Source organism: Hydrogenovibrio sp. JE_KL2, from assembly GCF_009296185.1.
Lineage (GTDB): Bacteria > Pseudomonadota > Gammaproteobacteria > Thiomicrospirales > Thiomicrospiraceae > Hydrogenovibrio.
In genome coordinates this window covers 115,344-173,014 of the sequence record NZ_WBJR01000002.1, presented here as the reverse complement: position 1 = coordinate 173,014, position 57,671 = coordinate 115,344, and the positions used below count along the sequence as shown (strand labels likewise).

The 57,671-nt window shown below is 47.0% G+C and carries 49 protein-coding genes (2 of these 49 cut by a window edge); 21 read left to right on the top strand and 28 right to left on the bottom strand.

Going from position 1 to position 57,671, the window contains the following annotated elements:
- The 5 genes in view from rsgA to F8R13_RS05065 are tightly spaced (at most 39 nt apart) and all read right to left on the bottom strand, a layout consistent with a single transcriptional unit that may run on beyond the window.
- On the bottom strand, window positions 1-474 hold the start of the coding sequence (gene rsgA, locus F8R13_RS05085; RefSeq protein ID WP_152832252.1) for a ribosome small subunit-dependent GTPase A. 594 nt of this gene lie to the left of the window's left edge; the window shows 474 of its 1,068 coding nt (coding positions 1-474); it begins with the start codon at window positions 472-474; the stop codon falls past the left edge of the window.
- Window positions 471-2,720, bottom strand: a complete 2,250-nt coding sequence (locus F8R13_RS05080; protein ID WP_152832251.1) for a GNAT family N-acetyltransferase — start codon at window positions 2,718-2,720, stop codon at window positions 471-473. Before F8R13_RS05080 ends, rsgA begins: the two co-directional genes overlap by 4 nt.
- An 8-nt stretch (window positions 2,721-2,728) precedes the next feature.
- Entirely contained in the window at window positions 2,729-4,102 is a 1,374-nt protein-coding gene (locus F8R13_RS05075) for a CAP domain-containing protein (protein ID WP_152832250.1), read from the bottom strand.
- Between the two features lie 25 nt (window positions 4,103-4,127).
- Complete coding sequence (locus F8R13_RS05070) at window positions 4,128-6,131, bottom strand: EAL domain-containing protein (RefSeq protein ID WP_152832249.1); 2,004 nt, start codon at window positions 6,129-6,131, stop codon at window positions 4,128-4,130.
- Between the two features lie 39 nt (window positions 6,132-6,170).
- Window positions 6,171-7,076: a sulfurtransferase gene (locus tag F8R13_RS05065; protein WP_253806354.1), complete on the bottom strand. Its 906-nt coding sequence runs from the start codon at window positions 7,074-7,076 to the stop codon at window positions 6,171-6,173.
- A gap of 308 nt (window positions 7,077-7,384) precedes the next feature.
- Here F8R13_RS05065 and F8R13_RS05060 point away from each other — a divergent pair, with 308 nt between their 5' ends.
- From F8R13_RS05060 to F8R13_RS05050, 3 genes are read left to right on the top strand one after another with little or no spacing between them, the layout of a single operon-like run.
- A complete protein-coding gene (locus tag F8R13_RS05060) occupies window positions 7,385-8,662 on the top strand; it encodes a redoxin domain-containing protein (RefSeq protein ID WP_172967702.1) in 1,278 nt (425 codons plus the stop codon).
- 16 nt (window positions 8,663-8,678) lie between these two features.
- Window positions 8,679-10,232 carry a phospholipase D family protein gene (locus F8R13_RS05055; protein WP_152832247.1) on the top strand — a complete coding sequence of 518 codons (1,554 nt, stop codon included), beginning with the start codon at window positions 8,679-8,681 and terminating at the stop codon, window positions 10,230-10,232.
- Between the two features lie 23 nt (window positions 10,233-10,255).
- Window positions 10,256-10,762, top strand: coding sequence for a hypothetical protein (locus F8R13_RS05050; RefSeq protein WP_152832246.1), 507 nt, complete (start codon window positions 10,256-10,258; stop codon window positions 10,760-10,762).
- Between the two features lie 163 nt (window positions 10,763-10,925).
- Here F8R13_RS05050 and F8R13_RS05045 read toward each other — a convergent pair whose 3' ends face one another.
- A complete protein-coding gene (locus F8R13_RS05045) occupies window positions 10,926-11,630 on the bottom strand; it encodes a 2OG-Fe(II) oxygenase (RefSeq protein ID WP_253806353.1) in 705 nt (234 codons plus the stop codon).
- Window positions 11,631-11,942: 312 nt separating this feature from the next.
- Complete coding sequence (locus tag F8R13_RS05040; RefSeq protein ID WP_152832245.1) at window positions 11,943-13,595, bottom strand: acetolactate synthase large subunit; 1,653 nt, start codon at window positions 13,593-13,595, stop codon at window positions 11,943-11,945.
- 234 nt (window positions 13,596-13,829) lie between these two features.
- On the opposite strand from F8R13_RS05040, the gene sdhC reads away from it, so the two are divergent.
- Genes sdhC through F8R13_RS05015 form a run of 5 tightly spaced genes read left to right on the top strand, consistent with a single transcriptional unit; the run spans window position 13,830 to window position 17,393 of the window.
- A complete protein-coding gene (sdhC, locus tag F8R13_RS05035; protein WP_152832244.1) occupies window positions 13,830-14,234 on the top strand; it encodes a succinate dehydrogenase, cytochrome b556 subunit in 405 nt (134 codons plus the stop codon).
- Window positions 14,231-14,566 (top strand): succinate dehydrogenase, hydrophobic membrane anchor protein, encoded by a 336-nt coding sequence (gene sdhD, locus F8R13_RS05030; protein ID WP_152832243.1) that lies wholly within the window; start codon window positions 14,231-14,233, stop codon window positions 14,564-14,566. Before sdhC ends, sdhD begins: the two co-directional genes overlap by 4 nt.
- 21 nt (window positions 14,567-14,587) lie before the next feature.
- Complete coding sequence (gene sdhA / locus F8R13_RS05025) at window positions 14,588-16,375, top strand: succinate dehydrogenase flavoprotein subunit (protein ID WP_152832242.1); 1,788 nt, start codon at window positions 14,588-14,590, stop codon at window positions 16,373-16,375.
- 17 nt (window positions 16,376-16,392) lie between these two features.
- Window positions 16,393-17,097, top strand: a complete 705-nt coding sequence (locus tag F8R13_RS05020) for a succinate dehydrogenase iron-sulfur subunit (RefSeq protein WP_152832241.1) — start codon at window positions 16,393-16,395, stop codon at window positions 17,095-17,097.
- A gap of 11 nt (window positions 17,098-17,108) precedes the next feature.
- Window positions 17,109-17,393, top strand: coding sequence for a succinate dehydrogenase assembly factor 2 (locus tag F8R13_RS05015; protein ID WP_152832240.1), 285 nt, complete (start codon window positions 17,109-17,111; stop codon window positions 17,391-17,393).
- A 76-nt stretch (window positions 17,394-17,469) separates the two neighbouring features.
- On the opposite strand, the gene F8R13_RS05010 is transcribed toward F8R13_RS05015, so the two are convergent.
- From F8R13_RS05010 to F8R13_RS04985, 6 genes are all read right to left on the bottom strand, one after another.
- Window positions 17,470-17,796 carry a hypothetical protein gene (locus F8R13_RS05010; RefSeq protein WP_152832239.1) on the bottom strand — a complete coding sequence of 109 codons (327 nt, stop codon included), beginning with the start codon at window positions 17,794-17,796 and terminating at the stop codon, window positions 17,470-17,472.
- 79 nt (window positions 17,797-17,875) lie between these two features.
- Window positions 17,876-18,697, bottom strand: a complete 822-nt coding sequence (locus F8R13_RS05005) for a PilZ domain-containing protein (protein ID WP_152832238.1) — start codon at window positions 18,695-18,697, stop codon at window positions 17,876-17,878.
- Between the two features lie 230 nt (window positions 18,698-18,927).
- Window positions 18,928-20,652: a lysophospholipid acyltransferase family protein gene (locus tag F8R13_RS05000; protein ID WP_152832237.1), complete on the bottom strand. Its 1,725-nt coding sequence runs from the start codon at window positions 20,650-20,652 to the stop codon at window positions 18,928-18,930.
- A 102-nt stretch (window positions 20,653-20,754) separates the two neighbouring features.
- Window positions 20,755-21,471, bottom strand: a complete 717-nt coding sequence (locus tag F8R13_RS04995; protein WP_152832236.1) for a YbaY family lipoprotein — start codon at window positions 21,469-21,471, stop codon at window positions 20,755-20,757.
- A gap of 14 nt (window positions 21,472-21,485) precedes the next feature.
- Window positions 21,486-21,935, bottom strand: coding sequence for an META domain-containing protein (locus tag F8R13_RS04990; protein WP_216642597.1), 450 nt, complete (start codon window positions 21,933-21,935; stop codon window positions 21,486-21,488).
- Window positions 21,936-22,147: 212 nt separating this feature from the next.
- Complete coding sequence (locus tag F8R13_RS04985) at window positions 22,148-22,609, bottom strand: peroxiredoxin (RefSeq protein WP_152832234.1); 462 nt, start codon at window positions 22,607-22,609, stop codon at window positions 22,148-22,150.
- Window positions 22,610-22,720: 111 nt separating this feature from the next.
- Between F8R13_RS04985 and F8R13_RS04980 the strand changes: the two genes are divergently transcribed.
- Window positions 22,721-24,214 (top strand): YdiU family protein, encoded by a 1,494-nt coding sequence (locus F8R13_RS04980; RefSeq protein ID WP_253806352.1) that lies wholly within the window; start codon window positions 22,721-22,723, stop codon window positions 24,212-24,214.
- Window positions 24,215-24,263: 49 nt separating this feature from the next.
- Window positions 24,264-25,478, top strand: coding sequence for an MFS transporter (locus tag F8R13_RS04975; protein ID WP_152832233.1), 1,215 nt, complete (start codon window positions 24,264-24,266; stop codon window positions 25,476-25,478).
- Window positions 25,479-25,533: 55 nt separating this feature from the next.
- On the opposite strand, the gene F8R13_RS04970 is transcribed toward F8R13_RS04975, so the two are convergent.
- The 3 genes from F8R13_RS04970 to pgm are packed head-to-tail and all read right to left on the bottom strand — an operon-like array spanning window position 25,534 to window position 28,126.
- Window positions 25,534-26,079: a hypothetical protein gene (locus F8R13_RS04970; RefSeq protein WP_152832232.1), complete on the bottom strand. Its 546-nt coding sequence runs from the start codon at window positions 26,077-26,079 to the stop codon at window positions 25,534-25,536.
- 26 nt (window positions 26,080-26,105) lie between these two features.
- Window positions 26,106-26,465 (bottom strand): VOC family protein, encoded by a 360-nt coding sequence (locus F8R13_RS04965; RefSeq protein WP_152832231.1) that lies wholly within the window; start codon window positions 26,463-26,465, stop codon window positions 26,106-26,108.
- A gap of 20 nt (window positions 26,466-26,485) precedes the next feature.
- On the bottom strand, window positions 26,486-28,126 hold the full coding sequence (gene pgm / locus F8R13_RS04960; RefSeq protein ID WP_152832230.1) for a phosphoglucomutase (alpha-D-glucose-1,6-bisphosphate-dependent): 1,641 nt from the start codon (window positions 28,124-28,126) through the stop codon (window positions 26,486-26,488).
- A gap of 181 nt (window positions 28,127-28,307) precedes the next feature.
- On the opposite strand from pgm, the gene F8R13_RS04955 reads away from it, so the two are divergent.
- The 6 genes from F8R13_RS04955 (at window position 28,308) to F8R13_RS04930 (ending at window position 36,559) form a co-directional block, all read left to right on the top strand.
- The gene (locus F8R13_RS04955) at window positions 28,308-28,646 is read left to right on the top strand and encodes a DUF2607 family protein (protein ID WP_152832229.1); all 339 of its coding nucleotides are present in this window, start codon (window positions 28,308-28,310) and stop codon (window positions 28,644-28,646) included.
- 66 nt (window positions 28,647-28,712) lie between these two features.
- Entirely contained in the window at window positions 28,713-30,929 is a 2,217-nt protein-coding gene (locus F8R13_RS04950; RefSeq protein ID WP_152832228.1) for a TonB-dependent receptor, read from the top strand.
- Between the two features lie 194 nt (window positions 30,930-31,123).
- Entirely contained in the window at window positions 31,124-31,465 is a 342-nt protein-coding gene (locus F8R13_RS04945; RefSeq protein ID WP_152832227.1) for a hypothetical protein, read from the top strand.
- Between the two features lie 181 nt (window positions 31,466-31,646).
- Window positions 31,647-33,773: a TonB-dependent siderophore receptor gene (locus F8R13_RS04940; RefSeq protein WP_152832226.1), complete on the top strand. Its 2,127-nt coding sequence runs from the start codon at window positions 31,647-31,649 to the stop codon at window positions 33,771-33,773.
- 155 nt (window positions 33,774-33,928) lie between these two features.
- Window positions 33,929-34,264, top strand: a complete 336-nt coding sequence (locus tag F8R13_RS04935) for a hypothetical protein (protein ID WP_152832225.1) — start codon at window positions 33,929-33,931, stop codon at window positions 34,262-34,264.
- A gap of 165 nt (window positions 34,265-34,429) precedes the next feature.
- Window positions 34,430-36,559: a TonB-dependent siderophore receptor gene (locus F8R13_RS04930; protein ID WP_152832224.1), complete on the top strand. Its 2,130-nt coding sequence runs from the start codon at window positions 34,430-34,432 to the stop codon at window positions 36,557-36,559.
- 65 nt (window positions 36,560-36,624) lie between these two features.
- Here F8R13_RS04930 and F8R13_RS04925 read toward each other — a convergent pair whose 3' ends face one another.
- Window positions 36,625-39,261, bottom strand: a complete 2,637-nt coding sequence (locus F8R13_RS04925) for a methyl-accepting chemotaxis protein (protein ID WP_172967701.1) — start codon at window positions 39,259-39,261, stop codon at window positions 36,625-36,627.
- Between the two features lie 227 nt (window positions 39,262-39,488).
- On the opposite strand from F8R13_RS04925, the gene F8R13_RS04920 reads away from it, so the two are divergent.
- Together F8R13_RS04920 and F8R13_RS04915 are read left to right on the top strand one after the other, a co-directional pair.
- On the top strand, window positions 39,489-40,445 hold the full coding sequence (locus F8R13_RS04920; protein ID WP_152832222.1) for a DnaJ C-terminal domain-containing protein: 957 nt from the start codon (window positions 39,489-39,491) through the stop codon (window positions 40,443-40,445).
- Window positions 40,446-40,560: 115 nt separating this feature from the next.
- Window positions 40,561-40,968, top strand: coding sequence for a hypothetical protein (locus F8R13_RS04915; protein ID WP_152832221.1), 408 nt, complete (start codon window positions 40,561-40,563; stop codon window positions 40,966-40,968).
- A gap of 28 nt (window positions 40,969-40,996) precedes the next feature.
- On the opposite strand, the gene F8R13_RS04910 is transcribed toward F8R13_RS04915, so the two are convergent.
- On the bottom strand, window positions 40,997-41,335 hold the full coding sequence (locus F8R13_RS04910) for a HopJ type III effector protein (RefSeq protein WP_152832220.1): 339 nt from the start codon (window positions 41,333-41,335) through the stop codon (window positions 40,997-40,999).
- Between the two features lie 344 nt (window positions 41,336-41,679).
- Between F8R13_RS04910 and F8R13_RS04905 the strand changes: the two genes are divergently transcribed.
- Window positions 41,680-42,780, top strand: a complete 1,101-nt coding sequence (locus F8R13_RS04905) for a TRAP transporter substrate-binding protein (RefSeq protein WP_152832219.1) — start codon at window positions 41,680-41,682, stop codon at window positions 42,778-42,780.
- Window positions 42,781-43,048: 268 nt separating this feature from the next.
- Here the strand turns inward: F8R13_RS04905 and F8R13_RS04900 are convergent, their stop codons facing one another.
- Complete coding sequence (locus F8R13_RS04900) at window positions 43,049-44,458, bottom strand: TlpA disulfide reductase family protein (protein ID WP_152832218.1); 1,410 nt, start codon at window positions 44,456-44,458, stop codon at window positions 43,049-43,051.
- Window positions 44,459-44,617: 159 nt separating this feature from the next.
- Here F8R13_RS04900 and sppA point away from each other — a divergent pair, with 159 nt between their 5' ends.
- Entirely contained in the window at window positions 44,618-45,598 is a 981-nt protein-coding gene (gene sppA / locus F8R13_RS04895; RefSeq protein WP_152832217.1) for a signal peptide peptidase SppA, read from the top strand.
- 112 nt (window positions 45,599-45,710) lie between these two features.
- The gene (locus F8R13_RS11760; protein WP_305778200.1) at window positions 45,711-46,883 is read left to right on the top strand and encodes a methyl-accepting chemotaxis protein; all 1,173 of its coding nucleotides are present in this window, start codon (window positions 45,711-45,713) and stop codon (window positions 46,881-46,883) included.
- 74 nt (window positions 46,884-46,957) lie between these two features.
- On the opposite strand, the gene F8R13_RS04885 is transcribed toward F8R13_RS11760, so the two are convergent.
- From F8R13_RS04885 to F8R13_RS04850, 9 genes are all read right to left on the bottom strand, one after another.
- Window positions 46,958-48,712, bottom strand: coding sequence for a DEAD/DEAH box helicase (locus F8R13_RS04885; RefSeq protein WP_152832215.1), 1,755 nt, complete (start codon window positions 48,710-48,712; stop codon window positions 46,958-46,960).
- A 368-nt stretch (window positions 48,713-49,080) separates the two neighbouring features.
- Window positions 49,081-51,222, bottom strand: coding sequence for a bifunctional diguanylate cyclase/phosphodiesterase (locus F8R13_RS04880; protein WP_152832214.1), 2,142 nt, complete (start codon window positions 51,220-51,222; stop codon window positions 49,081-49,083).
- A gap of 132 nt (window positions 51,223-51,354) precedes the next feature.
- Entirely contained in the window at window positions 51,355-53,487 is a 2,133-nt protein-coding gene (locus tag F8R13_RS04875) for an EAL domain-containing protein (RefSeq protein WP_172967700.1), read from the bottom strand.
- 48 nt (window positions 53,488-53,535) lie between these two features.
- Window positions 53,536-54,909: a TRAP transporter large permease subunit gene (locus F8R13_RS04870; RefSeq protein WP_152832212.1), complete on the bottom strand. Its 1,374-nt coding sequence runs from the start codon at window positions 54,907-54,909 to the stop codon at window positions 53,536-53,538.
- Between the two features lie 2 nt (window positions 54,910-54,911).
- Window positions 54,912-55,490, bottom strand: coding sequence for a TRAP transporter small permease subunit (locus F8R13_RS04865; protein WP_152832211.1), 579 nt, complete (start codon window positions 55,488-55,490; stop codon window positions 54,912-54,914).
- Between the two features lie 151 nt (window positions 55,491-55,641).
- A complete protein-coding gene (locus tag F8R13_RS04860; RefSeq protein ID WP_253806351.1) occupies window positions 55,642-56,160 on the bottom strand; it encodes a DsrE family protein in 519 nt (172 codons plus the stop codon).
- A 108-nt stretch (window positions 56,161-56,268) separates the two neighbouring features.
- The gene (locus F8R13_RS04855) at window positions 56,269-57,012 is read right to left on the bottom strand and encodes a glutathione S-transferase family protein (protein ID WP_305778199.1); all 744 of its coding nucleotides are present in this window, start codon (window positions 57,010-57,012) and stop codon (window positions 56,269-56,271) included.
- 29 nt (window positions 57,013-57,041) lie between these two features.
- A complete protein-coding gene (locus tag F8R13_RS11755) occupies window positions 57,042-57,425 on the bottom strand; it encodes a hypothetical protein (RefSeq protein ID WP_305778198.1) in 384 nt (127 codons plus the stop codon).
- Window positions 57,400-57,671, bottom strand: partial view of a pirin family protein gene (locus F8R13_RS04850; RefSeq protein ID WP_152832210.1) — the 3' portion only. Its footprint extends 568 nt past the window's final position; only the last 272 of its 840 coding nucleotides appear in the window; its start codon lies beyond the right edge, outside the window; its stop codon occupies window positions 57,400-57,402. Before F8R13_RS04850 ends, F8R13_RS11755 begins: the two co-directional genes overlap by 26 nt.

Genomic DNA, 57,671 nt, shown 5'->3' with positions numbered 1-57,671 from the left:
TTCAGAAATCAAATCGCATTTACTTAAGAGAATAACAGGGGTGATGCCGCCTTCATTCACCATCACTAAATAGCGTTCCAATCTTCTAAGGTTGAAGTTGTAATCCGCGGATTGAATAATGAAGGCCACATCTATGTTTGCTGCAATTAACTGAACATCAACTAACTTACCTGCAACCTTTCTCTTTAACAGAGTTTTTCTTGGTATTACGCCATGAATGATTGCATGCGTATCTTCGTCATAAAAGTCGGCATACACCCAATCCCCGACTGTAGGCAAGTCAGCAGATGAGTCGGCTGTGTAGAAAAGATGTCCTGATAGTTCGGCAAAAACATCCATCTCACCGTTAGTAATAACATATCTGTTCTTGTGTACGGCAACGACTCGGGCTACTTCATGAATTTCGGCTTGAGTTGTATCGAGTTGTTCTTGAAACCAGTCATCAAAGCCAATTTTTTTAAGAGAATTGGTCATTCTACTTGCCCAATGAAATACTGTTTAAACTGTTGCTCTAGCTGTTTCCGGCTAGTCATGCCGTTGGCTTTAACCAAATTTTCCCACGTGTGATTTTGTAGCACACGTTTTACCCAAAGCGTACGAAGAGGGGCTTCCATTTTCTGTAGCGCATCTGCATTGGACAACGCCCATTGTCGTAATTGATAAGACACTGCTTCAAAGGGTTGGTTGATTAAATAGCCTTGCGGAAAATCCGCTTTTGGCAGCAACGCTTTTGCCAAAACGCTCAAGACCAAGTCCGCTGATAGTGTTTGGAAACTGTCTGTCAGTAACCATGCGAACTGTTGGATGAAAGCGGTATGTTGTGCGGTGATTCGTTCACTCAACTCAGGGCAAAGAGGCAGCACCATCAATAACGAATGGGTGCTGCTGGCTTTGTCTCGCTTCTGCCCCAAATGCAATGCGGTAAATCCATTTTGATGCCAAAAATCTACCAGGTTGGGGGTGGCGCCAAAACTGGTGGTGATAGCGTTAATGTCGGCAGAATGCTGTTTTACATTGTCGATAAAGTGAGACAGTAGCGCACTGCCGATGCCTTGAGACTGGTTGATAGGTTGCACGGCAAGGCGCACGACTCTAAGCGTTTTATCAGTCAACCAAGCATCATTAGCGGTTTGCTGTTGCATGAGTTGCGGGAACAAGTGCCCTTGTTTTCTGCCTTGGTTTTCAACGGGTAAATTGCCTTCTTCCAAGGCAAACAGCACGCCGAGAATCTTGCCTTCCTGTTCTGCGATATAAAGATGCTGATTGGGGGTTTCGAGCAGTTGCATCAAATCATTCGGCGCGGTTTGGTAGTGAGCGAATGTCAGCAGTTGGAACAGTTGCGACAACTTGGTTTGGTCTGCGATGAGTTCGTCCACAGGGATAGCTCGATAACTTAAATCATCGGCATGGATTTGTGAGGTTTTGGGTTCGTTAGTGTTGTCATCAAGCGTGGCGAACAATAGGCATTGATTGAGCACTTTTTCCAGCGGGTCGCCCTCCGCCCAGCGAATCGGATGATGGAGTTTGGCGGTTTTGGTTTGCGGATAGTGCGCTTTGAGTGTGGATAAGAATCTAAGCGTAAAACCCCGCCCCGAGCCTTCATAGCCTTGTTGTGTGGTGGCGAAAATCAGGCGATTATGCTGCGTTGCCAAGGTCATGAGCAGTGGCAAGGGCAGGTGTGCGGCTTCGTCCACCATCAATAAATCGTAGTGGGATTCGGTCGCTGCCGCCAGTTCATCCGGCGCGATGAATTGCAGGCTTTTACGTGCGGTTGTCAGCTTGTTTCCCTGTTGCACGTCCATCTCAAAGCAGACCCAACCTGGCAGATTTTCAATGATGCGGATGGTGTCGGAATACTCTTCTATCAATTGGTTCAGCGTTTGCACCGCACCTTGAAATAGGGCTTGGGTTTGATCTAATCTTGCAGCGGTGACGGCAATGGTTTGTTTGCCCTGTTGTAACAACCGTATCGCCGCCACACCCAGCAGTGTCGATTTGCCGCGTCCTCTATCGGCAGTGAGTACTAAGGGACGATGACGATGACCGAAGGCGACGGATTGAATTTGTTCCCACGCGGCTTGCTGATCTTCGGTGAGTAACAAGGCTGGTTTGTCAGGAGACATATTTTTCAATGACGTGGCTGTTTCCAATGGCGTAGCGCTTGGCAATGTCGGTAGCGCGGTGTTTTGAGAAACCCATAGCACTTCTTGCTGCTCGGCATGGGTTTGAAGGCCGTCCCAGAAAAAGCGATTGAAGCCTTTCAGACTGTCTTCCAACGTGAGTGGGTAGCTTAGAAATCTGGCATTCGCCGGGTTGGGCAGCGCGCACCAGTCGGCAGGTAAACTCAGCCAGCAAATGCCCCCGGCACGAATCATGCCCCCGGCTTGCCCGAGTGCATTGGCATCCAACCCTTGCTCGCCAGTGAAAATGACAAAATCGGTTTCTTGCCCCAGTTTGTGCGGTAGGGTTTTGGTGGTGATGGCTTCGGCATACTCGAAAGCAGAATTTTCAATGGTTTGCACCACTTCCAATCCAGACAGATTCGGATTGTGTTGCGCCAGTGCCGTTAAGGCTTGATGGATGGTTGTGTGTCGCCACTCTGCATCGCCAATCAATACCACACAAGCACGATGCCGTTGCTGGGCTAGATGATCGTGCAGGTCGTTACACCAGCGAAGCCAGTTGTCAGCAAAGGGAGAGGCGTTGGAAGTCGTTGGCATGGCGATGATTAATTGACCTGAAAAGTAATTCGGGTATGAGTCGGAACATAGTCGAGAACGATTTTATCGCCTTTTCGGGCTTTAATGACCTGAATCTGCAAGGTTTGTCCGTCGATAAAACGGGTTTTGATCTGCGCATAGCTTGGTGTTCGGGTCTTGAGCTGACTTTCACGCGGCGCTTGGCAGGCGTGTGGCTCAAAGTAAATATGGTGTATTTCGCCTATTTTTATCGGCAATGGCGTGTGATTGCCTTGTGACGAACGGAAGCGTGTCAAATGGCTGAGCTTCGGGGTGTAAAAGCGCCAATGATGCGTGGTGATTTGTCCGGCTTCTCGGGTTTGTACTTCTGCAAGGTACTCGGCATTCCAATCAAGTCGGAGTCTTGGGAACAGCGCATACCACTCTGGTTTTTTGCCGCGGTTTTCATGGTTGGGGTCGTTGAGGTTGGTCATGGTGCGCTCTATCACCACCGGCGTTTTTTGCTGCCCTTCCACGCGGTAAAGTTTGAAGCTGCCGTTGACGAACGTGATGCGTCCCCAATAAATCGGGTTGATTTGAATATGCACCGGGTAGCCGGAGGCATCACACTCTGGCAGTGGGTCGGGCATTTCTTCATAAAACACCGGGGGAACGGTGCTGCCGTCCTGCGGCCAGACAATCCACTTCGGGTTTCGATGGGCGATGTTATAGCGAGCGCGGTCAAACGCTTGTTTGGGAATCATCACATTGCCGCGGCAAATTCCTTTATAGGCCAGTTCGCCGGGACGAGGGTCGATAGGGTTTTGGCAAAGCTCCGCCAATTTCAGGTTACTGGTTTCCGCCGTGAATGCGGACGCGACCGAGTGAGCGCCGGGTTTTTTGCCATCGACGCGGTAAACTCCCGTACCGATTTGATCTATTGTCATATCCAGCAAGCCGAGGCGGTGATAAATGGCGGACATCAAGTCATCGACAAACGGTTTGGCGCTGTCTCGGTTGAAGCTGATGACTTCATTTACGCCAGCGGGATAACCGACGGCATAGGCTCTGTCGGAAGGTGTTTTGCCGGTAAAATCTGCCAGGTTGGGGGTCTGCACATGCTGTTGTAGGTTGTTGACGACGCAATAGCGGGAATGGTTTAGTGCGGCTTTATCGAGTTTTTCATTCGATTGCAAAGGGTTTAGCCCCAATTGATGGCGAAGTTGATTGATGTAATGCAGGGCATTTTGGGCAATCCGTTCGCTGGGTAAGGCTTTGTGTTGTGGTGCGACGACTTCTTTGGGGGCTTGTTCAATTTTCCCCGTTTGTCTGAGGAATTCCGGCGGTGTCAGCACCAGCAGGAACAACTGGTACATCAGAAAAAGCAGTGCCAGTATGAGGATAAGGAGTTTAAGCAGTCTCATTTGAATTTCAATTTACCGGCTTGGGTTACAACCATTCAGACAAGGGTTTTGGCTTGCCGAGATAATAGCCTTGACCATAGGTGATGCCGATTTTGGTCAGCACTTGCAGGTCTTGCTCGGTTTCGACATATTCCGCCACGGTTTTTTGGTTACGCAGTGCGCTGATTTCCTGAATATAGCGGATAACCGCTTTGTCCGAAGGATCGGTGTGCATATCCTTGATGAAGCTGCCGTCGATTTTCACCACGTCGAAAGGTAAGCTTTTCAGGTACTCGAACGAAGACATCCCAGTACCAAAATCATCCAACGCCAAGCCGATGCCTAGGTTTTTGCAATATTGAATAAACTGTGCCGCCTGATTGAAGTTGCCGATGGCGGAAGTCTCGGTGATTTCCAGTTCGAGCTTTTGCCAAGGGAAGTGGAAGGTGGCGACCGCTTGTTTGAGTTTTGCCTGAAAGTCGGGATGATTCAAACTTGAACCAGCCAGATTGACGTGCGCCAGATGCAGTTTGTCCAAATGCTCCGGGTGCGCACTCACGGTTTCGATAAAGTGCCACAGCACATAACTGTCGATTTCGCTCATCAACTGGTAGCGTTCTGCAGTTGGGAGGAATCTATCCGGCGGGATGATATTGCCTTCGCTATTGCGTAAACGCAGCAGAATTTCATAGCCGAATTGTTTGCTGGCGGCATCCCCTTCCTGGAGCGGAACAATCGCTTGGGCATAGAGTTCGAATCGTGCCGAATGACCGGAGCCATCATTGGCAAGCGCTTCTTTGACCATGTTGGCGGTTTGTAATTCTTGGTTGTAAAGCGCGGCTTTTTTGTCATCTAGCTGGAAGATATGCAGTTTATTGCGCCCTAAAGATTTCGCGGTGTGGGTTGCTGATTCCAGTGCTTTGATGAGCTCTTCCAAGGTGTATTCATTCGGCTTGAAAACCACCATGCCGAGCGATGCCGAAACCGAATGGGCTTCGCCCTGCCAAGTAAAGCGGAAGTCCGACAGGATGTCGAGCAATCCGTTGGCGACGAACATGGCTTGCTGCTCGGAATATTGAGGCAGGAGCAAATAGAAGATGTCGCTTTCGACGCGCCCGATTATGGCCTCTTTTGGTAGGTGTTGCAGACAGTGTTGCGACACCATTTTCAATAATTCGTCGCCGGCTTGATGACCCGCGGAGTCGTTAATCAAACGGAACTGGTCGATATCAATGGAAATAATGGTGTGGCAGTCAACGCTGTCGTCCTGTAGGCAGGTTTGGATCTGTTGTTCGAGATAGTAGCGGTTGAACAAGCCGGTTAAGGAATCGTGCTCGGACTGATAGCGCATTTGTTCGGTAGTGGATTCGATTTTCTGAATCATCTGATTGTAGCCGTCGAATAACTTACCGATTTCGTTTTGCGAGCTGGTTTCAACGGGGTAGAAGCGGTTGCGTACGACATCGTTTTTTTGCATGGAATCCGCAAGTAAATTGAAAGGCTTGTTGTAGCTTCGGCTGATCCACCAAGCCAGAGCCAAGGCAAAAATGAGTTCCAGCGGCAAAGCCAGTATCAGGAAAATCAGATGTTTTTCAATTTGGGTTGAGAAGTCTTCCATGTCGATCACGTAAGCCACTGAGCCAAAGCGATGCCCCCCTTCCTCCAGAGGATGTCTGACATAGAGGTCAACGCCGGAAAACTGTGGGGTCTCGGTGCTTTTTGCAATCAAATCATGGTAATGATGCGGGCCGTGATGGTAGGTGTAAATGGCTTTGTTGTCGTTATCAAACAGCACCACGCGGTCTATTTGTTGGAACCCGGAGAGCGTGAAATTCAAGTCAGCATAGGCGTCGGCGTTGTTGGAAAGCAAGCCTTCCAATAAGTCATGTTTTAGGGCTGTGTTGATTTGGTCGGAGAGTTCAATCGCGAGACTCTGGCGTTGTTTTTTGTCCAGCAAGAAGGCAACGCCCAACGAGCTGATGGCAACCGTAAAGGTGACGACGGAGATGAGAACCATCAACTGGAATTTGATGCTGAGTTTGCGCCACATATACGTTTAATTGCTCCGTTCTTGTGTCATGGTTTCAGGTCAGTTGCCATTCTCTTTAGAGAAAGAGGGGTTCACAATCGGCAGTGCCAAATCGTTGCCCCATTGTTTCCAAGACGCATCATAGTTGGCGACATCATAGCCCAGCTCTCGTAATGCAAAGTAGTTGGTTGCCGAAATGCGCCCGATTGCACAGTAGATAATCACTTTCTTGTTTTTGGGAATATCCGAATAGACTTTTTCTAATTCATTTACCGGCTGAAAACTTGCCATGTGGTTTTCCAGCTTCAAGTTGTGCGAGGCGGGAATGCTGATGGCCGTTGGGATATGCCCGAAGCGTTTAGCAGAAGATTGTTCGCCTAAGTATGCCGGTAAAGGACGGGCATCGATAATTAAATCATTGGGGTTTTTGGTGGCCAGCAGTGTCGAAAATTTGGTGGCGAGTCGTTGGTGTTTCACCTCGGCGATGTAATTGCTCGGCGTGGCAAAGGGCACGCGGTCAGTGGTTGGATAGCCTTTATTGGTCCAATAGTCATAGCCGGTACTGAGCACCTTCACTTTTTGCAGACCGTAGACCTCAAGCGTCCAAAATAATCTCGCAGCATCGACCAATGCGCCGTCGTCATAAATAATGACGGGGGTTTGGATGTCCAGCCCAAGCTTACGGAACAAGGCTTGTGCCTGGTTGGGTTCAATGACCTGACCGTTGGTTTTCTTGTGTGCATAGGTCCAGTTAACAGGAAAATTCAGCGCACCGGGAATATGGTCTTGCTGGTAGAGCGCTTCCGAACGTGCATCCAACACCACAGCTGTTTGATGGTGTTGCTCAATGGCAGTTACCAAGGTGGAAGCATCTATACGAAGTGGGTCGGCAGCCGCATGGACGGAAAAAGGCAGAAAGCTCGCTAAGGAGAGCATAAACCACGAGCTAAAAATTTTTGCGAACATAGCCGTCACCAAGGTTTGTTGTTTGACCGGAAAGTGACATAATTTCCCGACAAAATATAATAAATTTCAAGTATATCGGCATATGGTTTAAGATTCAATCTGAGTGAATGAAGTTAATAATCACTTGATGAAAATACAATAAAAATAAAGTAAAAACGGCTACATAAGCTGTTGTACCGAGCAATCGGTCAGAGGGAGGATTGGAAATGAAATGGGGAACTAATTATAAAAAGGCGTCGTTGATAAAAAAGGATGGCAGGATTGCGTCTGTTCAACGGGGCAAGAGTCATGGAGAGGCGCAGGGTGATATGTCATGGTTAATGAACATGATCGCGGTGATGGGGCTTGTGTTGGGCGTTTGTCAAATGGCATCCGCCGCGACTGAGCAGGATGCGTTGAGCATCAGCCATTATGAGGCGAAAAATCCTATTGCTCAGGTGCTGTGGATACCGTCTGAATATGGGGTGTTGCCGCAAGAGAAAAAGCTGGCGAAGCAACTGCAAAAAAAGGGTGTTTCCGTACTGATGCCCGACTTGTTTGACAGTTATTTTTTACCGGCAGCGCCCAGTAGCATGACGAAGATTCCGCCGGCAGTGGTCGCGAACCTGATTGAAAAACTGCGATACGATCATCCCGAGTTGCCTTTGTTTGTTATTGCACCGAACCAGGGAGCTGCATTGGCGGTTAAAGCGTTGGTGAAAGTCGAGCAGTCTCCAGTGAAGAATCTTGGATTGATTTTGCTGAACCCGAACCTTTACGTCAAAACGCCTGAAGCGGGCAAAAGTGCCGAATACTGGCCGAGTGTGCTACAACTCAATTTGCCGGTGATGGTATTGCAAGCAGAATTATCGCCTTGGCATTGGCATTTATCGTCGTTAAGTCAGCGCTTGTCCCACGGCGGATCAGATGTCTTCATCAAGGTGATTCCCAAGGTCCGCGACCGTTACTATTTCCGACCGGATGCAATGTCCATTGAACAACAGACCGCTGCCCACTTGGCAACGGATTTAACCAATGCCATGCGATTGTTGTCCGGTTATTTGGCAGAATCCCGCAAGGCGGGAACCAACGGTTCCGCGTTGTCGCTTGCGATGGAGCAACCGGAAGAACAGCCTAAATTGGATGAGTCCACCCCACCGAATGACGATGCGCTCCCGGTCTATAAAGGTGCGCAGAATCGCCGTTTGGTGTTGCAGGATATGGATGGTAAAACCATCAACCTTAAAGACTATCGCGGCAAAGTGGTGTTGTTGAATTTCTGGGCGAGCTGGTGCCCGCCTTGTGTGCATGAGATGCCTTCAATGGCTGCGCTGAAAACACAGTTGAAAGGACAGGGGTTTGAAATCCTTGCAGCGAATCTGGCAGAAGACAAGGCAGCGATTCATGCTTTTGTGAAAAGTCATCCGGTCAACTTCCCTATTCTGCTGGATCCAAAAGGTTCGGCAGTGAAGGAATGGAAAGTCTTCGCTTATCCAAGCTCTTATCTTATCGACAAAAAAGGGCAGATTCGTTATGCCTTGTTTGGCGGGTATGAGTGGACCAGTCCTGCGGCGATGCATGCCATCGAACAACTGCTGAAAGAGTAGCCATGAGCAACCGACTATGACAAAGGTGTCTGACGACGGGTTCGACTTTCTCAATACGGAGGATGCGGTTCCACCGGTGACGGATACCTTGAGTCTCGCCGATGCTTTTTATACAGCAGGCTTGGCAGACAGTTTGTCAGACGGGGTGTCCGGGTTTTATGCCTTATCGTCTCCGGTCGATGCATTGGCGGCTCGTCTACTGATGATTGACCGCGCGAAAACGCGCCTTTGCCTGCAATATTATCTCTTTAAGGAAGATATGATCGGCGCATTGCTGATTGACCGCTTGCTGAAAGCCGCCGATCGAGGTGTTGAAATCCAGTTGTTGTTGGATGACCTCCAAGGGGCTAGGCGCGGGGCGTCATTCGCATTACTGGCAAATCATCCCAAAGTCGAAATCCGCCTGTTCAACCCCAATTTGTTTCGTGGTCTATTCCGCGGATTGGTGCTGTTGTTCAATATGAAGCGACTTGGGCATCGCATGCACAATAAAGCGATGATTGCCGATGGTGAAGTCGCGTTGTTTGGTGGGCGCAATATCGGTACCGAATATTTCCTGTCGGATGAAGAGCGCATGTTTCTCGACTATGACGTGATGGCGTTTGGTCCGATAGGTTTTCAAGTCCAGCTGGCATTCGACACCTATTGGCAAAGCGATGAATCCAAGGCGATGAACCAGCTCGATACCGCACTGTATACCATCAAAAACCATCAGCGCAATCGCTGGCGCCATCAGCAAGCCATCTCGCATTTCGATGCCATGCCGATTGCCGAGTTGTTAAAACAAAGCCCTCTACAAAACTTTTCAAAGACATTGCCATTGGAATTGGCGCATGCCGATTTGCTGGTCGACCCACCGGAAAAAATCAATCCTTATTATGCCGAGAAATTGAGTTTGGCCTATCAGCTCAGTCATGAGATTGATGTGCAAACGTCTTTGACGCTGGTGTCTCCCTATTTCATTCCTTCGCAGGAAGGGCTTGATCGCTTTCAACGCTATCGAGAGCAGGGCGTGAAGATTCGGGTGTTGACCAATTCACTGGCCTCTACCGATGTGACGTTAGTGTACTCCGCCTACCAACATTACCAACAAGCCTTGTTGGCGATGGGGGTTGAGTTGTACGAACTGCGCCCTAAGGGATGGCTGAAAAGTTGGGCACAGGCGCTTCTTGCCAAACTGCATTTAGCGGACTCCGAATGGATGCAGTCGCATCAACTGTTTCAATACTGGCATCGTCATCAACTGTCTTTGCACACCAAGTTGGCGGTGATTGATGACCGTTATCTGTTGACCGGTTCTGCCAACGCCGATCCGCGCTCAAGAAAACTCAATACCGAAATGCTTGTCATCATTGACAGTGAAGCCATGGCAAGTCAGGAAACGGTGCAATTGGAGGCGGTGTTGTCCGGCGATATTTTCTACAAACTGGCGTTGGAAGACGGTGAAGTGGTTTGGCACTATGAAGAAGATGGACAACAAAAAACCACAATCAGCCCGCCGGAAGCCAGTCATTGGCGTAAAATAACGACAAAGATGATGGGTTGGTTGCCGATTGAAGGTTACCTGTAACTAAAGAAATAAGGAGAAAAACGATGCGAACCTTTTCCAAATGGTTAGTCGGCATCTTAGCGTTTGCCACCTTATCAATGGCGCAGATTGCGCAGGCGGATGATTGGCAGTTGAAAGAAGCGACGGATTTTTCTGCATTGAGTAAACAGTCCAAAAAAGACCATCTGCCCATTGCTATCCTCTTCAATATGACATTGATTAAGTCCTGCAAAGACCTAAAAGATAAGGCGTTGTTGCCGATGATTGAGAACGGGGTGTTGGATGGTTATGTGCACATGGTGCAAGTCACGGTGGACGCCGAAGACGAAAAAATCAAAGACTTTTACGGCGAGCCGGTGAAGCCCAAATTTTTTCAGGATTTATACAACGTCACGTCTATCCCCAGTATCGTGTTTGTGGATGCTGACGGCAATGAAATCGGTCGACGCATGACCAATTCCGGTGCATACGATTATGTGCCTTATTACTTGAAGCAACGCATCAACGAAGCACTGGCTGCCATGGGCAATAAAAAACGTTTTCCAGATTGATTAAAATCTACCAGGTTGGGGGTGAAGCATGGGCATGCATTGGGATTTTTCTTTAATACTCGGCATTGTGTTTTTGTTTGTGATTGCCCTGATTATGTACTTCACCAAAGGCCGCTGAGAAAACTTCCAAAATCTGCCAGGTTGGGTCAACCATCTTAGGCGTTCAATAAGTCAAAAGCTGGGTTGGTGGATCGACCTGATTGCCTTGCATATTGTTCAGACGGAACCACCCGGTGATGCTGTAACGCGATTGCTTTGTCGGCAACACCTCATGCAAGATCTCTTCACTCATAAAAACCGCCAGTGTGCCGAAATAAGGCGAAACCAGCGTCGGTTGCGTATCTTCTTCATTCTGATAAATCACCAATTCTCCGCCTTTTCCCGGCTGCCATTCCGGATTCAGATACAGCACAGTGGTGACGATACGAGTGGCTTGTCCACGGAAACTGTCATAGTGCTTTTTGTAGAAGTCGCCTGGTTGATAAAGCGCGAAGTGACATTCGTACTCGAACAACCCTAAAAACAATTCGCGGTTAAGGCGGAACTGTAAGTCCGCCATTTTTGCCAAATAAGCCTGCTGCGTTGGGGTGGAACTATCCAGCCATTTGATTTTGTCGCGGCGGATTTCTCCATTGAGCTGGTGTTCAAAGCCGCGACCGATGCCTGCGCGTTGCAACTCGCCCTCTCGATGATGCTCGTTGGCTTCTTCCAATAGGGCTTGGCAGAGTTCCGGTTCAATGGCATTCGGCCAGACATACCAACCTTTTTCGACCAGGTTGTCGAGCAGAGCTTCCATTTCGGTATTGGTTTCGGCGTCGACAGGGTCAAAGGGCACTGAGGCATCGGGTTTTGGGGCAAGGGAATGCATGTTGTAACCTTCTAAAAAACGCGTTGCACGCTTAGGTTGATGGGGAAGTCAGAGGGAAAAATAATACTGGGCACCTCTAAAAACCCGCGATGGATTCTGGCTAAGCCCCGAAGGGCGGGGCTTAAACCCAACTTCTTCGTTGTTATGGCCCTTGATCTTAGCGTGACTAAGGTCGGCGAGCCATGCCTAGAATAAGTAGGGTTTAAGTCCCGCAGAATTTCATCGGGGGTTTTTAGAGGTGCCCTACTGTTCCCCTGAAGCGAATTATCTTTCGCTTCAAAAAGGAAAGCAATCAAAATCTACCAGGTTGGGTTATTTGTCAGTAAACATCGCTTGGCTGCGTTCTTTGATTTCGTGATTGAGAATTCGGTCGTTTTCGCTGTAGTCCATTGGCACTTCGATGACATGTACGCCACCATCCTCAAAGCAGTTTTCGAGGGTAGGAATCAGCTCTTCCGCTTTATGGATGCGATGCCCGATAGCGCCATAACTTTGGGCATAAAGCACAAAATCCGGGTTACTCAAGTCCAGACCGAAATCTTCAAAACCTAAATTGGCTTGCTTCCATTTAATCATGCCGAAAGCATTGTCGTTGAGAATCAGTACCACCAAATCGAGTTTGAGGCGCACCGCGGTTTCCAGCTCGGCGGAGTTCATCATGAAACCACCATCACCACAAATGGCGATGACGCGTTCGTCTGGATTGACGAGCTTGGCGGCAATGGCAGAAGGCAACCCGGCGCCCATGGTCGCCAAAGCGTTGTCGAGCAAGACGGTGTTGTGACGATAAGCAAGGTAGTTGCGGGCAAACCAGATTTTGTAGATGCCGTTGTCGAGCGCGATGATGCCGTTATCCGGCATGACGCTACGCACGTCATGCACTAGACGTTGCGGATAGATGGGGAAACGGTCGTCTTCCGCGCCTTCACGCAGGTTGGCATCAATCAGAATCTTTTCTTCAAAGAAGTGTTGGAAATCCCAGTGGATTTGGCGCTCTATTTTCTCTTTGATTTGGTAAACCGCATTGGCGATGTCGCCGGTCACTTCGGCTTGCGGGAAATAGACTGGGTCAACCGACGCATTGGTGTAGTTGATATGGATGACTTTAAAACCGTCCGGTTTCATGAAAAAGGGCGGCTTTTCAACAACGTCATGTCCGACATTGATAATCAAATCGGTACTGCGGATGGCGGCATGGACAAAGTCGTTGTCAGACAAGGCAGCGCAGCCGAGATAAAGGTGGTGGCGCTCGTCAATGACGCCTTTCCCCATCTGAGTGGTGAAGAAAGGGATGCCGCTTTTATCGATGAACTGGCGCAGCATTTTCCCCGATGTTTTGCGGTTGGCACCCGCGCCGACCAGAATTAACGGCGACTTTGCTTTTTGAATCATCTCCACCGCCTTTTCGACGGCTTTATTCTCTGCAACTGGGCGGCGGTGAGTGCTGTGTTCGATAATCTGGACATCGGTTTCTTCAATGGCGATATCTTCCGGCAACTCAAGGTGCGTTGCGCCCGGTCTTTCGGTTTGTGCCACGTGGAACGCTTCACGAACACGTGCGGGAATGACCTGTCCGCTGGTGATTTGGCAAGAGTATTTGGTGATGGGTTCCATCAGGTTCACCACATCAATAATCTGAAAGCGTCCTTGTTTACTGCTCTTGATGGGTTTTTGTCCGGTAATCATCACCATCGGCATGGCGCCCAGATTGGCATAAGCGGCGGCGGTGACCAGATTGGTTGCACCCGGTCCGAGTGTTGATAAGCAAACGCCTGCTTTTCCGGTCAAACGACCATAGGTAGCGGCCATAAAGCCGGCGGCCTGTTCGTGACGGGTGATGATGAGTTGGATGGGACTGTGTTTCAGGGAGTTGAGGACATCAAGGTTTTCTTCGCCGGGAATGCCGAAAATATATTCCACCCCTTCGGCTTCAAGTGCTTTTACAAATAAATCGGATGCTTTCATTGATCACCTTCCTTTGGTGAGTTGCGTCCGCAACGTGAGGAACAACATATGGCCTTATCTTAGAACAGCGGAAATTTTTTTCAAGTTTTAGGTTCTTCATTTAAATGAATTGATTCCCATTTTGTCGCGAACAGGGGTATGATAAATTTCAAAAGTTGTTAATGAGAAGTTACGTTATTTTTGATACATTGTTGTTAACAAAGTAGACAGCGTAGGTCTTCAAGGAGGAATGAAATGTATCATCATCCGGGAAATCGTCCAGTGAATTTGAACCTGGCAGCGTTTCGTTTTCCTTTGAATGCCTATATCTCAATTTTGCATCGCATCTCCGGTGTGCTGATGGTCGCCGGTTTGGTGGTCGGGCTCTGGTGGTTGAACGAGCTCATTCTTTTCCCCGAAAATTTTTCCGATAACATGGCATTAAGCCGTTCTCTGTCCGGTCAGATGCTATTGTTTGCCTGGTTGAGCGCGCTTTGGTTTCACTGGCTGGCAGGCGCAAAACATTTGCTGGCGGAGCATGATTTTCTCGGACTCTCCAGTTGTTTGGCAAAGGCTACACTGGGGAGCAAGATTCTCCTCATGGTGTTTGTGGTCGGTGAAGTGATTTTCGCCTGGTTGTTTTGGGGAGGCGGCTTATGATGATGCTTTCCGGCGCTAAAGCACACCTTTGGCAAAGAGTCAGCGCAGTTTATCTGTTTTTCTACTTTCCATTTGCCATCACCTATCTCTCCCAGTTTCATTTTGAAAGTTATTCAGTTTTACAGTCTGTATTGACCAATCCTTATTTCACCTTGCCGACCTTTTTGGGGTTGGCGTTGGTGATGGTGCATATCTGGATTGGTGTCAGAGATGTGGTCATCGACTATTTGCCGCGCAAATGGGTGATGATGAAGCTGGTTGGTTTTGGCATTTTTTGGTTGGCTGTGATGCTGAATTTGATTTATCTCGCCATGACTCTGATTGGTCGTTAATTTACTCGTTGGGAAAAACACATGACAAACTTGGACACCATAGATACTTTTCATTTTGATGTGGTGATTGTCGGTGCCGGAGGCGCCGGCTTGCGGAGTGCATTGGAATTGTCCAAATCCGATCAACAGGTCGCCGTGGTGTCCAAGGTGTTTCCAACCCGTTCGCACACGGTTGCCGCGCAAGGCGGGATCAACGCCGCGCTTGGCAATATCACCGACGACAACTGGCACTGGCATATGTACGATACCATCAAAGGGTCGGACTATCTCGGCGATCAGGATGCGATTGAATTCATGTGCCGGGAGGCGATAGAGATTGTTCGTGAGTTGGAACATTTCGGCGTGCCTTTTTCCCGAACGGATGAGGGCAAAATCTATCAGCGCCCATTCGGTGGACAAAGCCGGCATTTTGGTGAATCACAGGCAACGCGTACCTGTGCCGCCGCCGACAGAACGGGACATGCTATTTTGCAAACGCTTTATCAACAGAATATCCATGCCGGAACCTCCTTTTTCGATGAATATTTTGCGATAGATTTGGTGCTGGACGATGAAGGCAATGTTGGCGGTTTGGTGGTATTGAACATCCAGACCGGACAAGTCCAGTTATTGCGTTCGCATGTGGTGATGATCGCCACCGGCGGTGCTTGTCAGCTATTCAAAACCAATACCAACGCCAAGATCAATACTGGCGACGGTTTGGGTATGGTGTTGCGTGCCGGATTGCCGTTGCAGGACATGGAGTTCTGGCAGTTTCACCCGACAGGCGTTGCTAACAAAGGGATGTTGCTTTCCGAGGCGGCACGGGGTGAAGGTGGCGTGTTGCGCAATGCCGATGGCGAAGCCTTTATGGTCAGGTATGCGCCGCATGTGAAGGACTTGGCGTCTCGTGATGTGGTGGCACGCGCGATTGCTATAGAAGTTAAAGAAGGTCGCGGTTGCGGGCCAAAGAAAGATCATGTGCTATTGGATCTGACGCATATTGATGCCGAGGTCATCAAAAAACGTCTGCCGGGGATTCGTGACATCGGTTTGACGTTTTTAGGGTTGGATATGTGCGATGCCGCGATTCCCGTGTATCCAACAGCGCATTATATGATGGGCGGCATTCCCACCAATTTGAAAGGTCAGGTCGTCACTTTGGATGAAGCGGGCGAACCACAGCCGGTAAAAGGGTTGTATGCGGTGGGCGAGTGCGCCTGCGTCTCGGTGCATGGTGCCAATCGATTGGGCGGTAATTCCTTGTTGGATATTGTGGTATTCGGGCGCGCCGCGGCCAAAGACATCGTGCATAATTTGGAAGCCAAACCCGTCGATCACTTCGATAAAAGTCTGGATTTGACGAAAGCGGCGGTGCGTTTGAACCGTTGGGCGCAACCGCAGGCAGAAAACCATAAAACAGAAACCATTGCTGAAATTCGCCATGACTTGCAGGTTGCCATGCAGGCTGGCTGTGGGGTGTTCCGCAATGAAGAAAGTATGCAATCTCTGCTGAAAGAGCTTGAGGTGTTGCAGGACAGATTGGAGCTGGTGCGTTTACATGACCACAGCAATGCATTCAATCTGGAGCGTCTGGAAGCATTTGAGCTGGAGAACTTGATGGGGTTGGCGACCGCCACGGTTTATTCTGCTTTGGCGAGAACCGAAAGCCGTGGTGCACACTCTCGGGTCGATTTCACCGAACGAGATGATGAAAACTGGATGAAGCATAGTCTGTATTTTTTGCAAAACCACCAGTTGCGTTACAAGCCCGTTACCATCAAGCCTTTAACCGTTGAAACCTTCCCGCCGAAGGCAAGAGTCTACTAGTTCGCAAGGAGAGAAGAATGGAATTTTTAATCGACCGTTTTAATCCCGAAGTGGACGACAAACCTCATGTACAGCGTTTCGTGTTGGAAGACTGTGATATCAGCGGAGATATGATGCTACTCGGCGCATTGGAAAAGTTGCGCGAGATAGACCCAACACTGACCTTTCGCAGTTCCTGCAAAGAAGGGGTTTGCGGTTCGGATGGTATGAATGTCAATGGACAAAACCGCCTGAGTTGTATTACCCGAGTTTCCGAGTTGACCTCGCCAGTCGTGATTAAGCCTTTGCCCGGTTTGCCAGTCATCAAGGATTTGGTGATCGACATGGAACTGTTTTACCAGCATTATCGTGATGTGAAACCTTACCTGCAACCAGCGCCGAAAGACTTGGATCATGAAATCCTGCAAACGCCTGAGGAGCGCGAAAAACTGGATGGCAGTTATGAGTGCATTCTCTGCGGTTGTTGCTCAACCAGTTGCCCGTCATTTTGGTGGAATCCCGACAAGTTTCATGGCCCTGCGGCTTTGCTGGCGGCACATCGTTTTGTCGTGGATTCGCGTGACATCACAACACGAGATCGTTTGGAAGCATTGGACGACCCTTATAAAACCTTCCGTTGCCGCAATATCCAGAACTGCACTGCAAGTTGTCCGAAAGGCTTGAACCCAAGCCGTGCCATCAATGAGTTGAAGTCCATGATGTTGGCGAAACAGCTGGATTGAATAGAATTGCCATGTACCAATTGCTGACCCCAACCTGGCAGATTTTAACCGAGGAATTGCAGCGAAAAGCACTGACGAACGCCTGCCGACGCGGTAATGCTGAAACCGAAATACTGCTGAAACCTTATGTATCCCAGTTGAAAAATGACGATGAGCGTACCTTATTTGCCCGGCTATTGGAACAGGAGGATCAAGCGTTGTTTGAATGGATGATGGACGAGTCGCAGGCACCGCAGGCGTTCAGGGGACTGATAGGTAATATTCGTGCTTATTATCTATCTTTGGGTGAAGACTGATTCTAGTGTGTAGTCCAAGCAGTTCAGATTGCTTAGGTTTTAGGCTTTTTTCTTTGTCAATGCGGCTCTGAGCTGCTTAAGCCAGTCCGACAAAATGGGCCTGTTCTTGCACTTTTTTAATCAGTTGTGAGGTGTTGGCTTTCGGTTCATTCAAGGACAAAGCTGCAACTTTGTGTAGCGCGACAAGATGGACGGCGGTCAGTTGCGAGTGAATGCTGAAGCTGCTGAGTTTGGTGAGGGTAACGTAATTAAGCGTCAGCTCCCAAATCTCTGGCGCAAGTTTAAAACGCGCCTTGAGATCTTTGTCGACCTGAGCTATGCGCATATTGACCAGTTGATCCAAGCGATATTCCCGCAAAAGCAACAGCCCGACTTTTCGGGCGGAAAACGGCAGGGCATTCATGTAGAAGGCTTCGACGGGTTTTTGGTTGACGCGATTCGACGGGTTTTTGGTTGACGCGATTCGACATCATTTCATTTCTCTACAAGTCAAAAGCCAGACAACGGGTAATTTGAAACTGTTCCAGTTGTCGTTGGATCAAAGATTGATCGGAGCTGGTCGGAAAATCAAAATCCAATGCATTACACTCCGATTGCTCCTTAGGGAGTGAGTTGCAACGAACAATGGTGGCTTTCAATTTCAGCACTTCGTCCGTTTCTGAAAAATAAAAGTTGGTCTCTACTTTTGAGTTCAATGGAAATCGTTTTGGCACATGGATGGCAATGCCGCAGGCGCTGACACTGGCATTTTCTTTTTCCCATTGCTTGGGTATTTTGACCGGTTGTAAATCCTTCAAGAAGTGCGAGTAGGCTTCCAAGTGCAAATTAATGTATTGCGCCAGATAGAATAAGGATTGCGCTAAGGGCACCTGCTTGAATTTAGGTTTTTCAAAGTTGGCAATGGTTTTATCGATGTCGAATTCAGTTTGAAAGTTGGTATTCAGTGCGAACTGTGTCGGTGTTGATTTTTGCAGGCTTTGGACTAAATTTTCCGCATAGACGAGAAACTTTTGGTTCATCGAATCAAAGTACTGGAAGGTTTTGGGAGCCGGTTCTCTTAGAGTGTTGATGCCCAAAAAGCCGTTTTGCAGATGGCGCAATGTCAGCAGTGTATTCGGGTTCGCCGCTGGACTTTTACCGATGCAAGCACCTTTGATTACTTCGCCGAAGGTATCAATTAAATCGACCACTTCAATGAAAACAGGTTCCAGAATGTCTCGTTGTTCCTGAATGTGTTTTATCCAGTGCCATAGATCCAGTTTGGATTTTCTTTTCAACGGAAGGCGGGAAGTAGTCAATGCCAAGACCGAAAATGTCTTTGTCTCGAATGGGTTTTACTGGCGAGATATAAATCTGCACCGGCATTTCTATGCGTGGGAAACGCCTGGCATCGCCATTCTCAAACCAAAAACCCATGTTGACTCGCTTTTATTGTCATTTACTGAAATTGTACAAACAGTTCGTAAAATTGTCTAACCCCTCAAAAGGGGAGAACACAAATTTTTACGCATTTGTATCAGTATAAACGGGAATGTTAGCCGATAGGGGATAAGTAGCGTTCGCGCTTTTTCGCTTTGATCTTATCCAACTCAACCAAAATCAGGCTGTCTATGCAGTTGTTGAAATCTGGATCGACGCTGAAATCAATGAATCGGCAACCGCCGGGGTCGCAAAGCTCTGCATACTGCTTGAATAGTGTTGGTACTTTGATGCCATACTCGTCGAGCAAGGCATTGAGCTTTTTGTAGGCTTCTTTATAGTCTCCGGTGAATTCGGTTTCCGCTAGAGTTTTGACTGATTCAGAGACTTCAAACGGACGTTTACCGACAGCAAAGTCCCGATCCGATCCGAATTGTTTTTTGTAGAAAGCGACGATGATTTCTTTGGCTTCCTGTGAATAGGCGTCTGACAGGCTGACAGGCCCAAACATATATTTGATATTTGGGTTATGGTTCACATAAGCGCCAATGCCAAACCAGAGATAATCTAGACTGCGTTTGCCCCAGTAGCGAGGTTGTACGAAACTACGCCCCATTTCGAGTGCTTGCGGCAGGATGGCGTCAAATTCGTCTTTCAGGTCAAACAGGGTTGTGGTGTAGAGACCTTTTTTGCCTTTCTTTTCCAGTATGCTGGCAACTTCGCCCATGCGATAAGCACCGACGATTTCCCAATCTTCTTCATCCCAAAGTACGAGGTGTTTGTAGTCGGCGTCATATTGATCCAAGTCTAATGCATGACCGGTGCCTTCTTCCACGGTACGGAAGGTCAATTCACGAAGACGGCCGATTTCTCGAATCACTGGAGAATCTGCATCATAGTCAAACAGGTAGATGATTTTGCCATCAGCGGTTTTGCCGAGAAGTTCGCCGTCTTTCAACGCCTTTTTCAGGTTTTTGCGGTCAACCGGATGGGCGATGGTTTCCTCAATTTCAAACGGCAGCTTTTTCGCCGCTTTCTTTTGGTTGTCGAGACGGTAAATATGCTTTCTCAGCAGTTGTGCGGCTTGTTTGTAATTGAAGCGGCTGTTTTTGATTGATTTCCAGGGAATCAAACCGCCAACATGAAAATGGATGGTTTGGTCGCTCTTATTGAACATTTCCTTCACCAGCATCAAGGTACCCAGTGGCTTATAGATAGTGGATAAACCATAGAAAAGCGCAGAGTTACGGGCGTCGGTATAGATTGGCAAAATAGGCGCGCCGGTTTTTTCTGCCAGTTTCAGAAAGCCGGTCTTCCACTTGCCGTCGCGTACACCGTTTGGACGGATGCGTGACACCTCACCTGCCGGGAAAATGATTAAGGCTTCTTCATTTTCCAATGCTTGCAACATGGCTTTGAATTGTGATTTATGACTGACCTTTTCAGACATATTGTCGACCCCCAAGAACAGTGATTGAAAAGGGGTGACTAGGTTAAGCAATTCGTTGGCGACGATACGTACATCCGGTCTGACAGAGCGAATGAACTTCAACAACGCCAACCCGTCCAGTGAACCGATAGGATGGTTGGAGATGATGATGACACGCCCTTCTGCAGGAATATGATTGAAAGAACGATTGTCTGTCTGGTAGCTGAAGTTGAAATGCGCCAGCGACTTGTCCAAAAAGGCGAAACCTTTCAGATGTTGGTTTTCTAAAATGAATTGGTTGATTTCGTCCTGATGGGTGATTTTTTCCAAGAAGCGGATCAGCTGTTTGCCGCCGAGTTTTTTCTCGAAGTTGGGGGATTTTTCCAGAATCGTTTTGCGTATGTCGATCATATCTTCGTGTCTAACCTTTTTTAGCTATCCGGCGAATTTTGACGGACTAAGGTGACACGGAGATGACGGAAATATGTGTGTTTTGTGAAATCTAGGGCGAGGCTATTGCTCTAGTGCGCAGCGCTTGGCAGGTTTTCCGGTTTCCATGAAGACCGCATTGGAACCTTTCATCCAAAAGCTGATGGAACCGGTTTGGTACTTGGCACCAGAAGCGGACTGTACCTGTGGCAATATCCATTGACGTCCTTGGAAATTGAGTTGGATCTTTTTGCCGATTAACAGCACTGTGAGCTTTTCTTTGCCGCAAATAAAGGTCTGAAACTGAGACGCTTTGCGAACTTGGGAGTCGAAGGAACGCACTTTGATATTGATGTCTTTTGTCAGCCCCGGTACATAAGGGTAAGGTTGAGGAGACAGCCAATTGACAGCGCCGGTCGTGGTGTCCAGAATTTGCGCTCTCAAATTGTATCTATGGCCGACCTTCAATTTGCGCTTGTCGTAGTGGATAGCGAAAGTCAGTGGAATCTGCCCTTTGATTTCATGCTTGTCCTGGGCGATCAGTTCAGCAGGTGCATCTTGGCGGCTGACATCCTCAAGCATGACCAAAAGCGTTTGGTTGCCAAGCAGAAAAAGGTTTTGGGTGTAGGTGACAACGCCTTGAATCACCACCTTATTTTCATCCAACCCGGACAGGGTGTTTGTCGCCTGCGTTTTGACTGCTTTTTCTTCAGGTTTGGTTGGATTCGCTTGGCATGAAGCGAGCGCAAAACCCAGCAGTGTCAGTAGGCTTAGCGAGAAGGGTTTCGCTAAAGAAAACATGGCGGTGTCCTTGGTCAGTGACTGTTTGATTTAGCCTGTGCAGTAAACTGCATGACAGGCATATTTCTATCAAATAATGTCAGGATGTCGTCATTTAACTTGAAGCGGGTAACTTGCCCGATATGCTTGAAAAAAGCGTCTTCTTCAGTCATGTCCATACACATCATTTTGGTTGAGCCGAGCTGAGAAAAGCTCAACTTGTCTTGGTGTAGAGTATAACTTCCGAAATAACGATTGCAACCTGCCGAACCTGAAATGCTTTTGTTCTGAGGCATGAAGTTCAGGTTGGTGTTGCCGGTGGTGGGGATGTTTTGTTCGAAAAACGCAGTGAGCTGCCAAAGGTGGCTGGCAAGTCGTTTTTCGATTTGCGCATCGGACGTGTGGATTTGAGGCGGTTCGGCAGCATGCGCTTCTGAGGTTGCAGGCGAAAATTGGCATGCAGCCAGCCAGGCTATCGATAACATCGACAACATTCCTGCAGACGCCTTAATGATTCCTGAACGCAATTTTCCTAATACCCTTAGAGTTTTTGAGTGATTTTGACAGTTTACTCATTGACCGCTTAAAGTCTATGTCGAATCTTGACTGTATGATTGAACTATTTTGGACTAGATCATGAAGTGTTTCGCCGGACAAGGTATCCGGCGAAAGGAGAGCATGGAGGAAAGGCGAGGGGTTACAGTGCCTGAACAGTTGCCAACACGGCTTGCGCATGACCTTCTGGATTGACACCGTATTCCGCTGACGCCAAGTTGCCATCTGCATCAATAATGAAAGTGGAGCGTACAATGCCCATTTTCGACACGCCGTTTTTCTCTTTCATTTGCCATACGCCATAGGCTTCACAAAGCTCACCGGAAGTATCGGCCAGCAAATCAATGGACAGACTAAATTTGTCGATAAACGCTTGGTGGCTGGCGCAATCATCCTTACTCACACCGAGCACAACGGTGTTCGCCGCAGCAAATTCGTTTGCCAAGGCGGTGAATTCATTCGCTTCGATGGTGCAACCCGGCGTATCGTCTTTCGGGTAGAAATAAAGCACAAGGTTCTTACCTTGAAAATCGCTGAGTGAAATGGCTTGCCCGTGGTGGTTTTGGCTGGAAAATGCCGGTGCTTTATCGCCTGCTTTTAACATGATCTTCTGCTCCTGAAATGAAAGGGGATGGGATAATTTTTCCCGAAACTGGATGAAGTTTACCTAAAAACCGAGTAAATTAGTAGGGTATTAAAACGGAAATATCACAACATGCCTCAAGCAAAGCCACAAACGAAAGCGAAGATGGATACATTGAATACGCCAAAACTGGAACAGGATTACACCGATTTGCCCAAAAGCTATTTCTCGCACGTGCAACCCGAGCCGATGGAAAATGCAAAACTGGTCTCGGTAAACCGTGCATTGATGACACAAATCGATTGCGACTTAACGGATGAACAATTGTTGGATCTCCTTTCCGGGCACTTGCAACAGGTGGGCTGCGATCCGCTGGCGCAGAAGTATGTCGGCCATCAATTCGGTGTCTATAACCCCGATTTGGGCGATGGGCGCGGTATGTTGTTGGGTCAGTGGCAGGATAACCAAGGGCAGGCATGGGACTTTCACCTCAAGGGTGCCGGGCGCACGCCCTACTCACGGCGTGGAGACGGGCGTGCCGTGCTACGCTCCACCATCCGTGAATACCTCGCTTCCGAAGCATTGAATGGGCTTGGTGTTCCCAGTACACGCGGATTGGGCATTGCCACAAGTGACGAGCCCGTGCAGCGCGAAATTGTCGAACCACGCGCGACCTTGATTCGTGTCTCCCACACTCATATCCGTTTCGGGCATTTCCAGTTTGCGGCATCAAAGGGCGCGGCACACATGGAAACCCTGCTGAACTTTGTGGTGCAAAAGCATTACCCGGCGTATCAGCAGGATTCTCTAGAAGACAAAGCTTGGGTTGTGTTGCATCAAGCGTGCATCAAAACCGCTAAGTTACTTGCCAAATGGCAAACCGTCGGCTTCAATCATGGCGTGATGAACACCGATAATATGTCGATTATCGGCGAGACTTTCGACTTCGGCCCCTTTGCCTTTTTTGATGATTTTAAAATCGACTTCATCTGCAACCATTCCGACTATGAAGGCCGTTATGCCTATAACCAACAAGCGCAAATTGCCTTGTGGAATTGCAAAGTGCTAGCTACCTGTTTTGACGGATTGCTCACCGAAGAGCAGGCTCAACAGGCGATGGAAGACTTCGTGCAAACCTATAACCGTGCTTATCTCGAAGACATGACTGCGAAGTTAGGGTTGGAGGCGGTTCAAAACGGCGATAAGGAACTGATTGGTGATTTGTTGGTGTTGATGGATCAGTTTCAGGTGGACTACAGCCTGTTTTTCCGTCGTTTGGCGAAGTGGCAAACCGACCAAGAAAATGCGTTGTTCGAGTTGATTCACCCGGAGCAATTACCGGTTGGCTTCAGTCAGTGGTTTGATAAGTTTAACGCTCGCGTCGAGCTGGAAAGTATCGCGTTATCGGTTTGGCGTGAACGGATTCTAAAAGCGAATCCGTCGATTGTGTTGCGTAACTACATCGCGCAGCAAATCATCGAAAAAGCGGAGAGAGGGGAGTATGCCATGTTGAATGAATGGCTGATTGCTTTGCAAAGCCCATTTGAAGAACACCCCAACCTGGCAGATTTTCAACAACCGCCACGCCCTTATCAGAAGGGTATGCAGTTGAGTTGCTCAAGCTGATAATTGGTTGTTGTATAATACAGGTTTATGAGATAAGAGTGTGCCTGTCATGTCATCTGTTTCGCTGTCTGAACCGCCACAGGTTACCAAACCGGAACATCTAACCCAATATCGAGTGCTCGGTGCTATCAGCATTTCGCATTTTTTGAACGACTTGATGCAATCTTTAATGATTGCTATCTATCCGTTGTTCAAGACCAACTTCAGTTTAACCTTTGCCCAGATCGGTTTGATTACGCTGTGCTTTCAGCTCACAGCCTCAATATTACAACCCTTGATCGGTCAGGCATTGGATCGTCGTCCCGCGCCTTATTCATTGGTGGTAGGGATGGGGTTTACATTCGGCGGTCTTATCACGTTAGGGTTGGCGCCCACCTATCACATGATTTTAGTCGGTGCGATTATGGTGGGCGTGGGGTCATCCATTTTTCATCCAGAATCTTCACGTGTAGCAAGAATGGCGGCTGGCAATCAACCCGGTTTGGCGCAATCTATTTTTCAAGTAGGTGGTAATGGTGGGTCTGCCGCAGGCCCGTTGCTTGCCGCATTAATAGTGATTCCAAATGGACAGAGTAGTATCGCTTGGTTTAGTGCTGCCGCTCTATTGGCAATGGGGGTGTTGTTTATGGTGAGCAGATGGTCAGCCGCCCAACACCGCAAACCAAAAGCGAAGCGTCAGCTGATGGATAACCACTTATCCAAGGCACTCAAGTTGTGGGTGTTGGGTGGGTTGTTGCTGTTGATGTTTTCAAAGTTTTTGTACCTCGCAGCCATGAATAATTACTTTATGTTTTATTTAATGCATCACTTTGATTTGTCGGTGCGTGTTGCACAATATCATTTGTTTATTTTTTTATTTGCCGTGGCTGCTGGTACCTTGTTGGGCGGGCCGATTGGTGATCGAATCGGGCGTCAGCGGGTGATTTGGTTATCAATTTTAGGCGTTGCGCCTTTTACCATTGCGCTGCCACATGTTGGACTGGAGGGGCAGTCTATTTTGCTGTTTATTATTGGGTTTGTGTTGGCTTCGGCATTTCCATCCATGGTGGTTTATGCGCAGGAGTTGTTCCCAAACCGAGTAGGTGCTATATCAGGGCTGTTCTTCGGTTTTGCGTTTGGTACGGCAGGGATAGGCGCAGCCATGTTGGGTCATTTTGCCGACCATTATGGCATTGAATCCTTGGTGGAATTTTGCGGATTTTTGCCATTGGTTGGCGTGGTAGCGCTTTTCTTGCCGGATTTACGCGTTCGGCCAGCCAACTAACCCCAACCTGGCAGATTTTTAATTGATTGAAAGCAGTAAGTGGTCTGTATCTAATTTATTGGGTGTCTAAACATGAGTAATATTGTTTTAATTCGCAATAAATTCTAGGAACATAGGCTAGAGTTATGAATCCAATAATTACAGCGAGAGTTGTTAAAAAAATATTGGGATAGCCGTAAATGAAGCTAACGGTTATAAAAGCTAGTAAAGGCGCTAAGAGACCGTTATCTACTCTTACGTAGTAAAAAGAGTTTAAGTTGCTGATGTGCTCAGTAATGTATTGTGTTCTCTCATGAGACAACTCGAAACCATTTAGTATTTCAATTCTCGGGCGGTCGCTTAGTGCGGGAAGCAAGCGTAATCCAAATAGATTCTTGATGATTACCGAGAACTGATGAATCAGCACTCCAATTGGTAAGGCCGAAAAAGCGAGTATCCAGATGCTTTCATGAAATGCATCATAAGCACAAGACAGAAAGAGTTGGAAAAATTCGTCAGGCATTCCATTTGAGTAAATATCTAGCGTCCAGCTAATATAGAACAGTAAAGCCCAGATAATAAAAACGGTTCCAGAAATTTGGTATCTTAAAAATTGTTTCATGATGTGGGCTTTGATTTTTTAAAAATTCAGTGGTCACTCCAAACCGCAAACTCATTGCCGCTGGGTTCGATAAAGTGAAAGCGTCTACCGCCTGGGAAAGAGAAGATGGGTTTATTGATTTGTGCACCATTGCTTTCTATTTTGGCGAGTGATTTTTCCAAATTTTCACTGTAAAAAATCAACAAGGCACCACCAGCGGCTTGCGTGCTGGTTAGTTTAGAACGGTAAAATCCACCGTTGATTTCTTCGCTGGTGAATGAGCAGTAGTCGATACCGAAGTCGGTGAATTTCCAGTCGAACATCGCATGAAAAAAAGTTTTGGTGGCTTCTAAATCATAAGCTGGGTATTCAACGTAGTTAAGTTGGCCGTGCAGTTTTGTTGGCATTGGGTTCTCCTTTCTTATTTTTATTTCAACGCATCAGAGACGATAGCTTGCGCTTCTTCTACGATGGCTTCGAGATGCGCTTGGCTTTTGAAGCTTTCGGCATAAATCTTGTAGATGTCTTCGGTGCCGGAGGGGCGCGCCGCGAACCAGCCGTTTTCGGTGGTGATTTTCAGCCCGCCAATCGCTGCGCCATTGCCTGGTGCGTGCGTCAGTTTGGCGGTGATTTCCTCGCCTGCCAAGTGACTGGCTTTTACCATGTCCGGTGACAGGTTGCTGAGGATGGCTTTTTCTTCACGATTCGCCGGCGCATCAATACGGGTGTAAATCGGGTTGCCGAATTGATGGGTCAGCTCCTGATATAACACGCCTGGGTCTTTACCTGTGACGGCAGTGATTTCAGCTGCCAATAAATTCATGATGATACCGTCTTTGTCGGTACTCCAAGTGGTGCCGTCCAGTCTTAAGAAGGAAGCGCCGGCGGATTCTTCACCGCCGAATGCGTAGTCGCCAGTCACCAAGCCGTCTACAAACCATTTGAATCCGACAGGGACTTCAGACAGGTTTTTACCCAGCGAATGCACCACTCGGTCAATCATGGAGCTGGAAACCAAGGTCTTACCGATTTTGACATCATCCGACCAATTTGGTCGATGCGTGCAAAGGTATTGAATGGCCACCGCAAGGTAGTGGTTAGGGTTCATTAGCCCGACCGATGGGGTGACGATACCGTGGCGATCGACATCCGGGTCATTGCCGAACGCGATGTCGTAGTTGTCTTTGAGTTGAATCAAGCTTGCCATGGCGTAAGGCGAAGAACAATCCATGCGAATTTTGCCATCCTTATCGACGGTCATGAAAGAGAAAGTCGGGTCCACCTTGTGGTTGACGATTTGCAGATTCAATCCGTAGTAGTCGGCAATCGGTTGCCAGTAGTGAATCGCCGCGCCACCCAATGGATCAATACCTAACTTCAAGCCAGCGTCTTTAATGGCTTGCATATTGACCACTTTGTCCAAATCTTTGACATAAGGCATGATGAGGTCAGCTTTGGTGACAAATTCTGACTCTAAAGCGTCCGCCAAATCCATCAGATCAACTTCTTCCATGCCGTTGCGGATGATTTCATTCGCACGGGCTTGAATGATATTGGTCGCATCCGAATCTGCCGGCCCACCATTAGGTGGGTTGTATTTGAAGCCGCCATCCTGCGGTGGGTTGTGTGATGGGGTGATAATCACGCCATCTGCTAAACCATCGGTTTTGCCTTGGTTGTAAGTCAGAATCGCATGAGAGATCACAGGGGTTGGCGTGTAACGCCCATTGTCTTGGATGATGATATCAACGCCGTTGCCGGCAAACACTTCAATCGCCGTGGCATGCGCCGCCTCGGATAATGCATGGGTGTCCATACCAATATACAGCGGGCCATTGATGCCTTGTGCCGCACGGTACTCAACAATTGCCTGAGACACCGCAGCAATATGCGTTTCGTTAAAGGTACATTTACTGGAGCTGCCCCTGTGCCCTGAGGTGCCGAAACTCACGACCTGATCTGGGTTATTTACATCGGGAACCAGGGTGTAATAGTCAGACACCAGTTTCGGGATGTTTTCAAGAATCGTATCTGGTGCGAGCTTTCCGGCAAGTGGCGAAATTGGCATGAGGCTTCCTTTTAGTCATTTTAAACAGCGAGGGTTTCGTTTGATTATAGTGATTTGAAATGACGTTTGCATGACTTCGTGCATAGCCCGGCTGCAGTGGCTGAAAATCTGCCAGGTTGGGGGGTGAGAAGTTTTTTGAAAGTTGCAAATAGGGGTTGACGAGTTTGCTAAAATTGAAGATATGAATCAGTCACTCTTTAATCTTTCAACACTACGCAGAGCCGCTCAGTCTGCTTGGTACTCCAGCCGCATGGCATCGCGCATCGCGTTACTGTTGGCGTTGTTTCTGTTCGCCAAAACGGCGGGGCTGATTCATGATGAGGTTCATCCTTTTCATCATCACACGGAAGAGTGTGATATTTACCAAGCGATGGCGCATCACACCGGTAATACGGTTGCCGAGCTTGAGTTGCCGATCTCTGTACCTGAATATACACTTCATGATTCGGTTGTCGTTTCTCAACGTACATCCTCTACTTATCCTGCCTTTTGGGGGCGTGCACCACCTAGTTTTGTCTGATCGAGCTTTTAGCCCGCGTTTTGCGCGCCGGTGAATTGAAAATTTGACAAAATTTAGGAGAAAGACATGCTTCGTAAGAAACTTGTGTCTGCCATTCTTATTGCAACAGGAGCAACCTTTGAGGCTGCCTGGGCGGAAGAAACGCAGAGAAATGTCACGGAACTGGAAACTGTTTCCGTTGAAGAAAGACGAGAAGAAACCTTAAAACCGGTACATATCAGTACCTCTACCACTTTACACCCAGAAGCTTCGGAAATGGAACGCGGTAGCACTGCGTCACTTGGTGAAGCCTTGGACGGTTTGCCGGGGGTGAACAATTTGTCATCTGGCAGTCAGTCCGGCAAACCAGTGGTACGCGGTGATACTTCGTTACGTCTGCCGGTGTTGTCCAATGGCATGGCGATGGAATATCAAGCGGAAGGAACGCGCCATAACCCGAATGTTGATCCTGCATTGATGGAAAACTTGGAAGTGATTCGGGGTCCTCAGGGGTTGAAATATTCGAGTCAGGCGGTGAAGTCGGCGGTGAATGTATCCGGCCCGCAAATTGATTATGCCGGAAAGGGCCAGACCAAAACTTCCGGCGAATTGATGGGCGAAGTGAACTCCAACAATAATGAAACCATGATAGGTGCTAAGGCGAAATTCTCATCCAATGGTGTTGGTTTGGTGGGGGGGATTACCCAACGAAAAGGCAATGATTTCGTGTCGCCGAATACGACCGAAGCGGGCGATGTGAAACCGGGTGATCCGGCAGGAACGAAACCTTTGGTGACAGGAACCACGCCTTATACCAACTTCGAGTCGGAAGCCGCGGTTATTGGGCTGGGGTATCAGGGAGATTGGGGCGAAGTGGAATTGCGCCATAACGTTTGGCAATCCAAACAAAACTATCTAGGCGTTGAAGCTGCAGCAAGCGGTTATGAGTTGTTGCCATCAGCAGGCCAAAAACTGAAGAATGAAGAAACGCAGTTGAAGGCGGAGTTTTTCGCAAGAGACTGGGTGTTCAAACCGAGTTATGGTCACACCCGCAACCAACGTGAAGCCATGCATGAAGTCGTTTATGAAAAAATGGCTGCCTACAAAGATGACGAAGAATATTTGGACATTGTCGTGCATCGTGATGACTATCAACTGGCGGTAGAACATCCGGCGTTTTTCGGTTGGTCTGGTGAGTTTGGCGTGAGTCACTTCAACAAAGATCAGAAACTGCGCTCGGGACACTTAACGCCCAGCGCCAAAGAAAATGGTACAGGCGTTTTTATGGTAGAGAAGCAGTCGTTTGTATCTCAAGCGGGTGTGGGGCATTTGTGGGATGTTGAAATCGGTGTGCGTTACGATACGCAAAAGGTGAAAGCGCCTTTGAGTGCGGAGAACGCACACTTTTGGGATGAAACCAAAGTCTATGATGCTTCCAATAATTCGCGCGATTTCTCAGATTGGTCAGGTGCATTGGGGTTGGCGTATCATGCCACTTCAAACTGGACTTTTACCGGAAATTTAGGGCGTAGCTTCAGAGCGCCTTCCATTTTTGAACTCTATGCATCTGGTGCGCATGGTGGCGTACAGGCCTATCAACTGGGGAACCCTAACCTGAAAGCGGAAACTTCCATCAATAGTGAGTTGGCGGCGACTTGGCAGTCCTCAACCTTGCACTCCACCTTGGCGGTTTACAGCAATTGGGTCGATAACTACATCGTTCTGGAGAACACCGAGCAAACGCTCTACTGTGATCATGATGGCAATTGTCAGGCAACGCAGAACCTGAATTATCCGTATCGTAAGATGATTAACGCTCAGACCAATGCCTTGATTCAAGGGGTTGAATGGTCGGCGAAATATCAGATGACATCCCAGTTGCAATGGCGTGCCACGGCAGAAGTGATGCAGGGGCGCGATACCAAAAACAACCGTGACTTGCCATTGATGCCTGCCAACAATGCTACCTTGAATGCGGACTATACTTTCCGAAATCAGGGCTGGTGGCATAAGCCATATCTTGGTTTGGGGACTAAGTATGTCGCGGCGAAGGATTCTGCGGGGGCGTATGAGCCATTCAGCCAATTTGACAGCACGCCTTTTGGTGTGGCGTCGACGGATGCCTATTGGTTGTGGAACCTGCAAACTGGTGGCGAGGTCAAACTTGGACAGTATCCATTGAAACTTGATTTGACGGTGCAAAATTTGTTCGATACCGCTTATCGCGATTTCCTAGATACTTATAAAGGCTATGCGCAAGGAATGGGGCGCAATTTCCGTCTTCATGCCAGCATGACGTTTTAAGCGTCTAGGCGTCTAAATACACCGTCAGAATATTCTGACGGTTCCCTTCTTAAAGTCGTTCAAAACCAAATCTCAAAAACGCCAACAAAATAGCCAAAATCTGCCAGGTTGGGGGCTGTTACTATAGATAAAAATCGTTGAAAATATAGAGAAATTCTTTAGTAGATCTGGCGCGTTTTGTTAGAATTGCGCTTATGAAATTTTCCCCTTTAACGATTGCCAAATTGAGATATGCCCTCCAGGGTGCATGGGTCGACGCACGCATGATGCCACGCATTGTCGTGCTGATGGCGATATTTCTGTTTGCCAAAACGGCGGGAATGATTCATGACACGGTGCATCCGTTTCATCAACACACAGAAGTTTGTGAAATCTACCAAGCATTGGCGCATCCTGTTTCGGATGATGTTTATGAAGTCGATTTGCAGCTTTCAAAACCTGTTTATGCGCTTCAAACTTCTGAAGCGGTTTCGCAGGTTTACACCTCTACTTATCCTGCCTTTTGGGGACGTGCTCCACCATTCCTATCAATTTAATTTTGATTGTCGTTTTCTTGCGTTGAGTCGTGACACGAAGGTGTGCACTTGGCTTTTGCCGTGCGTGCGTCACTTGTATTCTAGGTAAGAAAACTGTTTGTTCAGTGTCGCAGTATGACTGCGAAAAGGGATATTTCAGCGATGCGTTGTGCAGAGTTGATGAACGGATATAGGAATTTTTATGAAAACAGTTTTTAGAAAGAGGTTGCTGGTGGCTGCTGTCAGTAGTTTGATGGTGGCACCGGTATCGAATAGTTTTGCTGATGAGCAATTAAATGAAATCTCGGTCAGCGAAAAAGAAGCTCCTAAACATGAATCTCGCACCGCTCAGGTCAAAGATTCGATTGTACATACGGATGTGATTTCCGCTAAAGCCATTGAAGATAAGCAGGCCGGCTCTTTAGAGCAAGCCATCAAGAATGAGCCGGGTGTGGATGTTCGCACCGAATGTTCGGTGTGTGGCGCCAAACGTATTTCCTTGAATGGTTTGAAAGGTGAACACACTACTTTGATGATTAATGGTGTGCCGAACAGCTCGATTATGGAAGGCTATTATGGGTATGACGCTATACCAATGGTCGGCGTTACTTCAGTGGAAATTTCGCGCGGTGCCGGTGCATCCTTGATTGCGCCAGAAGCCATTGGCGGGGTTATCAATGTTGTTACCGCCAAGCCTAGAGAAGATAAGTTGATGTTGGATTTATCTTTGGGAACCGACGGTTACAAAAAATACCAAATTATGGGCACCAAAATCAGTAAGGATAAACGCACACAGATGATGGTGGGCGCGCAGACAGATCATATTGACCAATATGATGGCGACCATAATGGCGTGAGTGAATCGCCTATGTTGGACAACCATAGTGTGGTGGCGCAAGTCTGGCATCAGGCGGATAAAGACCGTTTTGAATTGCGTTTAGCGGACCAGCGTGCCGAGATGTTTGGTGGGCCGATGGTTGGCGTGCTGGCAAAGTCCAAATCGGATGCTAAGACTCAAGCCACGGGAAGCAGTCCCGGATTTATTGGAGATAATGTCAATAATTTGCCGAATACGGCAGGTGGCGCAACCACGGCGCGTGACTTTTTGGAAAACGTGACCACCACTAAGCAGGAAGTTACCGGGAAATGGTCTCGTGACGTCAATGCGAAACTGACAACCAAATTGACGGGTTCTTATGTCAAAACCAATACAGATGACATCTATGAAGGTACCACCTATCGAGCGGATCAAGATATCTACTATGTCGATGTTCGTGCCGACTATTATCCATCGTTGCAGCACGCCATTACGGTAGGGACCGACTTCAAGCATGACAAGATGTTATCGATTTCGACAGGTGGAACCTATCCTGCGAACGATTCTTATAATAAGAAATCGAATGGTCTTTATCTAAGAGATATCTGGACGCCGAACCAACGTTTGGAAGTGGCGGGTGCTTTGCGTTTGGATGCGATTGACGTTAATTTCATTGATCAGCACCGTAAGTTCAATGAAACGATTCTGGCGCCGAGATTGCATGTTCGTTATGACCATAACTTTAACTGGACATCGCGCTTTTCAGCGGGGATGGGCTACCGTGTACCGCTACAATTCTTTGAAGCAGAGCATGGTATTCTCGATGATGGCTTCAAGGTTGCGGTTGATAAACTTGAGAAATCCCAATCAGCTCGCTATGAATTGGCGTATTCCGGTGCTAAAACCAATATGACGACCAGTTATTCCTGGACAGCGGTTAAGAATCTTGCGGCAATTGATGAATCCAGTGGCACCCCAACGTTGGTATCTACCGCCGGAACGGGTCATGTACAACATGCGGATATCAGTGTCAGCTATCAATTGACCCATGCCTGGACAGTGGGTTCTACGCTAGAGGGCTTTGCCTATGATAAAACCTATAAGAACACTTTTAGTGTCATTCCGATCGAAACCCGTTTACGCTTGATGGCGGACTACGATGGCCACGGTTGGCAAGGTAATTTGACCGTGACAGGAATTGGCGAACGCAAATACTCGGATTATCCGAGCACTGGTTATGCCGAGCATTATGACGATAATGCCATGCAGCATTCAAAAGGAACTAAAGCACCAGCTTATGTCACCGCAGATCTGAAGGTGTCTAAAGATATCACTAAGGCATGGAAAGTTTACGCCGGCGTAAACAATCTGTTTGATTATACGCAAATCGGTTCAGGTCATGATTCACCATTGTTCTATGACAATAGTGGCACTAAAACCTGGGATACCGGACATATCTGGGGACCACTACGTGGGCGAGTTGTTTATGGAGGGCTTAAGGCAGAGTTCTAATCATTTTACTTGCCTAAAAGTAACAATAAAAAAGAGGGGGGAACCCCCCCCTTTTTTTAATCTATAGAAGGTAAATAACTATCAAAATGTAAATTAATTCTATTACTAAAAGAAAATAGTTTTCATTTAGATAAAGGGTTGCTAAAATAGCACCCATGATGCAATTTCCTTATTTACCGACCCAATCAAACTTCATTAGCAAACGTATGAAGAGGCATGTGCATGTCATTCCTGTGATTACTTTGCTGGTGATGCTATTTGTTTTTTCAAAGACGGTTGGGTTTATTCATGGGGAAGTACATCCTTTCCATCATCATACTGAACAATGTGAAATCTATCAGAGCCTAGGGCATCCCATTGATGATAGGGTCTTCACACTAGATTTTCTGTTGTTTCCACCTAATTTTTCTTTTCCAGTGGCGACGGCGTTTCTTCACGTTTCTATATCTCGCCTTTCTGGATTTTTGGGGCGTGCACCGCCCATGCAATAGCGTCTACCTTAATGTTTGCTCCGTATTTTCACTTTTTGGATACGTGAGATTTTTAGTTTAGGCACGTTTGCATAGAGCCCCTTTTTGCCTTCTCGCAATACTCAGGTGCTGCGATTTTCTGAAAGAATCAGACAAAAATATTAATGAAATAATGAGATAAGAGTTATGGAAATCAAATTTAAGAAAAAATTGCTGGTGGTATTCATCACCAGTGCAATGATGTCCCCACTTACTGTTCACGCAGAAGATGAATTAAATAAAATTACTGTCGCAGGGTCGTCGGGTTCGAAAGACGCCCGAACGGCTCATGTAAAAGATTCGATTGTGCATACAGAGGTGATTTCGGCCAAAGCGATTGAGGCAAAGCAAGCTGGGTCTTTGTCAGAAGCCATAAAAAATGAACCGGGCGTCAGAGTGAGCACGGAGTGTTCCATGTGTGGTGTCAAGCGCATATCGTTGAACGGCTTAAAAGGCGAGCAAACTACCTTGATGATAAATGGTGTACCTAACAGCTCGATTTTAGAGGGGTATTATGGTTATGACGCGATTCCAACGGTTGGTGTGAGTGCGGTAGAAATTTCCCGAGGGGCGGGTGCTTCATTGATTGCTCCAGAGGCAATCGGGGGGGTGGTGAATGTCGTCACCGATAAGCCTAGAGAAGATAAATTAATGCTTGATTTGTCGCTCGGTACAGATGGGTACAAAAAATATCAAATCATGGGTACAAAAATCAGTAAAGACAAGCGTACCCAAGTCATGCTGGGTGCACAAACGGACAATATTGATCAATATGACGCTGACAATAACGGCGTTAATGAATCCCCCCGTTTAACCAATCATGCAATCGTGGCACAGATTTGGCATCAGCCGTCTAATCAAGATCGCTTGAACTTTCGTATTGCTGATCAGCGTTCGGAAGTTTTTGGTGGCCCAATGATCGGCGGCGGCTTAGCAAAGTCTGAGTCGGATGCAAAAACACAACAGCCATCAACAGCCACAGGTGATCCAGACTTTTTTGTTGGCGGAAATGTGAATAACCGACCGAATTCAGCTAAGGCCTCGGCGCGTGATTTCTTAGAAAACATTGTGACAACGAAACAAGAGTTTACCGGGAAATGGTCGCGTGACGTGAATGCTAAGTTGACTACCCATGTCACCGGTTCCTATGTGAAAAGTGTCACGGATGATATCTATGAAGGCACGACTTATAAAGCCAACCAAGATATTTACTATGCGGAAGCCCGTGCAGATTACTATCCTTCTACTAAGCATGCGATCACCATTGGAACGGATTTCAAAAGCGAGAAAATGTTGTCCAAATCAACAGGAGGAAACCATCCTGCCAATGATTCTTATGACAAAAAGACAAATGGCTTATATGTGCGAGATATTTGGACACCCAATACAAGATTGGAAGTGGCAGCGGGGTTGCGTTTCGATGCGATTGACGTGAAGTTTCTTGATCAAAACCGTAAGTTCAATAAAACAGTGTTAGCCCCTAGATTGCATATTCGTTATGACCATAATTTCAATTGGACATCACGTTTGTCAGCAGGAGAAGGTTACCGTGTACCGCTACAGTTTTTTGAAGCGGATCACGGCGTATTGGACGATGGTTTCCAAGTGGCGGTGGATAAACTTGAGAAGTCTCAGTCAGTACGTTATGAGTTGGCCTATTCCGGCGCTAAAACCAATATGAGTACCAGCTACTCTTGGACAGCCGTGAAGGATTTGGCGGCAATTGATTCGGACAACTATAGTCAACCAACCTTGGTATCGACACATGGTACGGGACATGTACAGCACGCCGATATTACTGCGAGTTACCAATTGACCAATCATTGGACGCTGGGTTCGACACTTGAAGGGTTTGTCTATGACAAAACCTATCGTGATACCTTTACAATTATTCCGATAGAAACGCGTTTGCGCTTAATGGCGGATTATGATGGTCATGGCTGGCAAGGCAATTTTACAGTGACAGGCATTGGCGAGCGTAAATACTCGAATTACAAAACCGCCGGTTACGACCAACATTACAATGACTACAATTTAACCGATTCCAAAGGTTCTAAAGCTCCAGCTTATTTCACCGCGGACATGAAAATTTCTAAACAGATGACCAAAGAGTGGAACATCTATGCTGGCGTGAACAATATGTTTGATTATACTCAAACAAAATCAGGACATGATTCGCCACTGTTCTATGATCAAAATCATGAGTGGGATGTGGCGCACATTTGGGGGCCTTTACGTGGACGCGTTGTTTACGGCGGGGTCAAAGCCGAGTTCTAATTTAAACAATCTAATCAGTACAAAAAACTGTGATAAAAAAGAGGCCGTAATGGCCTCTTTTTGTTTTAGTACTCTTGTTCCCCCTCTTCTAAGAGAGGAGGTCTTTTTGAAGGGGCGGAAGATTCATTTTTTACCTCTGTCTCAACCGCATCAAGCAATGCAATGATTTGGTGTGATATCTGCTGAACCTTGTTTTTGTGAGTGGCAGCGGTTTCTTTGTCACCGATGTCGTATGCATCCAATGTTTTACCAACCTCCATATGCATTTGATTGTGATTTTCAACCAGTTGCTGCATTTGAGGAATGTGACTGTATTTCTTACCATCGCCTATTAACCACTTACCTAAAGCGCACTGGTCGTTTCTACGAGCAGTTTCTTTATTGATATCCGTTTTGAGACCGGACATCAGGTTTTCAAGTTTAACGTTCCAAGCGCGGTGTTTCTGTTTGGCATCTTCAAAATCAAGATTCGCTAAGCCGAGACTGTGTGTGGCATGGATGTCTGCGTTTTTACTGATTTGGAAGCGGTTGACGAACTGTTCCTGATTATGGGCTTGTTCGCTCATGTTTCCGGCGGTTGCTGAAAGTTGCTCCACCAAAGCGGCGTTTTGTTGAGTCATCTGGTCAAGATGCGTGATCGCGGTGTTGATTTGGTTGACGCCTCTAGCCTGCTCGTTCGTTGTGGTCGAAATTTCCTGTACCAGGTTTTCGACTTCTCGAATTTGGTTCACCATGTTTGAGAAGACTTCATTGGTTTTCTCTACCAATTCCGTACCTGTCTTGATTTGAGCGGTTGCGGTATTGATCAGTTGAGAAATCTCTTTGGAAGATTCCGCAGATTTTTGTGCGAGTGATCGTACTTCTCCGGCGACGACCGCAAAACCACGACCATGTTCGCCGGCGCGTGCGGCTTCTACCGCGGCATTCAATGCCAACAAGTTGGTTTGGAAGGCAATGCTGTCGATGACACTAGTGATGTCCCCGATTTTTTGACTGACTTCGTTGATGCTTTGCATGGCTTCAATGGTTTTTGCCATGACTTGAATCCCCTCGGAAGCCTCTGTGCCAGCAACATGACTTAGCTGGTTGGCTTTCTCGGTGTGTTCGGCAGATTGTTGAATGGTGGCAGTCAATTGTTCCATACTGGCAGCGGTTTCTTCCAAAGAAGCGGCTTGCTGTTGAGTTCTTTCCGATAAATCTTCACTGGCTTGAGCTACTTCTTCTGACATACCGCCGATTTCCGATGAACCTTGCTTCACTTTTCCTAGTGTCAGCTCAATATTTCGTAACGCATTGTTGATGGCCGTTTTCATGGCCAGTACTTCGCCCTCAACCTCAATGTTCATGCGTCCGGTCAGGTCGCCATCACTCATACTGGAAAGGATGCTGCTCAAGTTTTGAGTAATGGAGGAGAAGCTTTCCAACAAATTGTTGATGGAGTTAGACAGTTTCAACTCAAAGCCTTTTAAGCCGTTGGTATCAATACGGTCTTTTAGGATGCCGCTGGAAGCATTTGCGACAAGATGTTCGATATTGTCTTCAATCGCCAGCTGTTCGGTCATATTTTTCCACTCGGCAACCGTACCGATGCGATTTCCTTTTTCGTCGAAAATAGGATTAACCACCAAGTCAATTTTGATTTGACCGATGGTGATTCGTGTTTCAAAGGTTTCTTTCAGATTTTCCAATAGGTTTTGTTGATGGTGCGGGTTTTGGTGGAAAATGTCGATGTTCTGTCTCAGTAGGTTGTGGATGTCAAATTGCGGCAGAATACTTTTGATTTCCGGTTCAATGTCTGTGAACATATTAATGATGGCATCGTTTACGAAGATAATACTACGGAAACGGTCGGTGACCATCACGTTGGCAGAGGAGGATTTTAGCGCAAGTTCAATTCGTCTGGCATTGGTCAGTGCTTCTTTGACATCATCAATATCGGTTCCCAAGCGGATTTGCATCGACTTCAGTCGATTGAAAGTTTGGCTGATGAGGGAGTTGCCTTTTACATTGATTGGGTATGAGAAATCGCCTTCCGAAATGGAGGTAATGGCCGAGCTCAGAGATTTCAAACGTTTGCTGTAGTTCAGGTTGAGAGCGATTAGCGCCAAAATCATTAACACGTCAAATGCCTCAAACCACTGTTTGTGCGTCTCCATAATAAGGGAGCTGAAAATGGACGTCAGTAATAACGCACTGATAATAATGGTGAGTGTCGTGAGGTTATAGTTGGATAATAAATCCAATTTTTGAGTAGCGGTTTTTGGCACACCGCCTTCTAGCACGACTTTACCGGCTGCGATTGCTTTATAGGCGACTTCGGCTTGTTTGATTTGCGCATCGGATGCAGGGGTGCGTACCGACATATAACCGGCGATTTGCCCTTTCTCAAAGATAGGTGTTGCATTGGCAACAACCCAATAATGGTCGCCATTTCGTCTGCGGTTTTTGACGATCTGACTCCAAGGTTTTCCAGCTTGGATCGTTTGCCAAAAATCCTTGAATATTGCGGGTGGCACATCTGGGTGGCGTAGAATATTATGAGGTTGGCCGACTAGGTCTTTCCAACCATAGCCACTGGCTTCGATAAAAGCTTCATTGGCACTGATGATGTTGCCAAACTTATCTGTGCGAGAAACAATAATCGTTCCTTCCGGTAAGGCATATTGTTTTTGAGAGACAGGTCCATTATCTTTCATCGCCATAACCTCCATGATATGCGTGAACTCAAGTACGTGTTTTTAATAATACAAGAAAAAAATAGGGATAAATACATATAAAACATAAGGTTATTGGCTTTGAGAGGTAAAGGTTAGACGCGATATGCTAAACATATTTAAATTGGATAGCAACAAAATATGCCTGAAACCCTTGAAAACAAAATATTTGGCTATATTTTGACATTATTAAGATTAAAGAGATTGAACGGATTATGGAGTACAAGGATTATTACGAAATTTTGGGCGTAGATCGCAGTGCCAGTGAAGCGGAGGTCAAAAAGGCTTACCGAAAATTGGCTGCGAAACATCACCCTGATAAGCCTTCGGGCGATGAAGCCAAGTTCAAGGAAATCAACGAGGCGTATGAAGTGCTTGGCGATAAAGAAAAACGCCAGATGTACGATCAGTTGGGACCAAACTATCATAATGGTCAAAACTTCCAGCCACCACCAGGCTTTGAAGAAATGTTTGGTGGGTTCGGAGGTTTTGGCGGCGCACAAGGTGCTGGAGCCAGTGGCTTCTCGGACTTTTTTGATTCATTGTTCGGCGGTGGGTTCCAGCAGGCTGGTGGTCATGGTGGTTTCGGCGGGCATCAGCAATTCCAGCAAAAAGGTGAGGATCAGACGGTAAAAGTATTGGTTTCTCTGGAAGACGCTGTGCATGGCGTGGAGAAGTCTTTGACAATACAAATGCCTATGCAAACCCGACAAGGTGGTTTTTCACATCAGCCTAAGAGTTTGAAAGTGAGAATCCCCGCGGGTGTGAAACAAGGGTCGCGTATTCGTCTGACGGGGCAAGGAATGCCGGGATATGGCGGTGGTCCAAACGGTGACCTGTACCTGGAAGTGGATCTACAGAACCATCCTTTGTTTAAGGTTGATGGAGATGATGTAATCCTGAATCTGCCATTGACGCCTTGGGAGGCGGCATTGGGAACGAAAGTTCAAGTCCCGACCCTGAAGGGTAAGGTTGCGATGAATATTCCGGCAGGCACTCAATCTGGCGCTAAATTGCGAATTAAGGGACGAGGCCTTGGCAAAGATGATAAAGCGGGGAATCAGTATGTGTTGATTCAAATCCATACGCCACCGGCAGATACGGAAGAAGCCAAAGCTTTCTATGAAAAAATGGCGGAAACCTTGCCGTTCAATCCAAGACATCATTTCTAAATCTTTCGAGAGTCCTAAATATTTAGGGCTTCTTTTTGTATAAAGGTTGAAATTTCACACTAACTTTCTTATATTCAATGCCTCTTGTCTTAATTTTACGCATTAGGTGTTTATAGTGTCCCCATGTTCCTTTGAACTTGAGCACAGGTCATCACTCCGTGTTCCGAGTCTGTTCAGTTTTCATCACAAGAATGAGGTCTTAAAAGGGATTAATCTTGGCTTGGGTGGTTTTGGGGTTGCTTATCCTATAGCGGATGACGGCACCTTCCATTTCTACCGTGGCCAACTGTTGAAGAACTGTTATATTCAGGTCGAAGGGGAAACCATCTATTTCTCTAAAGTGAATGTTTGTTGGTTGGATCTTTCAGATGATGGGCTGGTGTATGGTATTAAGATTTCGAGCATCATTGCGCCAGAAAAAGAAAAGTACCAAGCAATGTATGAGAAGGTGTTGACACACTACCGGGAAAACGGTGTGTTGTCTCTTGCGGAAAGAGAAGCGCTCAATAACTTTTCAAGCTGAGTATTGAACACTTCGCTATAAGACGGGTTTACTTTTGCGTTAGTGGAAAGTTGTCAAACTGAACACCTTGCCAGCCACTTTTCATGAAGTTTCGGATATTGCCGTGACTGTCGCTTTGCGGGTCTTGTAAAACTTCTTCGGTATAAAATTTACCAAAAGCATTTAAGGTCGCTTGTTGCGACAGTTGGTTCATTTGACCAAATGCCAGCAACTTGCAAGAACCATTATTGGTGTTTTCTTCATTTACTTGCTCGCCATTCACGAAACGCGTTGGCGTAAAGTCATAATAGGTATCAATGACCTGCATCACTTCATTAAAATCGACCGGATTTTGGTTTAGTTTTTCAATTAGTTGTTCAGGTGTCATGGCTTTCCCTTGAGTGTTACTGAGATATTCTGCAATTTACAAAGGGCATATTCTACTTGGAAAGCCGACAAGCGAGTCCAAATTTACCCCAACCTGGTAGATTTTATTTGCGAGGCGGGAGGGAATCGTTAGAATGTTTTTAGTTTAAGAGACCTTCGCACGAGGTGGTTTCACAGCTAAAAAGGTTAAAATTCCGCATTTCTGCGTTAAAAAACTTGTCAATAGCGCGCTATTGGCGGTGTTTTCTACCTTGAACTGCAACATTTTTCCGCTTTTTTACCTCGCGCGCCACTCGTGCAAAGGCCTCTAAAAGATTCAGCTTAGATTTTACGGAAAGGAACATCATGAAAAGACGTGATTTTATCGGCGCTCTGGCGGGCGCAACGGCAACTACAGCATTAACCGCTTGCGGTCAGCAAGAGTCAGCAGCGCCCGCGGCAGCAAAGCCGATGGAAACAGTACATTGGAAAATGGTGACAACCTGGCCGAAGAATTTCCCGGGCTTGGGGACAGGGGCAAACCGTGTGGCTGAGTTGATCAATCAGATGTCTGGTGGTCGCATTGATGTCAAAGTTTATGGTGCAGGCGAGTTGGTCGGTGCATTTGAAGTGTTCGACGCGGTTTCCAGCGGACATGCACAATTGGGGCATGCCGGTGCTTATTACTGGAAAGGCAAGATTCCTTCGGCAGTATTCTTTTCAACAGTACCATTTGGTTTGACGGCAGATGAAATGAATGCATGGCTCTATAACGGTGGTGGGCTGAAATTATGGGAAGAAGCCTATAAGCCGTTTGGCCTAGTTCCTAACCCAGCAGGTAACACCGGCACTCAAATGGGGGGGTGGTTTAACAAGGAAATCAACTCGCTGGATGACTTGAAAGGTTTGAAAATGCGTATGCCTGGCCTAGGTGGTGAAGTGCTTAAAAAAGCCGGCGCCATTCCGGTTTCTCTACCAGGTGGTGAGATTTTCCCTTCATTGCAATCGGGTGCGATTGATGCGACTGAGTGGGTAGGTCCTTATAACGACTTGGCATTTGGTTTCTACAAAGTGACCAAATACTATTACACGCCAGGCTGGCATGAACCAGGAACGACGATGGAATGTATGATCAACGAGAAGGCATACAATGCGTTGCCGGATGATCTGAAGAGCATCGTGCGCAATGCCATGAAAGTGGCGAACTTGGAAATGTTGTCTGAGTACACGGCACGAAATGAAGAGGCGCTACAAACGCTTATCGAGAAACACAATGTCGAATTGCGCTACTTCCCTGATGAAGTGTTGAAAGAATTGAAAAAACTGTCTTCAGAAGTGATTGAAGCCGAAGCGGCGTCTGATCCACTGTCTTCAAAGGTGTGGGCATCGCAAAAAGCCTTTATGAAGCAAGTCACTCAGTGGACGAATGTCGGCGAAGGGGCTTTTATCCGCGCCAGAAATTTGTAAGTTTTTATTCGTAAACTTAACTATTCATGACAAATAACAAAAAACCACACAAAAAATGCAAAAACTACCCGTTTGGGTAGTTACCATGCGTTGCGGGTTTCTGTAATCTATAACCGTTGACTTTAGAGTACTGACGCAAGTATATGGAAGTATTTGTGTTAGTGCTCTGGTTTACGACCTCCTTGCTATTGGAAACCTAAAAATTAGTGCGTGTTTTAGGCGGATCGGTAGCAAGGACTTTTTTCCTACCCGTTTTAATCCCAACTTTCTATTTTGTCTTTGATGCCACTTTGGTATCTTGAATCTTTCTCAGATAACCTAACATTTCATCGGTATCCCAGATATTGCCAGCGTTGATGCTATAACGAATCATTCCGTTTCTATCGACCAAAAAACTTGATGGAAAAGCAAATACTTTCCATTTGGAAGCCACTTCACCTTTTTCGTCCAACAATACCGGAAAATCGACAGCGACTTTTTCCGTGAAAGGTTTGACGACGGATTTCGGTTCTCGGTAAGACACGGAAACCATTGCGAAATGGTTAGCATCAAGTTGTCTTAGTGCGCGATTCATTGAGGGAATTTCTTCCACACAATGGGGGCACCAAGTTTCCCAAAAATTAATCAACAACGCTTTGCCCTTGTAATCTTTTTTGACATCGATTTTATTGCCGTCCAGGTCTCGCAACACGATATTGCTTGGCATAGGAATCGGCGGGTCAAAACGCTTCATACCGCGAACCACGCTACTGACAGGCGGATTTTTCAGCGCTTCAGAAGGCTCAAGTTTGGCAATGTGATAGCCGACTTTATTTGCCCGCTTTTGTTGTTCGGCGACGCCTTGCACAATGGCATCAGCGGTGACTTTGGCCATCTTACGCATATTATGGAAATGAAATTCGCCATCGGTGCTGTCTTTGAGGATCTCAGTATGTACCAGACTACCGCCCGAACGTAAGGCAAAGAGTGTTTTATCGACTTCATTGATTAAAGCGCCTCGCTCTGCCAGAATCAGGGTTATCGGTAATGCCGTCGCGCTTGCGATAGGGAACAGTTGACGCTCGGTACCCGCAACCGGAACGCCAACATACATGTTCGGGAACATCAGCACCACGTTTTTCAAACGGTTTCTTTTTGTCTTGTTGTCAGTGGTGACTTGCCATTCACGAATGCCGCGCAGTGTCGGAACCGCTGCGGATTCAAGCGAGATGATGACCACTTGTTTGTAGTGCTGGGTCGCTAAATCCAACATGGAGGCAAGAAAGTCTCCTTTCAGGTTTCGTAATGCCGTTTTGGTTCGAGGGATAAACATCGAGTCTGGGGTGTCGAGATACCAGACCGTTCCTGTTTTGCTCAAATGTTGAGCGAGTAGCGCTGTGCCGTCGTTCGGCGGGTAGGAGTTGCCAATCCAGATATAAACACGTTTTTTATCTTGAGGCGTGTTCGATTCGACATTGGTGACGGTCAGTGTATCGCCACTCGGTAAGTTGAGGTCTTTGGTCGGTAAGCTATTCCAAAGCGTGTAGTCGTGATGGTTCAGCGGTTTAAGATTTTTCTCGGGCTCGGTTTGGGCAAATGTCGTCATGGATGCCGAAAGTAGCAATAGGGTAAACAGTCCGTGCAAAAGGTGTGTCTGCAAATGTGAGTGTAAACGGATGCTGAAAGAATTGAACGACATAGTGGTTCCTTAACGCCTTTCAAGTTAGTAAACTGTAATGGTCATTATCGTTTATTATAAGACTTTAAATAGATACTGCCAGAAAAGCTTGGTGTTAAAGGATTGAAATATCCTGTTGGTTTTGCGAGCAGTGATAGCAAGAAGTGAGAGGGAAAGGCGATGAGAAATCTAGGTTTTTTGAAAGCAATCATATTGGTAGCCGGGCTGGCAACCTTGTCGGGTTGTGCCACCATCAAGATCGGGCCTAATTATGATGAACCTTTGAAGCAACAGGTGATCGAGTCGAAACCGAATGCTACGGGTAAGGTTCTGCTTATCAATATCCAGGGCGTGATTTCAGATCAGCAGAGCGAAGGCTTTTTTGGCGCCTCTCCAAGCTTACTGGATAGAGTCATGATGCAGCTGAAATTGGCAGAAAAAGACAAAAGCATCAAAACCGTCTTGCTTAAAATCAACAGCCCAGGTGGCGGCGTGACCACCAGCGACATTCTTTATCATGAACTGATGGCCTTCAAGAAACGTACCGGCAAAAAAATCTATGTTCAGATGATGGATGTCACCGCTTCAGGTGGTTATTACATTTCTATGGCGGCCGACCATATTCAAGCGCATCCAACTACGGTCACGGGATCGGTTGGGGTGATTACCGTGCTTCCAGAGATTGTCGATTTGACCAAGAAAATCGGTGTAGAAGTCAAAACCTATAAAACCGGACCGATGAAAGATACCGGCTCACCATTCAGAAAATTTACACCAGCAGATGACGCCGAAATGCAGTCTATAGTCGATCAAATGGCGCAGCGTTTTTACCATATCGTACAGACATCACGCCATCTATCACCTCAAGCGATGAAAGACGTTGAAACCGCAAGAGTCTATGTCGGTAAAGAGGCGCTTAAGGCCGGTTTGGTTGATTCACTGGGTTATCTGTCTGATGCGGTCAACCAAGCTTGTCAGTTGGGGGGCGATAAAGTGTGTGACCTGGTGAGTTACCGTTTTGAAACCAATGTGAATGCGACATCCTATAGCCCAACCATGCAAGCGCAAAGCAAGCCGATAGAAATGAATCTGATGAAAACCGGGTTGTTGGATTCCGCGCTGTCATTGAAGCCGGGTTCTTATTACCTTTACTTGCCTTGAGGTAGACACCGCTTTAACCCTCACTATTTTGTTTTGGTTTTGATTTGCGGAAAGTTTGGTACGGTACGTGCTAATGCTTAACCGAATAAAAAGTACATTTAGTGAGGGATTAATGTTTTCAATATTCGGCAACGGAAAATTAAAAGAAGAATTGGCTCAAGCGCAAAAACAGCTGGCAGCCGTAGTTGCAGAAAAAGCAATTTGTGAAGAAAAAATCGCCACCCTTGAGGGTGAGTTGTCAAAAATTCCTTTAACCCCCAGTTCAGAATCATGTGGTGAAGGCGTCTATTCAAAGGATGTCACCAAATCATTGTTTGAATCAATAGACTTCTATGCTGAGGGCGTCCGTAAATTTCAAGCCAGTATGAATTTGTTGGGTTCCAACCTTTCTCATGGTCGTGAAGATGTTGTCAGTTCTTTGTCGGTTTCTAAGGATGCACAAAAAGGACTTCAACAAATCACAGGTGGTGTCAGCACTTTAAGTCGTGCGGCAATCGAAACTTCTAACTCGGTATCGACCTTAGAGCAACGAGCCGAAGAAATCGGCGGTATCGTGTCCCTGATTGAAGATATTTCTGAACAAACCAATTTATTGGCGTTGAATGCGGCAATTGAAGCGGCAAGAGCGGGCGATGCCGGACGAGGGTTTGCTGTCGTGGCGGATGAGGTTCGTGTTCTGTCTTCCAAAACCGCGCAGGCGACATCGGATATTTCCAAGCTGGTGTCTGTGATTCAGTCGGAGGTTAAGAGCGCTCAAGATCAGATGATCAGTTTATCAAGTGAGGCCTCTAACTTGAAAAATCAGAGCGAAGCTGCCGGTGAAAGTATCTCCAAACTTATTGGTGCCAACAAGGATATGGAAGGCGTGATTTCCGCAGGTGCCCTTCGTAGTTTCACCAGTGCGGTGAAGGTCGATCACATGGTTTATAAAATGGATATTTATAAGGTCTATATGGGACTTTCTGATCTGAAAAGTACGGAGTTGGGTGATTATAAATCCTGTCGTCTGGGCAAGTGGTATTACGAGGGAGAAGGTGTGCAATGTTATGCAAAACTTGATGGTTATGCACAGCTGGAGGCGGCACATATTCAAGTGCATCAAGCAGGTAGTCGTGCGCTGGAACTTTATGAGTTGGGAGATTATGTAAAAGGTGTCGAGTCACTGAAAGCCATGGAAGATGCCAGTGAGCATGTTCAGCAAGCTTTGGAGAAGATTGCCATTTCTGCTGAGATGGATAGCAGTGTACTGTGTCTTTCGAGTAATGGAGCGTCTTTCGACTCTTGATATTTAATGTCATCACGGCCTTGATTACAGAATGCTTTCAAGACACCGTGATGTTGTTTCAGGTTTGCTGAACCTTAGCTTTTGGTACGAGGTCCGCTTGGGCGTTTGGCCTTGCTTTTCAAACGTCGTTTCGGAGCACCTGCATCTTTAACTTTGGCAATATTTAATTGTTTGCCACATACCCATGCATTTTTCAAATCATTGAAAACGTCTTTTGGCATTTGGTCTGGTAGATCGACAAGACTGTAATTGTCCTCAATCACTAATTTCTGGATATATTCACCGTCCAAGCCCGCTTCATTGGCGATACAGCCGATAATGTTGCCTGGCTTCACACCGTGATTACGACCCACTTCAATACGGAAGCGTTCCATACCTTCGTTTGGTTCTGCTTGACGGCTACGTCCTTTGTTACCACCACGGTCATTGCGGGAATCACGTCCACCACGGTCGTTACGGGAATCGCGCCCACCACGTTCTGGACGGTCATCAAATTGCGCTTGCTTGATTGGCTTGTCATCCAGGAAGAATGGGACGTCGCCTTGAAGAATCTTTGCCAAACCAGCGGCAATTTCGACTGCCGGAATGTTGTGCTCCGACTCGATGCTTTCGATCATTTCCTGATAAAGCTTCAAATCGCCTTCTTGCACCGCATTGACGACCTTATCTTTAAAGCGAAGGATACGGTTTTGGTTGATGTCTTTGGTTGACGGCAACTCCATTGGCGTGATTTTTTTGTTGGTGGTTTGTTCAATAGAACGCAACAAACGTCTTTCACGTGGCGCAACGAACAGGATTGCTGTTCCGCTACGACCTGCACGACCAGTACGACCAATACGGTGAACATAAGATTCATTATCGTAAGGAATGTCGTAGTTGATAACATGGCTGATACGCTCTACGTCCAGTCCACGTGCAACCACGTCAGTGGCAATCAGAATGTCCAATTTACCGGCTTTCAGTTGGTCAACAATACGCTCACGCTGATTTTGCGCGATGTCACCATTCAAAGCAGCGGCAGCATAGCCACGTGCTTCAAGCTTTTCAGCCAGTTCAACAGTCGCGGTTTTGGTGCGGACGAAAATAATGATACCGTCAAACTCTTCTGCTTCCAAAATACGCGTCAAAGCATCTAACTTGTGCAGGCCGCTGACCAACCAGTATTTTTGGTCAATGGTCGAAGCGGTTGATGTCTTTTGCTTGATGATGACTTCGCTAGGATTGTTAAGGTAAGTATTGGCGATACGGTGAATTTCTTTCGGCATAGTTGCAGAAAATAGCGCGATTTGGCGAGAAGCAGGGGTGTGCTTCAAGATCCACTCGACATCGTCGATAAAGCCCATGCGAAGCATTTCATCTGCTTCATCCAGAACCATATTGGTGATACCGTCCAGTTTCAATGTGCCTTTTTTGATGTGATCCATCACACGGCCAGGCGTACCAACCACAACATGCACGCCGCGTTTTAGTGCGCGAATCTGACCGGAGTATTCCGAACCACCGTAAATCGGTAGAACATGTAGGTCTTTGATGTTACGTGAAAAAGTCTGGAAGGCTTCTGCAACTTGGATTGCCAACTCACGAGTTGGTGCTAGCACCAACACTTGAGGGTCTTTTTGTTTCAAATTGATTTTTGACAGAATCGGTAACGCAAAGGCAGCGGTTTTACCCGTACCGGTTTGTGCCATACCAAGAATGTCGCCGCCTTTTAAAATGGCAGGAATGGCTTGTGCTTGAATCGGTGACGGCGTTTCGTAGCCGATTTCGCTCAGTGTTTTTAAAATGGGTGTAGCAAGACCTAGGTCTTCAAACTTAATGTCTGTATTCATGATGTTCCCTAAATGGATGTTTTGGATATCGGCAGCGTTTCATTTGTAATGCGCTGCTTGCGAGATGTCCTGAATATACATTCCATAAGGTACTAGGCTAATTCTGTTTGTGATTATTACGTACAGAGGACAGGAAAGTTCTGTCAGAGCAAGTTAGTCTTGACGGTGGCCGCCCACATTACTAGGTCACCAATTATATTCTGGACATGGGGTTGTCATTTATTGGCAAGTTGTCTTGCCGGCTCAATCAATTTTAATCCCAAATGAGCAACCACGCGGTATTGTACTCGAAATTTTGCTAAGGTATTCAAATTTATTGGAAATTTGGAAGGATAACGAAAATAAAGGTTACCCCAACCTGGTAGATTTTATGCAGAGTGTGTTCGAGAGTTGGACGGCGTGACATAGCGGCCTTCAAAGTCTGAGGCAGGAATCGGCTGACTGAAATAATAGCCTTGCAGTGTGATGTCCGGTTTTTTGCTGATCAGGGTGTCGACTTGCTGTGGTGTTTCAATGCCCTCGGCAACCAGTTTGAGGTTTTTGCTTTGTGCCAGTTGGATGATGGAATTGACGATGGCCTCATCATCTGGGTTTTCCCGTAAATGATGAATAAACGATTGGTCGATTTTCAGTTCATGAATCGGTAGCTTTTGTAAATAGCTAAGAGAGGAGTAGCCGGTGCCAAAGTCATCAATGGAGATTTCAAAGCCCAGTGACACCAAATGCTGAATTTTCTGCATCGCTAACTTGGCATTTTTGATGAGTACGCCTTCAGTCAACTCCAGAGTCACGTTTCTTGGGTTCACTTGAGTGAATTTTACTAGCCCGATAATGATTTCAATAAAGCTTTGTTCGTGGAACTGCACCGGGCTGATATTCACGGCGATACGGAAATCGGGACGGTTTTTGTTCCAAGCTTTGATTTGCAAGAATGCTTTATGTAATACCCAAAGACCGATTTTAATGATTTGTCGGCCTTCTTCGGCAACCGGGATGAATTTGGAAGGCGATACTGCGCCCAACACCGGATGGAACCAACGGATAAGGGTTTCGGCCGACACGGCGTTACCGTCACCGTCCACTTGAGGTTGGAAGTAAATTTGGAACTCTTCATCCATTTCGGAGTGGTTCAGGGCTTCGATCAATTCGAGGCGCTTTTGCGCTTTTTCAATCAAAGACGTGTCGAACAAGTACGCCTGATTTCCACCTTGTTTTTTCGCTTCGAACATCGCCATATCGGCAAAACTCAGAATTTGGTCGGCGGCATAGTTCAGGTCGTCGTTAATTGGGAAAATGCAGCTTCCGATACTGGCGGAAGTATGTACCGAGCCTTGTGGTAGTTGGTAACGACCATGAATGACATCAACCATTTCTTCCGAAAATTGTTCAACTTCTTCCTTAACGGTTTGTCTGTCTTGGTTGTTCGAGTGATAAAGAATGGCAAAGTTGCTTCCATCCAGTCGCGCCAGAGTGGTGTCATCAGATAACTGGGATAGCTTTTGACTGATTTTTTCAGCAACCTGTACCAGCAGATCATCGCCGGCTCGGTGTCCGAAAGTATCGTTGATAATCTTGACGCCGTCCAAACCGATATAAAGCAGTGCGTGCTGGCTTTGATTGACCTCGGCTTGAGTAATGGCGGATTCAATCAAATCATGCAATAAAGACTTATTGGCAAGTCCGGTCAAACGGTCGTAGTACGAGAGTTTTTCAATGGTGGCCTGTGCTTCTTCCTGCTCAGTCAAATCCTGAAGCAGGCCGATAAAGTGTTCAATATTATTTCTGGGGTCAACCAGCATGGAAATGCTCAGTTGCGCTTTAAACTGTTCATCCGTTTCTGTGAAGATTTCAACTTCTCCAGCCCAATGGTGCTGGCTAAGCAGTGTTGACATCACTTTGTCGAACGGCATTTGCAATGAAACCTGTTTTTTTAACCAGTCGATATAGGTTAAAGAAGATAGGGTGTTTGCATCCAGTCCGGTCAAGTTCAGAAAGGCATCATTCGGATGGGTTATGAATCCGTTGCTGCTGGTGATGAATTGTCCAGTATGATTGGCATTCATTAGCTTTTGCTGTGCATCCGCTCGGCGTTCCCAGGACTTGTCAGACAAGCTCAATAGCCAATAAAGTCGATTGTTAAATTCGATGCGACCAAGGTGCAGAGTCACTGGTAGAGCATTGTTGGACGGAGATTTTAGCCAAAGTTGAGGGGAGACATGATTGTCGCCATCAGCACTTGCACAGGACGCTAACCAATCTAAGAGTGAGAAGCGAAGTCCTTTGCGTTTTTCTTCATAGAGGCGGAGAGTGTCCGACGTCAGGGTGTTGGTGTCGGCTTCTTGCTGAAAACAACCATAGCGTTCCAAGGTCTGATTGACCATGACCACCTCGAATTTTTCAGAAAGCAGTACCACGCCCTTTTCCGAATGGTTGAGGATTTTTAAAGCATCCTCAAAAGAAAGGGTTTGTTGTAAACTGTTTTCAATTGATTGGCTGGTATGGGTTGTCATTCAATTTTGCGTCATTCAGTTTGCATGATATGCACCGATTAATACCACTAATGTTAGCCGATTTAGGGGTAATAATGGAATGAATATTTCGTTTTGTGAAGGAAAGTTTCACGAAACTATCTGAAAAGGGCTTTAGGCGTGAAAGAAGCGCTCTTCAAAGGCCGAAGCGTCAAGTGGTTTGCTGAAATGAAACCCTTGGATCAGTAGTTTATCGCGCACGGATGCCTGGGTGTTTTTGAAGAAGTCGACTTGCTCTCGGGTTTCGACGCCTTCGGCGACGATTTGCAGTTGCTTGCTTTTCGCAAGGTTGAGAATGGTATCAATGATGGCGATGTCTTCCTGGCTGGCAGGGATGCGGAAAACAAAACTCTTATCGATTTTCAGTTCTCTAATCGGCAATTTTTGGAAGTAGCTCAGCGAAGAATAGCCTGTCCCGAAGTCATCGATAGAGAATTTATAGCCCATTTCTTCCAGTGCGGCCATTTTGCGCAGTGCCAATTCCATTTCTGAAATCAGGATACCTTCAGTGACTTCAAGGGTGATGAGCTCAGGTGAAACGCCGGTTTCTTCCTGCAAACTTCTAAGGCCGGCGACAAAGCTGGTCTCATGGAATTGGATAGGACTGATATTGATGGATAGGTTTTTCAAACCATATTTTTCATGCCATTCTTTCGCTTTCAAGAAAGATTCACGAATCACATATTGACCAATTTTAAGAATCTGACGACCGTCTTCCGCGATAGGAATGAATTCCGATGGCGATATCAATCCGAGAGTGGGGTGTTTCCAGCGTATTAAGGCTTCGGCAGATACCAATTCTTCGTTCAAATTGAACTGCGGTTGGAAGAAAAGCTCGAACTCTTCTTCAATCACCGCGTTATTCAGCGAACGCTCCAGTGCATGACGGTTTTGGATGCTCTCAGACAAGGTTTGGTCGTAGAAGTGTACGCGGTTGCGTCCCAGTTTTTTTGACTCATACATCGCCATGTCAGCAAAGCCGATCAGTTCTTCCGGGGTTTCGTGTTGGTGTAGCGGGAAGCAACAAACGCCGATGCTGACCGAGTTTTTCAAGGTCTGATCCATGATGATATAGTCTTCGCACAGTGCATCCATGATCTTATTGCTCAGGGTAAGCGCGTGTTGTGTTGCCAGCTCCAAACTTGGAGCATCCATGTGCGTCAGGATAACGAACTCATCCCCACCCAAGCGGGCGATGGTGTCCTCGGCACGCAGATGTTCTTTCAAACGGTAGGCGGTGGTTTTCAATAGCTCATCGCCAGCGGTATGTCCGAAGGTGTCGTTGGTGTTTTTGAAACGATCCAAATCCAAGAACATTAGTGCGCTATAAGTGCGGTGGCGCATATGATGCAATAGGGTGTGTTCAAGGTGTTCAAGTAGCAGGCGACGGTTGGCAAGCCCGGTCAACTCATCATAAAAAGCCAGATACTCGACTTCCGCCTGTGCCTGCTTGATGTCGGTGATGTCCTGTAAGGTGCCGACATAGCATTCAATGTTGCGATGGTTGTCGGTAATCATCGATAGGCTCAGTACCGCATAGAAAGTGGTGTCGGCATTGGGGTGTACTTCCACCTCGCCACTCCAACGTCCGTCTTCCAACAACGCACGGAGAACTTGTTCCTCGGTGGTTTTCAGTGTGAGCTGTTTTTGCATCCACGCCAGGATACTCATGGAAGATAATTCTTCACGCATTAGTCCAGTATAGGCAGAAAATGCCATGTTCGGCTGTGTGATATACCCTTTATCATTGGTGATAAACTGGCCGTCAAAACTGTTCAGCGCGGCGTTGAGAATACGCTTTTTCTCGTCGGCATCTGCTTGCAAACGACGATCATAGATCATCAACAAAATCGATGTAATCTGGTGATTTTCATCAACGATTGGTTTTGCCGAAAATAGCAGAGGCTTTAACGGCTGGTCGAAGTCGATGCGTTGCCAGACAAAGAATTCTTTTGGGTGCTTTGCAACACGGCGGCTAATTTGCTGCAACCAATCTTTCAGTTTGAAGGTCAGGGTTGCTTTTTTGTTTTTGAACAGCGTCAGGTCGTCAAAGAAATGGTCTGGGTCGTTGAAGAAGTTGAGAAGCGCGCGTGCTTGCGGGTTAATGACTTGAACAGAAAAATCGGGGTTAAAAACAATCACGCCATCATGTATCGACTCAATGATATCGTCTTTTAGGTGGCGTTCTTGCATCAAGTGCGACAAATCATTGTCGCTATTGGGAATGTTCTGTTCGGAGTCTTGCATGTAGTGTCTTTTTAACGGCGATTGACGCATCCTAATCTTTGCAATTTATTATTTGCCATAAATAACCGATGGCAACCAGGTTGCTAACGCAGGCCATAGGGCAAGCAAAATGAGTACCGAAAGCTGAATCAAGATGAACGGAATTACCCCTTTGTAAATATCCAAAGTCTTGACGGAAGCAGGGGCGACGCCCTTTAAATAAAATAGTGCAAAGCCAAACGGCGGCGTTAAAAATGCCGTTTGTAAGTTAATGGCGATCATAATGCCTAACCAAATTGGGTCAACACCCATCATAAATAGCACAGGGGCGACTACCGGTACGATGACATAGGTGATTTCGATGAAGTCCAGGAAGAACCCTAGTACAAACATCAACAGCATCACAATGAGAATTGCAGTGAACTTACCGCCCGGCAGGTCGTTTAAGAAGCCGGCAATTAAGTCGTCACCGCCTAATCCTCTAAAGGTGAGAGAGAAGAAAGCGGCACCGATAAAAATCAAGAAAATCATACTGGTGACTTGTAAGCTACCACGCATCACCTCTTGCAGGATGCTGACCGACAAACGTTTTTTCATTGCCGCTAATATTATTGCGCCTAAGGCTCCCAATGAGGCTGCTTCGGTTGGTGTGGCGAAACCGCCCAAGATCGAACCGAGCACCAGAATAATCAATGCCAAAGGCGGCAGTAAGCTGTAAAGCACGCGTTTACCAAAGCCCGGTTCACGTGTGTTTTGTGCCAGAGCAGGTACTTTTTCCGGCTTGATAATGGCGGTGACGAACACATACACCATATAAAGCACGACCAACAGCATGCCCGGGAAAAGTGCACCGACAAACAGGTCACCCACTGACAGCGGTTCTGGGGAGAAAATGCCTTGGTTTAATTGCGCTTGTTGATAAGCCGAAGACAGCACATCACCCAAAAGAATCAAAATAATGGATGGCGGGATGATTTGCCCCAGCGTTCCCGAGGCACAAATGGTTCCGGTTGCCAGCTTAGGACAGTAGCCTTGCTTGATCATGGTCGGTAATGCCAGCAATCCCATGGTGACAACGGTCGCACCGACAATACCGGTGCTTGCTGCCAACAGCGCCCCCACCAGAATGACGGAAATGCCCAAACCACCTTTAAAGCCACGCATGACTTCGTCCATGGTTTGCAGTAATTGTTCAGCGATTTTCGACTGTTCCAGCATGATGCCCATGAAGACGAACAAGGGCACGGCGAGCAGTGTCTGGTTGTTCATGATGCTGTAGATTCGATTGGGAATACTTTCCAGGAAAGCAACGTCAAACGCACCGAATGCGGTGGCGACCAATGCGAACAGTAATGAGACGCCGGCAAGTGTTAAAGCCACTGGAAAACCGACCAACAGGAAAGCGAAAACCAGTACGAACAAGAGTAAAGACAAGTATTCCATCGTCAGACTTTGCCCTCGATGTGGTCTTGCGTGCTGTCATCTTCAGCAGGCTCGTCCTGTACCAAAGTGAGGTAAGATTTTGCGATCATCGACAACACTTGGAAGATCAGCAGAATCGCCATGATCCAGATAACGGTTTTCAACAGATAAACATAAGGGAGCCCACCAGCTTCCGCCGAAGCTTCCTTGATTCGCCAGCTCACCAGAATATAGTGTGCGCTAGACCACAGGATGAAAATCAATGTCGGTAATGCCAACAGTAGACCGCCTAATAGGTCAACCCAGGCTTTGCGGCGAGGCGAGAAGTTGTTGTAAAACACATCGACACGCACATGTTTGTCTTGCTGAAGGGTGTAAGCCATCCCGAGCATGAAAACAATCGCATGGTTATAGAGTACGACTTCTTGTAGCGCAATCGAGCCACTGTCAAAGCCATAACGCAAAATCACCACCGAAGCGGCAATCACCACTAAAGACAGTAATCCCCAGGCAATAAAGTGCCCAAAAGACTGTTGCGCCTTGTCCTGATAGTGAACGAACCGGGAAAGCGATTGGTTAAAAGATGAGGAGGATGAATTCATGGCGCATATTTTACTTGGTTGCGCGCGCGTTTGCATTAGCGATTTTTTTAATTTGAATGGATTAAACGATTTTGCAAGCGATTGGCAATTAAGACGTTTTTGAGAAGTTGCGGAAAATCTGCCAGGTTGGGGGTCAACCTGGCGAGTGCGGCTATTGAATTTTCAAATAAGAATAGCCTTCCGATTCCAAAATGGCGATTTTTGCAACCCCGGATGGTGTCATCTGGATGCCAGGATAGACTTTGCTTTTTGGCAAGTTCACATCGCTACGGGTTTTGTCACATAGCCAGACTTTGACACCGCGCACTTTTATCAGCGACATCAGGCGACCTTTGAGCTCAGCACGACGCGCGTTCAATGCTTTGTCGGCAACATAAGGCGTGCCTTTCAAATCATCGTCAGTGGCAAAACGTAGGCCATAACCGACAAACACCAATTGCACATCGGCATCCATTAATTGGCTGTCGTAGTAGTTTAGGATGTTGTTGATAGAGGTTAGGGTTGCAGAATAACGGGTCGGGTTTTTGAAATCGACATGATAGACCACTTTTGCGCCATCATCCGCGGCTTGCGCCAGAGATGAAAAGCCCATTGTTAGCATGGCAAACAGTGCGGCGAAAATGGAAAAACGGGTTGATCGAATCAAGTTAGATGCGCTTAAAACTTTCATAAGGCCTCCTGGAGGTTATGGGTTGTCTGTTGGATGTTTATTTTATGTTTATGTCTCCGCTATTGAATGCCAGTTGCCTATAAAAATCAAGCTGGAAGCGTGTAAGGTCTAGCGTAAATTCGCGCGGCCGTGTGGTTGGTTGAAGTTTTGCACAGGCCCCTTCGGCACAATCAAGGTCGGATTCAGCTTATCGTGACTGCCGTAGTAGTGGTGTTTGGTATGCTCGATATTCACCGTCTCGGCAATGCCTTCATGTTGATAGATGTCCAGCAGATATTCGAACAGATTCGGGTAATCGACAATGCGTTTCAAGTTGCATTTGAAGTGTCCGAAGTAAACGGCATCAAAGCGAATTAAGGTGGTAAACAGGCGAATGTCCGCTTCAGTCAGTTGTTCGCCGACCAAGTAGCGTTGCATGCTTAAAGTTTCTTCTAACCAATCAAGGGTGTTGAAAACCTCGGTCACGGCACGTTCATAGGCCTTTTGGCTGGTGGCAAAGCCCGCACGGTAAACGCCGTTGTTCAGTGTGTCGTAAACACGTTGGTTCACCGCATCAATTTCATGGCGCAGAATCTCGGGGTAGTAGTCTCCAGCACGTGCGCCCACGCCATCGAAAGCAGAATTGAACATGCGGATGATTTCCGAAGACTCATTGTTGACTGCCGTGTTGCGTTGCTTATCCCAAAGTAGTGGCACGCTGGCAACGCCAGTGAAATCCGGTTTTGCTAAGGTGTAAAGTTCATGCAATAAGCGTTTATGGTTGACGGTGTCGGGGATGACATCTGGACCATCGTCGAATGTCCAACCCTCTTCATCGTTCATGAAAGAGTTGACGACAGAGACGGAAATCATGTCTTCCAAGCCTTTGAGTTTACGGAAAATCAGCGCACGATGCGCCCAAGGACAGGCAAGAGAAACATAGAGATGATAGCGTCCGGGTTCGGCTTCAAAACCGCCTTCACCTGAAATGCCGGGAGAACCATCGGGGGTGATCCGATCCAGTTACGGAAGACCGATTCCAGGCGCTTGAATTCGCCTTTGGTGGTGTCGGTATCGTACCAAGTTGGCGACCATTTCCCGTTGATTAAAAACCCCATTTCACTATCCCTATTGTTTTTTGTTAAGTGTTCATATGTTTGCTGCGGTGGTCGGAGTAGATTGTTTGACTCCCCCAACCTGGCAGATTTTACGAGGCAGGTTGCTTTTGCAGCCTGTTCGGCTAGTGATTCATCAAGTGAATCAAAAACGACCGCTTCGATAGTCATCAAACGCCTGACGAATTTCTTCCTGCGTGTTCATGACAAAAGGTCCGCCACGAGCGATGGACTCGTTCAAAGGTTGTCCTGAAATCAGTAGGAAACGAGCACCTTCGTCTTTTGCCGAGACCTTTAGGGTATCACCCTGCGTCAGAACCGCCAAGCTATTCGCCTTGGCAATGCGCTGTTGTTCACCGACGGCGAGTTGCCCGTTAATGACAAACAGCAGACTGTTGTCGTTTGAAGACAGCGTCT

What these genes read in the sequence shown, in the direction of transcription:
- F8R13_RS05080 (WP_152832251.1), bottom strand. Translation starts at nt 2,720, where the DNA reads ATGCCAACGACTTCCAACGCCTCTCCCTTTGCTGACAACTGGCTTCGC.
- F8R13_RS05075 (WP_152832250.1), bottom strand. Translation starts at nt 4,102, where the DNA reads ATGAGACTGCTTAAACTCCTTATCCTCATACTGGCACTGCTTTTTCTG.
- F8R13_RS05070 (WP_152832249.1), bottom strand. Translation starts at nt 6,131, where the DNA reads ATGTGGCGCAAACTCAGCATCAAATTCCAGTTGATGGTTCTCATCTCC.
- F8R13_RS05065 (WP_253806354.1), bottom strand. Translation starts at nt 7,076, where the DNA reads ATGTTCGCAAAAATTTTTAGCTCGTGGTTTATGCTCTCCTTAGCGAGC.
- F8R13_RS05060 (WP_172967702.1), top strand. Translation starts at nt 7,385, where the DNA reads ATGTCATGGTTAATGAACATGATCGCGGTGATGGGGCTTGTGTTGGGC.
- F8R13_RS05055 (WP_152832247.1), top strand. Translation starts at nt 8,679, where the DNA reads ATGACAAAGGTGTCTGACGACGGGTTCGACTTTCTCAATACGGAGGAT.
- F8R13_RS05050 (WP_152832246.1), top strand. Translation starts at nt 10,256, where the DNA reads ATGCGAACCTTTTCCAAATGGTTAGTCGGCATCTTAGCGTTTGCCACC.
- F8R13_RS05045 (WP_253806353.1), bottom strand. Translation starts at nt 11,630, where the DNA reads ATGCATTCCCTTGCCCCAAAACCCGATGCCTCAGTGCCCTTTGACCCT.
- F8R13_RS05040 (WP_152832245.1), bottom strand. Translation starts at nt 13,595, where the DNA reads ATGAAAGCATCCGATTTATTTGTAAAAGCACTTGAAGCCGAAGGGGTG.
- sdhC (WP_152832244.1), top strand. Translation starts at nt 13,830, where the DNA reads ATGTATCATCATCCGGGAAATCGTCCAGTGAATTTGAACCTGGCAGCG.
- sdhD (WP_152832243.1), top strand. Translation starts at nt 14,231, where the DNA reads ATGATGATGCTTTCCGGCGCTAAAGCACACCTTTGGCAAAGAGTCAGC.
- sdhA (WP_152832242.1), top strand. Translation starts at nt 14,588, where the DNA reads ATGACAAACTTGGACACCATAGATACTTTTCATTTTGATGTGGTGATT.
- F8R13_RS05020 (WP_152832241.1), top strand. Translation starts at nt 16,393, where the DNA reads ATGGAATTTTTAATCGACCGTTTTAATCCCGAAGTGGACGACAAACCT.
- F8R13_RS05015 (WP_152832240.1), top strand. Translation starts at nt 17,109, where the DNA reads ATGTACCAATTGCTGACCCCAACCTGGCAGATTTTAACCGAGGAATTG.
- F8R13_RS05010 (WP_152832239.1), bottom strand. Translation starts at nt 17,796, where the DNA reads ATGAATGCCCTGCCGTTTTCCGCCCGAAAAGTCGGGCTGTTGCTTTTG.
- F8R13_RS05000 (WP_152832237.1), bottom strand. Translation starts at nt 20,652, where the DNA reads ATGATCGACATACGCAAAACGATTCTGGAAAAATCCCCCAACTTCGAG.
- F8R13_RS04995 (WP_152832236.1), bottom strand. Translation starts at nt 21,471, where the DNA reads ATGTTTTCTTTAGCGAAACCCTTCTCGCTAAGCCTACTGACACTGCTG.
- F8R13_RS04990 (WP_216642597.1), bottom strand. Translation starts at nt 21,935, where the DNA reads ATGTTATCGATAGCCTGGCTGGCTGCATGCCAATTTTCGCCTGCAACC.
- F8R13_RS04985 (WP_152832234.1), bottom strand. Translation starts at nt 22,609, where the DNA reads ATGTTAAAAGCAGGCGATAAAGCACCGGCATTTTCCAGCCAAAACCAC.
- F8R13_RS04980 (WP_253806352.1), top strand. Translation starts at nt 22,721, where the DNA reads ATGCCTCAAGCAAAGCCACAAACGAAAGCGAAGATGGATACATTGAAT.
- F8R13_RS04975 (WP_152832233.1), top strand. Translation starts at nt 24,264, where the DNA reads ATGTCATCTGTTTCGCTGTCTGAACCGCCACAGGTTACCAAACCGGAA.
- F8R13_RS04970 (WP_152832232.1), bottom strand. Translation starts at nt 26,079, where the DNA reads ATGAAACAATTTTTAAGATACCAAATTTCTGGAACCGTTTTTATTATC.
- F8R13_RS04965 (WP_152832231.1), bottom strand. Translation starts at nt 26,465, where the DNA reads ATGCCAACAAAACTGCACGGCCAACTTAACTACGTTGAATACCCAGCT.
- pgm (WP_152832230.1), bottom strand. Translation starts at nt 28,126, where the DNA reads ATGCCAATTTCGCCACTTGCCGGAAAGCTCGCACCAGATACGATTCTT.
- F8R13_RS04955 (WP_152832229.1), top strand. Translation starts at nt 28,308, where the DNA reads ATGAATCAGTCACTCTTTAATCTTTCAACACTACGCAGAGCCGCTCAG.
- F8R13_RS04950 (WP_152832228.1), top strand. Translation starts at nt 28,713, where the DNA reads ATGCTTCGTAAGAAACTTGTGTCTGCCATTCTTATTGCAACAGGAGCA.
- F8R13_RS04945 (WP_152832227.1), top strand. Translation starts at nt 31,124, where the DNA reads ATGAAATTTTCCCCTTTAACGATTGCCAAATTGAGATATGCCCTCCAG.
- F8R13_RS04940 (WP_152832226.1), top strand. Translation starts at nt 31,647, where the DNA reads ATGAAAACAGTTTTTAGAAAGAGGTTGCTGGTGGCTGCTGTCAGTAGT.
- F8R13_RS04935 (WP_152832225.1), top strand. Translation starts at nt 33,929, where the DNA reads ATGATGCAATTTCCTTATTTACCGACCCAATCAAACTTCATTAGCAAA.
- F8R13_RS04930 (WP_152832224.1), top strand. Translation starts at nt 34,430, where the DNA reads ATGGAAATCAAATTTAAGAAAAAATTGCTGGTGGTATTCATCACCAGT.
- F8R13_RS04925 (WP_172967701.1), bottom strand. Translation starts at nt 39,261, where the DNA reads ATGGCGATGAAAGATAATGGACCTGTCTCTCAAAAACAATATGCCTTA.
- F8R13_RS04920 (WP_152832222.1), top strand. Translation starts at nt 39,489, where the DNA reads ATGGAGTACAAGGATTATTACGAAATTTTGGGCGTAGATCGCAGTGCC.
- F8R13_RS04910 (WP_152832220.1), bottom strand. Translation starts at nt 41,335, where the DNA reads ATGACACCTGAACAACTAATTGAAAAACTAAACCAAAATCCGGTCGAT.
- F8R13_RS04905 (WP_152832219.1), top strand. Translation starts at nt 41,680, where the DNA reads ATGAAAAGACGTGATTTTATCGGCGCTCTGGCGGGCGCAACGGCAACT.
- F8R13_RS04900 (WP_152832218.1), bottom strand. Translation starts at nt 44,458, where the DNA reads ATGTCGTTCAATTCTTTCAGCATCCGTTTACACTCACATTTGCAGACA.
- sppA (WP_152832217.1), top strand. Translation starts at nt 44,618, where the DNA reads ATGAGAAATCTAGGTTTTTTGAAAGCAATCATATTGGTAGCCGGGCTG.
- F8R13_RS11760 (WP_305778200.1), top strand. Translation starts at nt 45,711, where the DNA reads ATGTTTTCAATATTCGGCAACGGAAAATTAAAAGAAGAATTGGCTCAA.
- F8R13_RS04885 (WP_152832215.1), bottom strand. Translation starts at nt 48,712, where the DNA reads ATGAATACAGACATTAAGTTTGAAGACCTAGGTCTTGCTACACCCATT.
- F8R13_RS04880 (WP_152832214.1), bottom strand. Translation starts at nt 51,222, where the DNA reads ATGACAACCCATACCAGCCAATCAATTGAAAACAGTTTACAACAAACC.
- F8R13_RS04875 (WP_172967700.1), bottom strand. Translation starts at nt 53,487, where the DNA reads ATGCAAGACTCCGAACAGAACATTCCCAATAGCGACAATGATTTGTCG.
- F8R13_RS04870 (WP_152832212.1), bottom strand. Translation starts at nt 54,909, where the DNA reads ATGGAATACTTGTCTTTACTCTTGTTCGTACTGGTTTTCGCTTTCCTG.
- F8R13_RS04865 (WP_152832211.1), bottom strand. Translation starts at nt 55,490, where the DNA reads ATGAATTCATCCTCCTCATCTTTTAACCAATCGCTTTCCCGGTTCGTT.
- F8R13_RS04860 (WP_253806351.1), bottom strand. Translation starts at nt 56,160, where the DNA reads ATGAAAGTTTTAAGCGCATCTAACTTGATTCGATCAACCCGTTTTTCC.
- F8R13_RS04855 (WP_305778199.1), bottom strand. Translation starts at nt 57,012, where the DNA reads ATGATTTCCGTCTCTGTCGTCAACTCTTTCATGAACGATGAAGAGGGT.
- F8R13_RS11755 (WP_305778198.1), bottom strand. Translation starts at nt 57,425, where the DNA reads ATGACTATCGAAGCGGTCGTTTTTGATTCACTTGATGAATCACTAGCC.